At 70.3% G+C, this 56568-nt stretch carries 56 protein-coding genes (2 of these 56 cut by a window edge); 15 read left to right on the top strand and 41 right to left on the bottom strand.

The window, feature by feature from the left end; all coding sequences use genetic code 11:
• A protein-coding gene (locus E4P42_RS14895; RefSeq protein ID WP_135126839.1) for a YbhN family protein crosses the window boundary here: on the top strand, positions 1-267 show its end. 861 nt of this gene lie to the left of the window's left edge; only the last 267 of its 1128 coding nucleotides appear in the window; the start codon falls outside the window, past its left edge; it ends in the stop codon at positions 265-267.
• Positions 264-641, top strand: a complete 378-nt coding sequence (locus E4P42_RS14890) for a DUF3054 domain-containing protein (RefSeq protein WP_135126838.1) — start codon at positions 264-266, stop codon at positions 639-641. The genes E4P42_RS14895 and E4P42_RS14890 overlap by 4 nt, the downstream gene beginning before the upstream one ends.
• Here E4P42_RS14890 and E4P42_RS14885 read toward each other — a convergent pair.
• From E4P42_RS14885 to E4P42_RS14870, 4 genes are all read right to left on the bottom strand, one after another.
• The gene (locus E4P42_RS14885) at positions 629-1984 is read right to left on the bottom strand and encodes a HAMP domain-containing sensor histidine kinase (protein ID WP_135126861.1); all 1356 of its coding nucleotides are present in this window, start codon (positions 1982-1984) and stop codon (positions 629-631) included. The two genes, E4P42_RS14890 and E4P42_RS14885, sit on opposite strands and share 13 nt — an antisense overlap.
• Positions 1981-2649 carry a response regulator transcription factor gene (locus E4P42_RS14880; protein ID WP_209305782.1) on the bottom strand — a complete coding sequence of 223 codons (669 nt, stop codon included), beginning with the start codon at positions 2647-2649 and terminating at the stop codon, positions 1981-1983. Before E4P42_RS14880 ends, E4P42_RS14885 begins: the two co-directional genes overlap by 4 nt.
• Before the next feature lie 71 nt (positions 2650-2720).
• Positions 2721-3104 (bottom strand): heme-binding protein, encoded by a 384-nt coding sequence (locus tag E4P42_RS14875; protein WP_135126836.1) that lies wholly within the window; start codon positions 3102-3104, stop codon positions 2721-2723.
• A 131-nt stretch (positions 3105-3235) separates the two neighbouring features.
• The gene (locus E4P42_RS14870) at positions 3236-3745 is read right to left on the bottom strand and encodes a hemophore (protein WP_135126835.1); all 510 of its coding nucleotides are present in this window, start codon (positions 3743-3745) and stop codon (positions 3236-3238) included.
• 338 nt (positions 3746-4083) lie between these two features.
• On the opposite strand from E4P42_RS14870, the gene E4P42_RS14865 reads away from it, so the two are divergent.
• From E4P42_RS14865 to E4P42_RS14855, 3 genes are read left to right on the top strand one after another with little or no spacing between them, the layout of a single operon-like run.
• A complete protein-coding gene (locus tag E4P42_RS14865; protein ID WP_135126834.1) occupies positions 4084-7005 on the top strand; it encodes an MMPL family transporter in 2922 nt (973 codons plus the stop codon).
• A complete protein-coding gene (locus tag E4P42_RS14860; RefSeq protein ID WP_135126833.1) occupies positions 7002-7529 on the top strand; it encodes an XRE family transcriptional regulator in 528 nt (175 codons plus the stop codon). The genes E4P42_RS14865 and E4P42_RS14860 overlap by 4 nt, the downstream gene beginning before the upstream one ends.
• Before the next feature lie 40 nt (positions 7530-7569).
• Positions 7570-7998: a CoA-binding protein gene (locus E4P42_RS14855; protein WP_135126832.1), complete on the top strand. Its 429-nt coding sequence runs from the start codon at positions 7570-7572 to the stop codon at positions 7996-7998.
• A gap of 58 nt (positions 7999-8056) precedes the next feature.
• On the opposite strand, the gene E4P42_RS14850 is transcribed toward E4P42_RS14855, so the two are convergent.
• Positions 8057-8746, bottom strand: a complete 690-nt coding sequence (locus E4P42_RS14850) for a hypothetical protein (RefSeq protein ID WP_135126831.1) — start codon at positions 8744-8746, stop codon at positions 8057-8059.
• Positions 8743-9357, bottom strand: a complete 615-nt coding sequence (locus E4P42_RS14845) for a hypothetical protein (protein WP_135126830.1) — start codon at positions 9355-9357, stop codon at positions 8743-8745. The genes E4P42_RS14850 and E4P42_RS14845 overlap by 4 nt, the downstream gene beginning before the upstream one ends.
• A 40-nt stretch (positions 9358-9397) precedes the next feature.
• Between E4P42_RS14845 and E4P42_RS14840 the strand changes: the two genes are divergently transcribed.
• The gene (locus tag E4P42_RS14840) at positions 9398-11446 is read left to right on the top strand and encodes a M13 family metallopeptidase (protein WP_371287040.1); all 2049 of its coding nucleotides are present in this window, start codon (positions 9398-9400) and stop codon (positions 11444-11446) included.
• Positions 11447-11594: 148 nt separating this feature from the next.
• Positions 11595-13055, top strand: a complete 1461-nt coding sequence (locus tag E4P42_RS14835; RefSeq protein ID WP_135126828.1) for a GntP family permease — start codon at positions 11595-11597, stop codon at positions 13053-13055.
• On the opposite strand, the gene E4P42_RS14830 is transcribed toward E4P42_RS14835, so the two are convergent.
• The 7 genes from E4P42_RS14830 to E4P42_RS14800 form a co-directional block, all read right to left on the bottom strand.
• The gene (locus E4P42_RS14830; RefSeq protein WP_245234031.1) at positions 13052-13480 is read right to left on the bottom strand and encodes a hypothetical protein; all 429 of its coding nucleotides are present in this window, start codon (positions 13478-13480) and stop codon (positions 13052-13054) included. The genes E4P42_RS14835 and E4P42_RS14830 overlap by 4 nt on opposite strands.
• On the bottom strand, positions 13477-14739 hold the full coding sequence (locus E4P42_RS14825; RefSeq protein ID WP_135126827.1) for a DUF58 domain-containing protein: 1263 nt from the start codon (positions 14737-14739) through the stop codon (positions 13477-13479). The genes E4P42_RS14830 and E4P42_RS14825 overlap by 4 nt, the downstream gene beginning before the upstream one ends.
• Positions 14736-15704, bottom strand: a complete 969-nt coding sequence (locus E4P42_RS14820) for a MoxR family ATPase (protein WP_135126826.1) — start codon at positions 15702-15704, stop codon at positions 14736-14738. The genes E4P42_RS14825 and E4P42_RS14820 overlap by 4 nt, the downstream gene beginning before the upstream one ends.
• Entirely contained in the window at positions 15701-16186 is a 486-nt protein-coding gene (locus E4P42_RS14815) for a hypothetical protein (RefSeq protein ID WP_135126825.1), read from the bottom strand. Before E4P42_RS14815 ends, E4P42_RS14820 begins: the two co-directional genes overlap by 4 nt.
• Positions 16183-17127 carry a DUF4129 domain-containing protein gene (locus E4P42_RS14810; protein ID WP_135126824.1) on the bottom strand — a complete coding sequence of 315 codons (945 nt, stop codon included), beginning with the start codon at positions 17125-17127 and terminating at the stop codon, positions 16183-16185. Before E4P42_RS14810 ends, E4P42_RS14815 begins: the two co-directional genes overlap by 4 nt.
• 98 nt (positions 17128-17225) lie before the next feature.
• Positions 17226-18242: a L,D-transpeptidase family protein gene (locus tag E4P42_RS14805; protein ID WP_135126823.1), complete on the bottom strand. Its 1017-nt coding sequence runs from the start codon at positions 18240-18242 to the stop codon at positions 17226-17228.
• A 180-nt stretch (positions 18243-18422) separates the two neighbouring features.
• The gene (locus E4P42_RS14800; RefSeq protein ID WP_245234030.1) at positions 18423-18938 is read right to left on the bottom strand and encodes a GNAT family N-acetyltransferase; all 516 of its coding nucleotides are present in this window, start codon (positions 18936-18938) and stop codon (positions 18423-18425) included.
• Between the two features lie 25 nt (positions 18939-18963).
• Between E4P42_RS14800 and E4P42_RS14795 the strand changes: the two genes are divergently transcribed.
• A complete protein-coding gene (locus E4P42_RS14795; protein ID WP_135126822.1) occupies positions 18964-19263 on the top strand; it encodes a thiamine-binding protein in 300 nt (99 codons plus the stop codon).
• On the opposite strand, the gene E4P42_RS14790 is transcribed toward E4P42_RS14795, so the two are convergent.
• Both E4P42_RS14790 and E4P42_RS14785 read right to left on the bottom strand, forming a co-directional pair.
• Positions 19260-19583 (bottom strand): metal-sensitive transcriptional regulator, encoded by a 324-nt coding sequence (locus tag E4P42_RS14790; protein WP_135126858.1) that lies wholly within the window; start codon positions 19581-19583, stop codon positions 19260-19262. The genes E4P42_RS14795 and E4P42_RS14790 overlap by 4 nt on opposite strands.
• A gap of 2 nt (positions 19584-19585) precedes the next feature.
• On the bottom strand, positions 19586-20194 hold the full coding sequence (locus tag E4P42_RS14785; protein ID WP_135126821.1) for a DUF305 domain-containing protein: 609 nt from the start codon (positions 20192-20194) through the stop codon (positions 19586-19588).
• A 78-nt stretch (positions 20195-20272) separates the two neighbouring features.
• On the opposite strand from E4P42_RS14785, the gene ilvD reads away from it, so the two are divergent.
• Positions 20273-21973 carry a dihydroxy-acid dehydratase gene (gene ilvD, locus E4P42_RS14780; RefSeq protein ID WP_135126820.1) on the top strand — a complete coding sequence of 567 codons (1701 nt, stop codon included), beginning with the start codon at positions 20273-20275 and terminating at the stop codon, positions 21971-21973.
• Positions 21974-22044: 71 nt separating this feature from the next.
• Here ilvD and E4P42_RS14775 read toward each other — a convergent pair whose 3' ends face one another.
• The 6 genes from E4P42_RS14775 to E4P42_RS14750 are packed head-to-tail and all read right to left on the bottom strand — an operon-like array spanning position 22045 to position 26294.
• Positions 22045-22437 (bottom strand): SRPBCC family protein, encoded by a 393-nt coding sequence (locus E4P42_RS14775; protein WP_135126819.1) that lies wholly within the window; start codon positions 22435-22437, stop codon positions 22045-22047.
• A 40-nt stretch (positions 22438-22477) separates the two neighbouring features.
• Positions 22478-23137 carry an O-methyltransferase gene (locus tag E4P42_RS14770; protein ID WP_135126818.1) on the bottom strand — a complete coding sequence of 220 codons (660 nt, stop codon included), beginning with the start codon at positions 23135-23137 and terminating at the stop codon, positions 22478-22480.
• Between the two features lie 9 nt (positions 23138-23146).
• Complete coding sequence (locus tag E4P42_RS14765; protein WP_135126817.1) at positions 23147-23662, bottom strand: TIGR04338 family metallohydrolase; 516 nt, start codon at positions 23660-23662, stop codon at positions 23147-23149.
• A complete protein-coding gene (locus E4P42_RS14760) occupies positions 23659-24408 on the bottom strand; it encodes a DUF2786 domain-containing protein (RefSeq protein WP_135126816.1) in 750 nt (249 codons plus the stop codon). Before E4P42_RS14760 ends, E4P42_RS14765 begins: the two co-directional genes overlap by 4 nt.
• A 45-nt stretch (positions 24409-24453) precedes the next feature.
• Positions 24454-25458 carry a hypothetical protein gene (locus tag E4P42_RS14755; protein ID WP_245234029.1) on the bottom strand — a complete coding sequence of 335 codons (1005 nt, stop codon included), beginning with the start codon at positions 25456-25458 and terminating at the stop codon, positions 24454-24456.
• Complete coding sequence (locus E4P42_RS14750) at positions 25455-26294, bottom strand: alpha/beta hydrolase (protein WP_135126815.1); 840 nt, start codon at positions 26292-26294, stop codon at positions 25455-25457. The genes E4P42_RS14755 and E4P42_RS14750 overlap by 4 nt, the downstream gene beginning before the upstream one ends.
• Before the next feature lie 42 nt (positions 26295-26336).
• Between E4P42_RS14750 and E4P42_RS14745 the strand changes: the two genes are divergently transcribed.
• Positions 26337-27359: a sigma-70 family RNA polymerase sigma factor gene (locus tag E4P42_RS14745; protein ID WP_135126814.1), complete on the top strand. Its 1023-nt coding sequence runs from the start codon at positions 26337-26339 to the stop codon at positions 27357-27359.
• Between the two features lie 27 nt (positions 27360-27386).
• Here the strand turns inward: E4P42_RS14745 and E4P42_RS14740 are convergent, their stop codons facing one another.
• Positions 27387-28304, bottom strand: a complete 918-nt coding sequence (locus E4P42_RS14740; protein ID WP_245234028.1) for an endonuclease domain-containing protein — start codon at positions 28302-28304, stop codon at positions 27387-27389.
• Between the two features lie 191 nt (positions 28305-28495).
• Between E4P42_RS14740 and E4P42_RS14735 the strand changes: the two genes are divergently transcribed.
• Positions 28496-29620: an NDMA-dependent alcohol dehydrogenase gene (locus E4P42_RS14735; RefSeq protein ID WP_135126813.1), complete on the top strand. Its 1125-nt coding sequence runs from the start codon at positions 28496-28498 to the stop codon at positions 29618-29620.
• 1 nt (position 29621) lies between these two features.
• Here E4P42_RS14735 and E4P42_RS14730 read toward each other — a convergent pair whose 3' ends face one another.
• On the bottom strand, positions 29622-30074 hold the full coding sequence (locus tag E4P42_RS14730; protein ID WP_135126812.1) for a MarR family winged helix-turn-helix transcriptional regulator: 453 nt from the start codon (positions 30072-30074) through the stop codon (positions 29622-29624).
• A gap of 67 nt (positions 30075-30141) precedes the next feature.
• Between E4P42_RS14730 and E4P42_RS14725 the strand changes: the two genes are divergently transcribed.
• The gene (locus E4P42_RS14725) at positions 30142-30912 is read left to right on the top strand and encodes a pirin-like bicupin family protein (RefSeq protein ID WP_135126811.1); all 771 of its coding nucleotides are present in this window, start codon (positions 30142-30144) and stop codon (positions 30910-30912) included.
• Positions 30890-32203, top strand: coding sequence for a sorbosone dehydrogenase family protein (locus tag E4P42_RS14720; protein ID WP_135126810.1), 1314 nt, complete (start codon positions 30890-30892; stop codon positions 32201-32203). The genes E4P42_RS14725 and E4P42_RS14720 overlap by 23 nt, the downstream gene beginning before the upstream one ends.
• 51 nt (positions 32204-32254) lie before the next feature.
• Here the strand turns inward: E4P42_RS14720 and E4P42_RS14715 are convergent, their stop codons facing one another.
• Complete coding sequence (locus E4P42_RS14715; RefSeq protein ID WP_135126809.1) at positions 32255-32545, bottom strand: GlsB/YeaQ/YmgE family stress response membrane protein; 291 nt, start codon at positions 32543-32545, stop codon at positions 32255-32257.
• Between the two features lie 221 nt (positions 32546-32766).
• Between E4P42_RS14715 and E4P42_RS14710 the strand changes: the two genes are divergently transcribed.
• Positions 32767-33852, top strand: coding sequence for a phosphodiester glycosidase family protein (locus E4P42_RS14710; RefSeq protein ID WP_135126855.1), 1086 nt, complete (start codon positions 32767-32769; stop codon positions 33850-33852).
• A 59-nt stretch (positions 33853-33911) separates the two neighbouring features.
• Entirely contained in the window at positions 33912-36050 is a 2139-nt protein-coding gene (locus E4P42_RS14705; RefSeq protein ID WP_245234032.1) for an acyltransferase family protein, read from the top strand.
• A gap of 56 nt (positions 36051-36106) precedes the next feature.
• Here the strand turns inward: E4P42_RS14705 and E4P42_RS14700 are convergent, their stop codons facing one another.
• The 17 genes from E4P42_RS14700 to E4P42_RS14620 form a co-directional block, all read right to left on the bottom strand.
• Positions 36107-38626 (bottom strand): PE-PPE domain-containing protein, encoded by a 2520-nt coding sequence (locus E4P42_RS14700; RefSeq protein WP_209305780.1) that lies wholly within the window; start codon positions 38624-38626, stop codon positions 36107-36109.
• A 496-nt stretch (positions 38627-39122) separates the two neighbouring features.
• Complete coding sequence (locus E4P42_RS14695) at positions 39123-41477, bottom strand: PE-PPE domain-containing protein (RefSeq protein ID WP_245234027.1); 2355 nt, start codon at positions 41475-41477, stop codon at positions 39123-39125.
• Between the two features lie 347 nt (positions 41478-41824).
• Positions 41825-42586: a fructosamine kinase family protein gene (locus E4P42_RS14690; RefSeq protein ID WP_135126806.1), complete on the bottom strand. Its 762-nt coding sequence runs from the start codon at positions 42584-42586 to the stop codon at positions 41825-41827.
• Positions 42586-43425, bottom strand: a complete 840-nt coding sequence (locus tag E4P42_RS14685; protein WP_135126805.1) for an SDR family NAD(P)-dependent oxidoreductase — start codon at positions 43423-43425, stop codon at positions 42586-42588. The genes E4P42_RS14690 and E4P42_RS14685 overlap by 1 nt, the downstream gene beginning before the upstream one ends.
• Before the next feature lie 10 nt (positions 43426-43435).
• Complete coding sequence (locus E4P42_RS14680) at positions 43436-44125, bottom strand: YoaK family protein (protein ID WP_135126804.1); 690 nt, start codon at positions 44123-44125, stop codon at positions 43436-43438.
• A gap of 15 nt (positions 44126-44140) precedes the next feature.
• Entirely contained in the window at positions 44141-45106 is a 966-nt protein-coding gene (locus E4P42_RS14675) for a mammalian cell entry protein (protein ID WP_135126803.1), read from the bottom strand.
• On the bottom strand, positions 45073-45624 hold the full coding sequence (locus E4P42_RS14670) for a mammalian cell entry protein (protein ID WP_135126802.1): 552 nt from the start codon (positions 45622-45624) through the stop codon (positions 45073-45075). The genes E4P42_RS14675 and E4P42_RS14670 overlap by 34 nt, the downstream gene beginning before the upstream one ends.
• Positions 45621-46592 carry an RDD family protein gene (locus E4P42_RS14665; protein ID WP_135126801.1) on the bottom strand — a complete coding sequence of 324 codons (972 nt, stop codon included), beginning with the start codon at positions 46590-46592 and terminating at the stop codon, positions 45621-45623. The genes E4P42_RS14670 and E4P42_RS14665 overlap by 4 nt, the downstream gene beginning before the upstream one ends.
• The gene (locus E4P42_RS14660) at positions 46589-47251 is read right to left on the bottom strand and encodes a hypothetical protein (RefSeq protein WP_135126800.1); all 663 of its coding nucleotides are present in this window, start codon (positions 47249-47251) and stop codon (positions 46589-46591) included. The genes E4P42_RS14665 and E4P42_RS14660 overlap by 4 nt, the downstream gene beginning before the upstream one ends.
• On the bottom strand, positions 47221-48780 hold the full coding sequence (locus E4P42_RS14655) for a virulence factor Mce family protein (protein WP_135126799.1): 1560 nt from the start codon (positions 48778-48780) through the stop codon (positions 47221-47223). The genes E4P42_RS14660 and E4P42_RS14655 overlap by 31 nt, the downstream gene beginning before the upstream one ends.
• A 3-nt stretch (positions 48781-48783) precedes the next feature.
• Complete coding sequence (locus tag E4P42_RS14650; protein WP_135126854.1) at positions 48784-49944, bottom strand: virulence factor Mce family protein; 1161 nt, start codon at positions 49942-49944, stop codon at positions 48784-48786.
• 32 nt (positions 49945-49976) lie between these two features.
• Entirely contained in the window at positions 49977-51644 is a 1668-nt protein-coding gene (locus E4P42_RS14645) for a virulence factor Mce family protein (RefSeq protein WP_135126798.1), read from the bottom strand.
• A gap of 14 nt (positions 51645-51658) precedes the next feature.
• Positions 51659-53242, bottom strand: a complete 1584-nt coding sequence (locus tag E4P42_RS14640) for a virulence factor Mce family protein (RefSeq protein ID WP_135126797.1) — start codon at positions 53240-53242, stop codon at positions 51659-51661.
• Positions 53239-54270 (bottom strand): virulence factor Mce family protein, encoded by a 1032-nt coding sequence (locus tag E4P42_RS14635; protein WP_135126796.1) that lies wholly within the window; start codon positions 54268-54270, stop codon positions 53239-53241. The genes E4P42_RS14640 and E4P42_RS14635 overlap by 4 nt, the downstream gene beginning before the upstream one ends.
• A complete protein-coding gene (locus E4P42_RS14630) occupies positions 54267-55487 on the bottom strand; it encodes an MCE family protein (protein WP_135126795.1) in 1221 nt (406 codons plus the stop codon). The genes E4P42_RS14635 and E4P42_RS14630 overlap by 4 nt, the downstream gene beginning before the upstream one ends.
• A 2-nt stretch (positions 55488-55489) precedes the next feature.
• On the bottom strand, positions 55490-56383 hold the full coding sequence (locus tag E4P42_RS14625) for an ABC transporter permease (RefSeq protein WP_135126794.1): 894 nt from the start codon (positions 56381-56383) through the stop codon (positions 55490-55492).
• A gap of 1 nt (position 56384) precedes the next feature.
• Positions 56385-56568, bottom strand: partial view of an MlaE family ABC transporter permease gene (locus E4P42_RS14620; RefSeq protein ID WP_371287041.1) — the 3' portion only. Its footprint extends 533 nt past the window's final position; 184 of the gene's 717 nt are visible here — the last part of the coding sequence; its start codon lies beyond the right edge, outside the window; the stop codon is at positions 56385-56387.

Raw genomic sequence — 56568 nt, 5'->3', positions numbered from 1 at the left:
ATCCCGCTCATGCCCGGCGGGCTGCTGGTGGTCGAGGCGGTGCTGGTGCCGGGCCTGGTGTCGAGCGGGATGACGCTGGCCGGGGCGATCTCGGCGATGCTGATCTACCGGTTGATCAGCTGGATCTTCCTCGCCGCGATCGGGTGGGTGGTGTTCTTCTTCATGTTCCGCACCGAGAACGAGTTCGACCCCGACGCCGCCGAGGCGCCCGCACCGTCCGCCGAGCGGGCCTCCGAAGCGCAGACCACCCGGAAGGACGGCTCGTGACGGTTCGCCGCACCGCTGCGCTGGCGCTGCTCGCCGACGCGGTCTGCGTCGTCGTGTTCTGCACCATCGGGCGCCGCAGCCACGCCGAAGGGCTGTCGGTGGCCGGGATCGCCGAGACCGCGTGGCCGTTCCTGGCCGGCACCGCGGTCGGGTGGCTGGCCGCGCGGGCCTGGCGGCGGCCGCTGACGCTCACCCCGACCGGGGTGGTGGTGTGGGTGTGCACGGTGGCGGTCGGCATGCTGCTGCGCCGGCTCAGCGGCCAGGGGGTCGCGGTGAGCTTCTTCATCGTGGCCTCACTGGTCACCGCGGTACTGCTGCTCGGTTGGCGCGGAGCCGCAATGGCGCTGCGCCGCAAGCAGTTTCAGCGCAGCTGAGAGTCACCCGGTTCGGCTGAGGCCGACGCGGACACCGTGAGCGTCGCGCGTAGACCGCCGAGCGGCCCGTCGGACAGCTCGATGTGCCCGCCGTGCAGCGCTGCCTGCTGGGCGACCAGCGCCAGCCCCAGGCCCGACCCGCCCGGCGCCGCGGCGCTGCCGCGCCGGAACCGCCCCAGCACCGTCCGGTGTTCCTCGGCGGGCAACCCGCGCCCGTTGTCGTCGACGACGATGGTCAGCCCGTCGGGGTCGCGGTGCGCCTCGAGCACCACCCGGCCGGCCTGACCGTGGGTGATCGCGTTGCGGACCAGGTTGTCCACCGCGAGGCGTAACCCATCCGGCCATCCCCACACCGTGCCGAGGTCCTCGCCCGCCTCGACCACGATCTCCACGTCGCCGGCGGCCCGCATGTTCTCCCTCGCCACCCGGTAGAGCAGGTCGGTGACGTCGATGGGTTCCCGGTCGGCGGCCTGCGCGAGTTGACCCGAGGCCAGCTGGCCGAGCGCGGTGATGATCGCCTCGACGCGGCGCTGCGCGCGGGACAGGTCGGCGACCACCTCGTCGCGCTCCTCGGGCGGCAGATCGTGGATGCGCAGCGTGTCGAGGTCGGCGCGCATCGCGGTCAGCGGGGTGCGCAGTTCGTGGGCGGCGTTCGCGGCGAAGTCCTGCGCGGCCTGCAGGGAGTTGGTGGTGGCCTGCTGTGCGGCGGCCAGCCGGCGCAGCATCGCCGACATCGCCTCCGACAGCTCCTCGGCCTCCCGGACGCCGCGCACCTCGGGCATCTCGTCGGTGGTGCCTTTGCCGAGAGTGGAGGTGTGCTCGGTGAGCTTGCGCAGCGGCCGGATCGCCGGGCCGGCGAGCAACCAGCCCAGGCCGCCGGCGATCAGCACCGTCACCAGGCCCACCGCGGCGTACTCGGGTATCCGGCCACGGCTGAGCAGGATGCTGTCGGCGCGGATGCCGATCGAGACCATCACGACACCCTCCTGGTCATCGACCGGCAGGGTGCGCACGCGGTATTCGACCCCGTTGACCTCGACGTCGGCGGTGCCCGGCGGCAGCGGCGGCAGCTGGAACCCGCGCTGGAACACCACCTGCCCGTCGGAGCGGGACCGGCCCGTGGTGAGCACTCCGCGCCGGGGGTCCTGCAGCTGCTCGGGATACATGCTGGCGTCGACGATCGACTCGAGCCGACGGTCGAGTTGCGCGGCGTCGTTGTTGGCGAGCACCACCGAGGTGAGGATGGTGAACGCCGCGACCACGGCCGAGGCGGCCGCCGCCGACGCGACGGCGACCCTGGTCCGCAGCGACGCCGACCGCAGGAAGCGGGGTACCGGGCTCAGGGTTCTTCCCGCAGCACGTAGCCGATGCCCCGGACGGTGTGGATGACCCGCGGCAGCCCGTCGCGTTCGAGTTTGCGCCGCAGGTAGGAGACGAACACATCGGCGACGTTGGTGTCGACGTCGAAGTCGTAGCCCCACACCAGCTCGAGCAGCCGCTGACGCGAGAGCACCACACCGTGGTTCTCGGCGAGCACCGCGAGCAGATCGAATTCGCGTTTGGTCAGATCGACCCGCTCCCCCTCGACGAACACCAGCCGGCGCGCGGTGTCGATGGTCAGCGGCCCGACCGTCATGGTGTCCGACTCGCGGTCGGAGTGGCTGGCCCGGCGCAGCAGCGCGTTGAGCCGGGCCACCAGCTCGCCGAGATCGAACGGTTTGGTCAGGTAGTCGTCGGCGCCCGCCTCCAGCCCGGCGATGCGGTCGTTGACGGTGTCACGCGCCGACAGCACGCAGATCGGGATGTCGTTGCCCAGCGCGCGCAACGCGGTGACCACGGCCACGCCGTCGAGTTCGGGCATCTGCACGTCGAGCACCAGCGCATCGTGCGATTCGGCCGACAGCAGGCGCAGCGCCTCCTTGCCGTTGGCCGCCACCCGCACGTCGAAGCCCGAGTGGCGCAGTCCGCGCGCCACCGACGTACGAACGTCCGGGTCGTCGTCGACCATCAGCACCGTCCGACTGGCGGTGTCATGCCCCTCGTGCTCGGGCGGTGCCCCCGGTCCAACCCGCACGCGGGTCAGGGCATGTCGTCAGGCGACGGCCCGGTTCCGCAGCGGTTCTTTATATCGACGAGCGGCTGACGGATCCCGGCGAGTTCGGCCTTCACCTGGGGGTTGGCATTGAGGTAATCCTGCACCTTCGGGCGGATCTCCTCGCGCGGCAGGCCCTCCAGGCTGGTGAAGAAGTCGTTCACCGGCGGATGGGTGAACAGGTAGGCGGAGGTCGACGCCGAGACACCCGAGGCGACACCGGCCAGATCGGCGGCGGTGCAGTTGGGCGGCAGCGGTGCCGGCTGGGCCATCGCGGCGGGCGCCACGCCGAGCAACATCGCACCGGCGACCGCGCCGGCGCCGACCGCACCAACTACCGCACGTCGGGCGGTACGGGCAGGAAGCAACATGGACATGCTCCTTCTTCAGATGTAGGAGGCCGTAACCGTGGTGGTTATCGCCAGAGCACAGCTAATCAGAACTCGCCGACGTTGTCCTGCCTTATGGGCAACACGCTGCGACAACACACCGATCTTGACGCTCAGCGCTGCGACGTCGCACCGGGTCCGGGCAGCGGACCGGCGCCCGGCGCCACCGCCGACACCGGGGACCCCGCCGCGGCGCCCGGCAGCGCCGCCTGCAGGCCGCCGCCCTGCTGCGCGGCCTGCATCAGGCCGAGCACCTGCGGCACCGACACCGGCAGCTTGCACCGCCCGGACAGGGCAGCCAGTGGCTGCTGCAGCTTCTGCAGATCCGACGCGACCTGCGGGTTGGCGTCGAAGTACCCCTTGAGCGCGGCCAGCGAGGCCGGTCCGGCCTGTTGCTGGGAGATGGTGGTCAGCGCCTGATCGGTCTCCGGGTTGGCGGCCAGGTAATTGCTGGTGTTGGTGGCGACCGCGGCGACGGTCTTGGCGATCTGGCTGGCGGCGCACGGATCCGGCGCCGCCGTCGCCGGCGTGGCGGGCACGGTGAACGCGGCGATCGCGGCCCCGCCGGCGGCGGTGACGGTCAGCGCGGCGTACAGGGACCGGCGCAGGGCGGTGGACTTCATGGCACTCCTAATCGGTGGCGCGAACCTCGGCGTGATCCGCGGATCCCTCCCGGGTCGCGACGTCCGATGGTCCCCCGACGCTTGAACGGCCAGCGGCCATCTTGCCATCGCGGCCGCCCCGGCCGCCATTCGCAACAGCCGCGCCGGCGCCGCAGTAACACCCCGGCAGTGTCGCGCGAGAACCGATCAGAGCAGGTTAACGGCGAGGTCACAGCTTGCTCCCAGCTGTTCCGAGGCCGCGGTACCCTACCGCACGCTGCGGTACGCTCTCGCGAGAAACGCCGGGAATCGCCAGACATCGCCTCAGGAAGAACGGGGAGCACGTCATCCAGCAGTTCATGATGCGCTTGAGCAGCAACCTGCGCAGATTCCGCTGGGCGGTCTTCGCGGTGTGGGCGCTGCTGTTGGTCCCGTCGATCTACCTCGCGGTCAGCCAGTCGTCGAACCTCACCGGCGGCGGCTTCGAGGTCGAGGGATCGCAGTCGCTGCACGTGCAGTACGAACTCGAGGACCATTTCCCCGACCAGGGCGCCTCCCCGCTGGCCCTGGTCGCCGCGCCCCGAGCAGACGCCTCCTACGACGACATGACCGCCGCCGTCGCGCACCTCGAACAGATCGCGGCGCAGGTGCCGAGCGTCACGATCGCGCCGACGCCGCAGCAGCCACCGCCCCAGCCCGACCGGCCGTACGTGGTGACGTTGTCACTGGACTTCAACAACACCGGCGCCACCGACATCGCCAAGGAGTTGCGCACCAAGGTCGGCATCGACGGGGAGGACCCCGGCGAGTTCCGCGACGGCAAAGTCAAGATGTACGTCATCGGGCAGGGCGCGCTCGGGGCGGCGGCGTCGGCGGCCATCAAGACCGACATCGCCCAGGCCGAACAGTGGAATCTGCCGATCGTGCTGATCGTGCTACTGGCGGTGTTCGGATCGCTGGCCGCCGCGGCGATGCCGCTGCTGCTCGGTATCTGCACCGTCGCGGTGACGATGGGTCTGGTCTACGCGCTGTCGACGGTCACCACGATGTCGGTGTTCGTCGCCTCGACGGTGTCGATGTTCGGGATCGCGCTGGCCGTCGACTACTCGCTGTTCATCCTCATGCGGTTCCGGGAGGAGTTGCGCGCCGGACGGGACCCGGAGCAGGCCGCCGACGCGGCGATGGCGACCTCCGGGCTGGCGGTGCTGCTGTCCGGGATGACCGTGATCGCCTCGGTGACCGGCATCTATTTGATCGACACCCCGGTGCTGACGTCGATGGCCACCGGCGCGATCCTCGCGGTCGCGGTCGCGGTGCTCACGTCGACCACGCTGACGCCCGCGGTGCTCGCCACCTTCGGCCGGGCCGCGGCCAAACGCTCGTCGTACCTGCACTGGTCGCGGCGTCCCGACACCACCCGGTCCCGCTTCTGGACGCGCTGGACCGGGTCGGTGATGCGCCGGCCGTGGGCGTCGGCGCTGACCGCGACCGCGGTGCTGCTGGTGATGGCGGCGCCGGCCTTCACGATGGTGCTCGGCAACAGCATGCAGCGCCAGTTCGAACCGACCCACGAGATTCGCGGCGGCGTCAACGCGGCCGCCGAGGCGCTCGGCGACGGCGCGCTCGGCCCGGTCCGGGTGCTCGTGACGTTCCCCGAGGGCAACCCCGCCTCGGCCGCCGCCAAGGAGCCCACGCTGGAGGCCGTCCGGACCGAGATGGCCAAGGCGCCCAACATCGTGTCGGTCTCCCCGCCGGAATTCGGTGACGACTACCGCCGGGCGCTGCTGTCGGCGGTGCTGTCGGTGGACCCCGAGGACAGCGGGGCCCGCGAGACCGTCGACTGGATGCGCGCCAACCTCGCGTCGGCGGCGGGCCCGAACGTGTCGATCGACGTCGGCGGGCCCACCGCGCTGATCAAGGACTTCGACGACCGGGTGTCGGCGACGCAGCCGCTGGTGTTCGGGTTCGTCGCGCTGATCGCGTTCCTGATGCTGCTGGTATCGATCCGCTCGGTGTTCCTCGCCCTCAAGGGCGTGCTGATGACCGTACTGTCGGTGGCCGCGGCCTACGGCAGCCTCGTCGTCGTCTTCCAGTGGGGCTGGCTGGAACCGCTGGGCTTCGAACGCATCCCCTCGCTGGACAGCACGATTCCGCCGCTGGTGCTCGCGATGACGTTCGGTCTGTCGATGGACTACGAGATCTTCCTGCTGACCCGCATCCGCGAGCGGTTCCTGCAGACCGGCAACACCCGCGACGCCGTCGCCTACGGCGTGAGCACCAGCGCCCGCACCATCACCAGCGCGGCGCTGATCATGATCGCGGTGTTCATCGGCTTCGCGTTCGCCGGCATGCCGCTGGTCGCCCAGCTGGGCGTGGCGTGCGCGGTCGCGATCGCCGTGGACGCCACGATCGTGCGGCTGGTGCTGGTGCCCGCGCTGATGGCGATGTTCGACCAGTGGAACTGGTGGCTACCGCGCTGGCTGGACCGCATCCTGCCGTCGGTGGACTTCGAGAAGCCGCTGCCCAAGGTGCAGATCGACGATCTGGTGATCATCCCCGACGACATCTCCGCGCTCGGGCCGTCTGGGGCGGACCTCCGCGGCATGGTGAAGTCGGCGGCCCGCCTGAAGAATCTGGCGCCCGAGACCATCACGGTCGCCGATCCGCTGGCGTTCAGCGGCTGTCAGCCCATCACGCAGCGGATGGTGGCGCGCAACGGCGGTGACCAGATCGTGCGGCCGGCCCGCGCCAACGGGCGCCGCAACGGCCGCAACGGGGCCCACGGCACCACCGTGCGCACTCACCTGCCCGTGCACCCGGTGACGCTGTGGCGGGGTCGGCTCTCGGTGGCGCTCGACGCACTCGAGACCGAGGCCGACACCGACCGGGCGCCGGTGGAGCGGCGCGGCCCGGTGGAAACCACCAACGTGCAGTTGCCGACCGGTGACCGGCTGCAGATCCCGACCGGCGCCGAGACGCTGCGGATGAAGAGCTACCTGATCATGTGCCGCAACAGCAGCCGCGACTACGCGGAGTTCGCCGACCTCGTCGACTCCATGGAGACGCACACCGCCGCAGTCGTGCTGTCCGGAATGGACCGGTATTACTGTGGGCAGCAGGCGAGGAAACAGTGGGTGGCCACCCAGCTGGTGCGCCGCCTGGCCGATCCGCAGCCCTCCGACGACGACCGGGTCAGCGACCCGGACGCCGAATCGGACTGGGCGTTGGTCAGGCAGCGGTGCCTTTCGGTGGCCGTGGCGATGCTCGAGGAGGCGAGGTGACGTTGGCCAGCGAGCGGGAGGCCGGCCGCGAGGCTGCGTCCGCGCCGACCCGACCGCTGACGACGGCGCCGCACCGGGCACCGGTCGACGAACGGCCGGTCGAGTTCTGGTCGACGGCGGCGATCCGCAGCGCGCTCGAGACCGACGACCTCACCGTCTGGCAGCGCATCGTCACCGCGGTCAAACGCGACCCGTTCGGCCGCACCGCGCGCCAGGTCGAAGAGGTCCTCGAGAAGGCGCCGCCGTACGGGGTGTCCACGGCGCTGACCGAGGTGCTGGTGCGGGCGCGCGAGCACCTCGCGGCCGCCGAACGCGCCGAGGTGGCCCGCCATGTCCAGCTGCTGCTCAACCGGTCGGGGCTGGGGGCGCCGGAGTTCGCGTCGCGCATCGGCGTCGAGGTCGACGAATTCACCAGCTACCTCGACGGCGAGGTGAGCCCGTCGGCGTCGCTGATGATCCGGATGGGCCGCCTGTCCGACCGCTTCGCCAAGATCCGCGCGCAACGGTCCCGCAGCGGGCGCTGAGATCCGCGTCGGGGCGCCGGTGACGGGGAATGCTGTTCCCATGACCGACACCGCCGACTGGACCGAACCCGACACCGACGAACTCAGGCGCATCCTGCAGGAGACGCGCACGGTCGCGGTGGTCGGCGCCTCCGCCAACCCGATGCGCCCCAGCTACGGGGTGTGGGACTACCTGCGCTCGGCCAGCCACTACGAGCTGTACCTGGTGAACCCGACGGTCGAGGAGATCGACGGGACCCGGGTGTATCCGTCGCTGGCCGACCTGCCCGTGGTGCCCGACATGGTCGACGTGTTCCGGCGGCGCAGCGAGCTGGCGTCGGTGCTGCAGGACACCGTCGCCATCGGCGCGAAGACGCTGTGGCTGCAGCAGGGACTGTGGGACGAGCAGCTCGCGCGCGACGGCGTGGCCGCCGGCCTGCAGGTCGTGATGGACCGCTGCCTCAAAGTCGACTACGCCCGCCTCCTGTAGCGCGATTTCGGTGTAGTTCGTCGCGCTGAGCGCGACCGACCACGCCGAAATCGCCAGGTCAGCGGGAATGGATCGGCGTGACGTCGTCGACCAGCCAGCGGCCGTCGGCTTTGGACAGCGTGACGCGCAGCGCCAGCACCGCGGTGTCGACCGGTTCGCCGGGCACGCTCTGCGTACCGCGCAGCACCACCGCCACGCTGGCCGCCGCCGGACCGAGGGCCTCGACGCCCGCCGACACGGTGCTGGCCTGCGCCGAGACGTTCCTGCTCGTCAACTGCCGCGCCACGCCGGCGAACTCGTTCTTGAACGCCTCGGCCCGCTCGGGCACCATCTGTGCGGCCGCGCGGTCGATGGACGCGGTGGGGCTCTGCGGGGTGAAGGTCGCCGTCGCCTCCGACACGCTGCTGGCGATGCGGACCACCTCGGCGCTGTCGGCGGTGAAGGCGCGGTCGGGCACCGTCCAGCGCAGGTAGCCCACCGCCACACCCACGACGAGGGCCGCGGTGGCCAGCCCGGCCACCGCCAGCCGCAGCCCCGGCCCGTCGTCGTCGGTGCCGACCGTGACGCCGTCGCGGCGCGCCAGCACCACGTTGACCAGCACGCCCTGCACGATCAGCAGGCACAGCACCGAGCAGACCGAGACCCACCACAGCGGCCAGCCGAGCGCGACGCCGATGAACACCACGCCGGCGATCGCCGCGGCCGGGGCCAGCACGTCGAAGGCCAGCACCCGCAGGGCGTTCCTCATCGGATCGGCTCCAGCCGGGAGATCATCAGCTTGCCGTCCACGTCGGACACGTCGATGCGCAGATTCCACCGCACGGTCTGCGGCTCCTCACCGCCGGCGTTCTCGCTGACCGACGTCGCGACCACCAGCACCGTGTCGGTGCGGGAGGCGAACGCCGACAGCGCGGGATCGCGTGGCGGCGGCAGCGCGGGCCCGCCGTCCGGGCCGGGCGCGGGGTGGTGCAGCGTCTCGATCGACACCGAGTCGATCTGACCGCGGGTCTGGGTCTGCAACCGGCCGACGAGCTGCCGGTAGGGCTCGACGGTCGAGTCGAAGTCGGCGTTCAGCTCGCCGATCGTGTTCTCGTGCAACTGCGCCAGGTTCGCGTCGACCGTGTCCTTGCTCATGTTGATCAGCACGCCGGTCCAGTCGGCGGCCGCCTGCAGGACCCGCGTCTGATAGGCCCGCTCGTCGGCCTGCTCACGATGTCCGGTCCAGATCAGCGTGATCAGCACGACCGCGGCGACCGCCACGACACCCAGCGCGGCCGAGGCGATGCCGAAGCTGCTGAAGGTCCGCCCGTCGGCGGTGTCGGTCGCGTCGGCAGGCTCGTCGGTGAGCGCGTCGGGCATGGCCGTGAGGGTACCGGTGCGCTTCTGGCAGCATGTTGGGGTGACGGAGAGAACCCTTGACGCCGGAACCACAGCGACCATCAAGTCGGGTCTGGACCTCAGTTACGTCGACCCGGCATCGCGCCCCCAGGACGATCTGTTCGGCCACGTCAACGGACGCTGGCTGACCGAGTACGAGATGCCGGCCGACCGCGCCGCCGACGGCGCGTTCCGCTCGCTCTACGACCGCGCCGAGGAGCAGATCCGCGACCTGATCACCGGAGCCGCGGCGGCGACATCAGGCACCGAGGCGGCCGCCTCGGGCGCCGCCGACGGGACCGACGAACAGCGCATCGGCGACCTGTACGCCAGCTTCCTCGACGAGGAGACCGTGAACCGCGTCGGTGTGCAGCCGCTGCTCGACGAGCTGGACATGGTCGACGGCGCCGACTCTCCCGACGCACTGGCCGCGGTCCTGGGGGTGCTGCAGCGCACCGGCGTCGGCGGCGGCGCAGGCATCTACGTCGACACCGACTCCAAGGATTCGACGCGCTACCTGGTGCACCTGAGCCAGTCCGGGATCGGGCTGCCCGACGAGTCGTACTTCCGCGACGAGCAGCACGCCGAGATCCTGGCCGCCTATCCGCGCCACATCGCGGCGATGTTCGCGCTGGTCTACGGCGGGGACGCCGCAGACCATGCCGGAACCGCCGAGCGCATCGTCGCGCTGGAACGCCGCCTGGCCGCCGCGCACTGGGACGTGGTGAAGCGCCGCGACGCCGACCTGACCTACAACCTGCTGCGGTTCGCCGATCTGCCGACGCAGGCACCCGGCTTCGACTGGGCCGGCTGGGTCGGCGCGCTGGGCGCGACCGAGGACAAGGTCGCCGAGCTGGTGGTCCGCCAGCCCGACTACCTGACGGCGTTCGCCGCGGCCTGGACCGCCGAATCGCTGGCGGACTGGAAGAGCTGGGTGCGCTGGCGGCTCATCCACGCCCGCGCGTTCCTGCTCACCGACGCGCTGGTCGCCGAGGACTTCGCGTTCTACGGGCGGTTGCTGTCGGGCACCGAGCAGATCCGCGACCGCTGGAAGCGCGCGGTGTCGGTGGTGGAGAACCTGATGGGCGACGCGCTGGGCAAGCTCTACGTCGAGCGGCACTTCCCGCCGAATGCCAAGGCCCGCATGGACGAACTCGTCGCCAACCTGCGCGAGGCATACCGCGTCAGCATCAACTCACTGGAGTGGATGACGCCGGAGACCCGCGAGAAGGCGCTGGCCAAGCTCGACAAGTTCACCCCGAAGATCGGCTACCCGGCGCGGTGGAAGGACTACTCGCAGCTGGTGATCCGCCGCGACGACCTCTACGGCAACTACGTGCGCGGCTACCAGGTGGCCTCCGACCGCGAGTTGGCCAAGCTGGGCGGACCGGTGGACCGCGACGAGTGGTTCATGACCCCGCAGACCGTCAACGCGTACTACAACCCGGGCATGAACGAGATCGTGTTCCCCGCGGCGATCCTGCAGCCGCCATTCTTCGACGCCGAGGCCGACGACGCGGCCAACTACGGCGGAATCGGCGCGGTGATCGGCCACGAGATCGGGCACGGATTCGACGACCAGGGCGCCAAGTACGACGGCGACGGCAACCTCGTGGACTGGTGGACCGATGCCGACCGCAGCGAATTCGGTTCGCGCACAACCGCGTTGATCGAACAGTACGAGGCGTACACGCCGCGTGATCTACGAAACGGCCACTCCCCCTCTCCGCATGTGAACGGCGCCTTCACCGTCGGGGAGAACATCGGCGACCTCGGCGGGCTCTCGATCGCGCTGCTGGCGTACCAGCTCTCGCTCAAGGGCGAGGAGGCACCGGTGATCGACGGGCTGACCGGTGTGCAGCGGGTGTTCTTCGGCTGGGCGCAGGTGTGGCGCACCAAGTACCGCGACGCCGAGGCGGTGCGCCGGCTGGCGACCGATCCGCACTCGCCGCCGGAGTTCCGCTGCAACGGCGTGATCCGCAACATCGACGCCTTCTACGAGGCGTTCGAGGTCGACGAGTCGGACGCGCTGTACCTGGAACCCCAGCGCCGGGTGCGCATCTGGAACTGAGCCCCCGCCCGCGGTGTTTCAATATCGGCCAGACGGGGAATGTCTCGGCCGCCTACGGTCGGCTGGTCACGGTGTTCGCTGACCGGAGCATCCGCCTGAGCGCGGAACACGTCCGGGAACGATCCCAGACCGACGGTTCGGAGGCCGCATGGAAGCGATCGAACCAGCATATGGCGCCGCGACTCTGCTGCTGATCGCCGCAGCCGCCGTCGCCGTCCTGCTGTTCCTGATCATCAAGGTCAAGCTGCACGCGTTCGTGGCGCTGGTACTGGTCAGTGTGCTGACGGCGCTGGCCGCCGGGTTCCCGGTGGCCGACATCCCCGATGCGCTGATGTTCGGCTTCGCCGACACGCTGGGGTCGGTGGCGCTGCTGGTCGGGTTCGGCGTGATGATCGGCCGGCTGCTCGAGATCACCGGCGGCGCACAGGTGCTCGCCGACACGCTGATCAACCGGTTCGGCGAGAAACGGGCGCCGTTCGCGCTCGGCGTGGCTGCGCTGCTGTTCGGTTTCCCGATCTTCTTCGACGCCGGCCTGGTGGTGTTCCTGCCGATCATCTTCACGGTCGCGCGGCGGTTCGGCGGGTCGCTGCTGCTGTACGCGTTCCCGGCCGCCGGTGCGTTCGCGGCGATGCACGCGCTGGTGCCGCCGCACCCCGGACCGGTGGCCGCCGCCGGGGCGTTGGACGCGAACATCGGGCTCACGCTGCTGATCGGCTTCCCGGTCGCCGTCGCCTCCTGGTACATCGGCTCCTACCTGGTGTCGCGCATCATGGGGCGGCGGTTCTACGTCGACATCCCCGACATCCTGTTCGGTGAGATGAACGGCGGCCGCGACCGGGACGCCGGCACCGACACCGATCCCGACGGTGACGGGGCCGTCGGCACCACCGGTGAACGCGGCGCCACCCGGACCGTCACCCGCACGGCACCGTCATTCCCCACCGTCCTGGGCATCCTGCTGCTGCCGTTCGTGCTGATCTCGTTCGACACCGTGATCAGCACGCTGACCGAGGCGGGGGTGATCGCGGAGGACGCGACCTGGGCGCGGTATCTGGTGTTGCTCGGCAACACCACCGTCGCCCTGTTGATCACGGTGATGGTGGCGATCGCCGCACTGGGCACCCGCGGCCGGTCGATGGCCGACGTCCGCGACATCCTCGACCACTCGCTGGGCCCGATCTGCTCGATCATCCTCATCACCGGTGCGGGCGGCATGTTCGGCGGCGTGCTGGAGCTCAGCGGTATCGGCGACGCGTTGAGCAGCTCGCTGTCCAATCTGGGGATCTCGCTGATCCTGCAGGCGTTCGTCATCGCCACGCTGCTGCGGGTGGCGCAGGGTTCGGCCACCGTCGCGATCACCACGACCGCCGGTCTGCTCGGCGCGACCGCCGCCGAGGCGGGCCTGAGCGACATCCACCTGACCCTGCTGGTACTCGCAATCGCCGCGGGCGCGACGGTGCTCTCACACGTCAACGACTCGGGCTTCTGGCTGGTCAGCCGGTTCTTCGGGATGGACGTCAAGACCACGCTCAAGACGTGGACGGTCATGGAGACCACGCTGGGGCTCTCGGCGTTCGTCATCGCGCTGGCGTTGTGGGTGGTGACCTAGCCGCCGCGCAGGAACGGCCGCACCGCCACCAGATAGGCGCCCAGCAGCGCGAGCGGGGCGGCCAGCGGCAGCCACGGCACGTGCAGCGGCGCCGCGGTCACCAGCGCGGCGACGGCCGCGAACCCGGTGACGGCCAGCATGCTCGGCGGGGTCACCGTCCCCGGGCCGTGGCGCAGCACCAGGTAGAGCGCGGCGGTCAGCCCGGACAGCACCGTCACCATCGGCGCCGGGACGGCAACGGCCAGCGTGCCGACCGTCAGCAGCACCGCCAGTGTCGCGGCCGGTCGCCACACCGCGCCGCCGAGGACCGCGGCGAGGGCCGCCACCGCAGGGATCAGCTGCGCGCCGGTGGCCTGCGCGGCCGACGCGGTGACCATCAGCACGCCACAGCCGGTCGGCAGCAGCTGCGCCGGCCACCCGGTCACCGCCGCCGCCCGGGGCGTCTGCGGTCCGGGGCCACCGCCATGGCCTGATCGAGGGTGACGTCGGACGGCCACGCCACCACGTCCACGCCGATCGTGCCCATGTCGCGGTACATGAACGACCGCTGCAGCGCCCACATGCGGTCGACCAGCGGATCGTCGACATCGGCCAGCGGGTTGCCCTCCAGCACGTCGACCGCGACCACGGTGTGCCCGCGCCTGCGCAGATCGATCAGCGCCAGCGCGAACTCCGTCTCGAGCATCGTGGAGAAGGCGACGACGATCGCGCCGGGCGGCACGGCGGCGCGCGGTGCGAGACTGCCGGTGGCCGTGTCTGGTTGGTCGGCCACGTCGAGCAGGACGTCGAGCACGCGGTAGAACTGCCGCTGGCCGATGTCGGCGGCCAGCCACCGGGTGTGGCGGCTGCCGAGGGTGACCAGACCGGCGCGGTCGCCGTAGCGCAGCGCGCTCTGGATCACCTGCACGGCACCGCGTGCGATGCGTTCGGTGGCCGCGGTGGCCGGGCCCGCCGGCTGCGGATAGGTGTCGGCCAGCACCACCACGTCGGCGGAACGGTCCGTCAGCCGCTGGGTGACGTGCAGGCTGCGGCGCCGGGCGCTGACCGCCCAGTTCACCGTGCGCAGTTGGTCACCCGGGACGTACCCGCGGATGTCGGCGTACTCGACGCCGGGGCCGAGGTGGCGGGTGAGGTGGGTGCCCAGCCGGTCGAGCAGGTCCGTGCGCGGCACCGCCACCGTCTGCGGCGGCGCCATCGGGAACACCGCCACCCGCGCGACGGCGGCGCTTCCGGTGCCCACCAGCAGGCCACCGCGGCCGGTCACCGACACGTGCGCGTGAACCGGGTACCGGCCCCAGCGGGCGGCGGTCAGCGTCACCGACAGCCGGCCGCCGTCGCCGACGGTGGTATCGGCCCGCATCCCCTCGGCGGTGCTGCAGGACAACATGATCGGGCCGGGCTCGTCGGCGGCCGCCCACACGTCGACCGTGGTGGCCTCGGCTTCGAAGCACCGCTGCAGCTGTGGGTGTGCGTACACCCGCACGGCCGGTGGCCGCCGCTGCCAGCCGAGCGAGCACAGCACACCCAGCAGCGGCGCGCAGAACGCCACCAGGTCCCACCGCGCGGTCAGCAGCGCCGCGGCCAGCGCCACGGCGGCACACGTCGCAATCGTCCTGGTCAATACCGATGCGCCCCAGCGCAGTTCGATATCGACACCGGAGTGATCGGCGGGGTGCTCGGTCACGGTCCGCCGGTCCGGGCGCGGGGCACCGGGAGCCGGCGCAGCAGCTCCTCGACCACGTCGGCCCCCTGGACCCGCCGCACCCACATTTCCGGTCGCAGGCTGATGCGGTGCGCCATCACCGGCACCGCAAGGGATTTCACGTCTTCCGGGATCACGTAGTCGCGTCCGGTGAGCAGGGCGCGGGCGCGCGCCAACTGCACCAGGTCCAGCTCGGCGCGGGGGCTGGCGCCGACCGCGACCTGCGGGTGCTGACGAGATGCCGTCGCCAGCGACACGACGTACTGCAGGACGTCGTCGTGCACCGTGACCTGTTCCACCGACTCCTGTATGGCCAGCAGGTCCTCCGCGCTGACCACCCGCTGCACGGCGGGCTCCGCCGACCCGCGCTCGAGGCGGCGGCGCAGCATCGTCACCTCCTCGGGTTCGCTGAGGTGGCGCAGCTCCAGCCGGATCGCGAAGCGGTCCAGCTGCGCCTCGGGCAGCGGGTAGGTGCCCTCGTACTCGATCGGGTTGTCGGTGGCCAGCACCAGGAACGGCGCGGGCAGCGGGTGGGTGGTGCCGTCGATGCTGACCTGGCGTTCGGCCATCGCCTCGAGCAGCGCGGCCTGCGTCTTGGGTGGCGTCCGGTTGATCTCATCGGCGAGCAGCAGGTTGGTGAAGATCGGTCCGTGCCGGAAGTCGAACCGCCCGGTCTGCATGTCGTAGATCGTCGCGCCGAGCAGGTCGGCGGGCAGCAGGTCGGGGGTGAATTGCACACGGGTGAAACGCAATCCGAGTGCGGCCGCGAACGACCGGGCGATCAGCGTCTTCCCCAGCCCCGGCAGATCCTCGATGAGGATGTGGCCGCGGGCCAGCACGGTGGTCAGGATCAGGGTGAGCGCCGACCGTTTACCGACCACCACGGCGCCGATCTCGTCGAGCACCGCCCGGCAGTGGGCGGTGGTGGTCTGGGCCGGCAGTGTCACACCCGCTCCAGCCGTCGCAGGATCTCGTCGAGCGCCGCGCGGCCCGGCCCCGGCTCGTGGGCGCCGGTGCGGCTGATGTTCTCCGGGTCCACCCACTGCCACAGCTCGGCGCCGAACAGCATCTCACCGGTGGCCTGAAACGCCCTGGGATTGCGCGCTTTTCGATGCCCGGTCGCCAGTTCGAACTGGCGGGCCAACATGGGCCGCAGCCGACGGTCCCAGTCGGAGCGGGTGGATTCCGACCACGCGATCAGGCTCTGCGTCTTGGCCGCCCACCGCCGCAGCGCCGCCTCCCGCTCACCGACCCCGGCGTGGTCGGAAGCCGGCCGCCGGACCCGCGCCATCACCGCGCGCACCGCGAGCAGGGCCGCGGCGAGTGCCACCCCCGACGCCACCAGCACGTCGTCGCGGTCGAGCCGGATGAGCGCGTAGGCCTCGACGACCGCCACCGCGGCGAGGGCGAGCACGACGACGCGGGTCACGGCGCCTCCTGCAGCTCATGCAGCACCAGGCGCAGCACCTGGACCGCGACCTCGCGGTGCTGCTCGTCCATCACGTGCGGGCTGAATCGGGCCTCCTCGAACAGGTCGACGAGTTCGGTGGCACTGTCGGCGCGCAGCAGGTCGCGCTGTACGGCCCGGGCCAGCACCTCGGTCGGGGTGTCGGACTCCTGCGGACGGGCGCCCGGTGCCTTGTCCAGTTCCCGCTCCATGGCCGCATAGCAGGCGATGATCGCCTCGCGCGGTTCGCGGCTGAGGTCCCCGATCTCGGCCAGGCCGCGTTCGGCGGCCCGCACCAGCGTCTGCGGTCCGGACGCCGGCGCCTGCTCGCCCGGCGGATCGTCGAACGGCGCCGATGGCATCTGGCGTCGCTGCCGGCGGCCGGCCATCGTGGCGGCGATCGACAGCGCCACGAACACGGCCGCCGCGGCGGCGAGGACGCCGAGCGCCGCACCTGAACCGGGTGCGTCCTGCGGCGGCGGCGGTTCCGGCGCGCCGGCGTTGGGAGCGGCGCGGGTGGGTTCGGCCGGCTGCGCGGGGGGTCCGGCGGCGACCTCCAGCCACCCGCTGAGCCGCATCAGCAGCAGCACCACGACCAGCCAGCCCACCACGACCGCGGCGACCACGGCGGCCATGCGCCAGGTCCACCGGCCGCCGCGGCCGGCCCGGTCGCGCGCCAGGGCACCGACGGTGTCGGGCCGGGTGACGGGGTCGTGCCGCTGGGTGAGCACCGACAACGCGATGACGGCCATCGACAGCACCAGCATCGTGACCACGGCGATCAGCGGGCCGGGACCGCGGTCGGGCGGGGCGTCGGTGGCGGGATCAGCGCCGGGTAGGTGGCCCCGCAGCGCGACGACGGCCAACACCATCAGCACGATCACCACGACCGTGCGGGCAGCGGCTCTGTCGACACCGGGCATCGGCCCACCCTCGGATGGTCACCGGCCGCGACGGTGCGGCCGGGCTCACTTCAATCCTGACACGGTCAGTGCGGACCGGGAGGGCCGAACGGGTCAGGTCAGAACATCTGCCAGTCGGAGGCGCCGTCGGGCTGGGTGTACAGGCCGCCGCCGGTGTTCTTGATGACCACGGCGTCGCCGCTGCCGAAGTTGTCGTAGAACCACTGCGCGTCCTCGGCGCTGAGGTTGATGCAACCGTGGCTGACGTTGCTGTTGCCCTGCGCGCCCTCCGACCACGGGGCCCCGTGCACGAAGATGCCGCTGTTGTCGATCCGGACGGCGTCCTTGACCTTGATCTTGTAGCCCTCGCCGGACGGGTCGTCGACGGGCACGCCGTACGTGGAGGAGTCCATCACGATGTCCTCGAACTTCTCGAGCACGTAGTACGTGCCGTTCTTGGTCTCGTAGCCGGACTTGCCCATCGACACGGGGAACGTCTTCTCGACGACCCCGTTGCGCACGATCTCCATCTGCTTGGTCTCGTCGTCGACGGTCGCGACCAGCTGCTCGGGCACGGTGAAGCTGGACTTGGTGCCGCCGGCGTCGATGTTGACGACGGTGCCGGCCGGCCAGAAGTCCTGTGGGCGCCAGCGCACCTGGGTGTCGCTGGTCCAGTAGAAGCGGCCGGGCACCGGCGGGTTGCTCGAGATGTGGATGGCCTGCTCGGCCAGCTCACGGTTACCGATCGGCCGCTGGAAGTTGATGTAGATCGGTTTGGCGGCGCCGGCGATCGACCCGTTGACCGGGTTGAACGTCGGCGGTGCGAACACCGGCTCACCGACGTAGGGGGTGGGGTTCTGACCGGCCGGCGTGCCCTCCGGGATCGCCATCGGCTGCGCGGCCGGGGCGAACGGGGTGCTGCCCGGCGCCGCCGGGGCCAGCGGGTTGGGCGCGGGGGCCGGCGGCGGGAACGCGAACGGGTTCGCCGGCGGAGGCGGCGGCGCGACCGGGTTCACCGGCGGGGGCGGCGGTGGAGGCAGCGGCTGGGCCGACGCCGAGGGGGCGATCGCCACGCCGCCCGCGAGTCCGGCGGCGATGATCGCGGTCGTGATTTTCCGCGCTGTCCGCTGCGGCATGCGTTACCTCCAGTCCACGAAACAGGTCCAGTGTCGCACAGAGGACCGGCCAGCTACCGTCGCGCGCAGCGCCGCGAACAGCGCTGCGGTGCAAGCCGGGTCCCTGACCTGCACCATTCATCGCGGCTACGGGGTGCGCGTTACTTTTTGCAGGTCACCCGGGGGAAGTGCCGGCGCCGTTCATCCGGCGACGGCGGCGGGCGCGGGCAGCTCCCACCGCCACACCGGCCCCTCGTCGGGGTAGTCGAGTTCGGCGGTGCGCCGGAACCCCAGCCGGCGCAGCACCCCGGTCGACGGGTTGTCCTCGGCACGGGTGTGGGCGATCACGGTGGTCACCCGGTTACTGCTGGTGACGGCCTTGTCGATCATGGCCCGGGCCGCGGCCGTGGCCAGGCCGCGGTCGCGGAACTCGGGCGCGATCTCGTAGCCGATCTCCACCACCCCGTCCCGGGGCGGGCCGACGAACCCGCCGGAGCCGACCAGGACGGCACCGTCCTCGGCGAGGAAGAAGTGCATCCACCAGTCCGCCTGGTACGGGTGCTCGGTGAGCGTGGCGATCGTGAACTCGATGGCCTCCGGGAACTCGGGCCAACCGTCGGGCACCGCGCTGCCGAGCAGTTCGGCGAATGCGGCGCGGTCCTCGCGCAGGGCGGTGAGGTGTTCGACGGTGGCGGGGAGCAGGACGACTTCGGTCACCCCGGCAGTGTGTCAGGCTGGACCGATGCTTGTGGCGTTCAGTGTCAGCCCGTCCGGCGGCGACGACACCGGCGGCGTGCGCGCGGCGGTGGCCGAGGCCATCCGGGTGGTGCGGGCGTCGGGTCTGCCGAACGAGACCAACGCGATGTTCACCAACATCGAAGGCGAATGGGACGAGATCATGGCGGTGGTGAAGCAGGCCGTCGACGCGGTGGCCGCGGTGTCGCCGCGGGTGAGCCTGGTGCTCAAGGCCGACATCCGGCCCGGTTTCCGCGGTCAGCTCACCGCGAAGGTGGAGCGCCTGGAACGCGAACTCGGCGCCTAGGACCGCACCAGCCGGGCGATCGCCGCGGAGGCCTCGGCGAGTTTGGCGTCGGCCTGCTCGCCCCCCTCGGCCACCGCCTGGGTCACGCAGTGGCCGAGGTGTTCGTCGAGCAGCCCCAGCGCCACCGACTGCAACGCGCTGTTGACGGCGCTGATCTGGGTGAGGACGTCGATGCAGTACTTGTCCTCGTCGATCATCTTGGCGATCCCGCGGACCTGGCCCTCGATGCGGCGCAGCCGTTTGGCGTAGTTCGCCTTCTGCGCCGAATAGCCGTGCTGCCCGGCGTCGTGGGCAGGGTCTGCTGCCACGTCATCCGACATCGTCACCTCGCGAGCATCTCGTTCATCTGCGCGATCTCTTTCTCCTGTGCCGTGATGATCGCCTCGGCCAGCGTCTTGGCCTCGGCGTTCTGCCCGTTGGCGAGTTCGGCCTTGGCCATCTCGACCGCGCCCTGGTGATGGGCGATCATCGACTGCAGCCACAGCGTGTCGAACTCCGCACCGCTCAGCGTGCCGAGCCGCTGCATGGTGGGCGCGTCGACCATGCCCTGCATGCTCATGTCGTGGCCGCCGTGCCCGCCGTGCTCCATCATGGGCTCTTCGCCCCAGCTGCGCAGCATCTGCGTCATCTGGTCGACCTCGGGGCCCTGCGCCGCGGCGATCGCCGAGGCGAGGTCGAGCAGCGCGGGATCGGTGGAGCGTTCCCGGGCCAGGTCGGCCAGTTCGATCGCCTGCTGGTGGTGCGGGATCATGCCCTGGGCGAACGCGACGTCATCGGCGTTGTGCGCGGCCTGCGCGTCGCCGGCGCTCTGGCTCTGGGTGTGGTTGGCGTGGCCTTCGGCCGCGGGCGGCTGCTCGGCCGCATCGGAACAGGAGGAGAGCAGGAGGGCCGTAGCGGACGCGGCGATCAGGGCGGCGAGTCGGGACATCATGCCCACAGCCTACCGAATACCCCAAGGGGGTATCTATATCGGTTTGGCCGGGCCAAACGCCGAAGGCATACTTGACGGATGCCCTCTCAGACTCCGGACATCAAACCCAGAAGCCGCGACGTCACCGACGGCCTCGAGAAGACCGCCGCCCGCGGCATGCTGCGCGCGGTCGGCATGGGTGACGACGACTGGGTCAAGCCGCAGATCGGTGTCGCCTCGTCGTGGAACGAGATCACCCCGTGCAACATGTCGCTGCAGCGGCTGGCGCAGGCGGTCAAGGGTGGCGTGCACGCGAGCGGTGGCTACCCGCTGGAGTTCGGCACCATCTCGGTGTCCGACGGCATCTCGATGGGCCACGAGGGTATGCACTTCTCGCTGGTCTCGCGTGAGGTGATCGCCGACAGCGTCGAAACCGTGGTGCAGGCCGAACGCCTCGACGGCACCGTGCTGCTGGCCGGCTGCGACAAGTCGATCCCCGGCATGCTGATGGCCGCCGCGCGGCTCAACCTGGCCTCGGTGTTCTTCTACAACGGCTCGATCATGCCGGGCACGGCCAAGCTCACCGACGGAACCGAGAAGGAAGTCACGATCATCGACGCCTTCGAGGCCGTCGGCGCCTGCGCGCGCGGACTGATGTCGCGCGAGGACGTCGACATCATCGAACGCGCCATCTGCCCCGGCGAGGGCGCGTGCGGCGGCATGTACACCGCCAACACCATGGCCTCGGCCGCCGAGGCCCTCGGGATGTCGTTGCCGGGCAGCGCGTCGCCGGTCGCCATCGACAAGCGGCGCGACGAGTACGCGCGCCGGTCCGGTGAGGCGGTCGTGGAGATGCTGCGGCGCGGCATCACCGCCCACGACATCCTGACCAAGGAGGCGTTCGAGAACGCCATCGCCGTGGTGATGGCGTTCGGCGGCTCCACCAACGCTGTGCTACACCTGCTGGCGATCGCGTCGGAGGCCGGGGTGAAGCTGACGCTGGAGGACTTCACCCGCGTCGGGCAGAAGGTGCCGCACCTGGCCGACGTCAAGCCGTTCGGCCGCCACGTGATGAAGCACGTCGACGAGATCGGCGGTGTGCCCGTGGTGATGAAGGCGCTGCTCGACGCCGGCCTGCTGCACGGCGACTGCCTGACGGTGACGGGTCAGACCATGGCCGAGAACCTCGCGCACATCGAACCGCCCGACCCCGACGGCAAGGTGCTGCGGGCGATGAGCAACCCGATCCACCCCACCGGCGGCATCACGATCCTGCACGGCTCGCTGGCGCCCGAGGGCGCGGTGGTGAAGTCGGCCGGCTTCGATTCGGACGTGTTCGAGGGCACCGCCCGCGTGTTCGAGCGCGAGCGTGCGGCGCTGGACGCGCTGGAGGACGGCACGATCACGCACGGCGACGTCGTCGTCATCCGCTACGAAGGCCCCAAGGGCGGGCCCGGCATGCGCGAGATGTTGGCGATCACCGGCGCCATCAAGGGCGCGGGCCTCGGCAAGGACGTGCTGCTGATGACCGACGGCCGCTTCTCCGGCGGCACCACGGGTCTGTGCGTCGGCCACATCGCGCCCGAGGCCGTCGACGGTGGGCCGATCGCGTTCGTGCGCGACGGCGACCGGATCCGGCTCGACGTCGCCAACGGCACGCTGGACCTGCTCGTGGACGCCGACGAATTCGAGTCGCGCAAGGCCGGTTTCCAGCCGCTGCCGCCGCGCTACACCACCGGCGTGCTGGCCAAGTACACGAAACTGGTCGGGTCGGCGGCCACCGGCGCGGTCTGCGGCTAGTTCAGCGCCCGAACGCACGGTTGCTGTCCGCATCGGCCGAGTAGGCCCGTCAGCAACCGTGCGGTCGGCGGTCAGCTGACCATGCGATCGATGCGCGACAGCGCGATCGCGAGCACCGGCACATAGGCACCGGCCCACACCGGCGCATTCATGTACACCCGGGTGCCGGTGTCGGTCGGTTCCACGCCGTGGCCGGTGGCGGGGATGCCGGCGACCTGCCACGCCCAGTACCGGCCCGGCTGGAACTCGGTGATCGTGAACGGCAGCGGCAGGCCGACGGGCGTGAACACCCGGCCCCGTTCGCCGAGCCCGAGTTCGGTGCCGTCGAGCAGTTCGGCCCCGGCGACGGTCGGCCCCCACTTCGGCCAGGCCTGCAGGTCGACGAGCACCGACCACGCCGCCGCTGGCGACGCCTTCACGATCCGGTCGACCGACACCATGCCGTCGCGATAGCAGATCCCCATGGCGTGCCTATACCCGCCGCGAGCGGCGGATCACCTCGGCTCAGCTCACCACCGCGACCGCGAACCCGTCCCAGCCCTTGGCGCCGACAGTCTGGATCGCGGCGGTGCTCAGCCGCGGATGCTCGCCCATCATCTGCAGCATCTCCCGCACGGCGCGGGCCTGCAGGTCGTTGGGCGCAGGATCGTAGATGCGGCCCATGCGGGTGACGTTGTCGACCACGATCACGGTGCCGGGCCGGCCCAACCGGATCGCCCACTCGACGTAGGCGATGTTGTTCTCCTTGTCGGCATCGATGAACACCAGGTCGAAGGGCCCGGCGTACTCGAGCGTCGGCAGGGTGTCCAGCGCGGCGCCCACCAGCACCTCGACCCGGTCGGCGACACCCGCGCGGGCCAGGTTCTCCCGGGCCACCACGGCGTGGTGGGGGTCGAACTCGCAGGTGATCACCCGCCCATCGGGCCCGGCGCCACGGGCGAGGTTGATGGTGCTGTACCCGCCGAGCGTGCCGATCTCCAGGATGCGCCGGGCGCCGCTGATGGTGGCCAGCAGCGCCAGCAGCCGGCCGTGCTGGGCCGACACCTCGATCGGCGGCATGCCGGCCGAGGTGGTCGACTCCCGCGCGGTCCTCAGCGCCTCGTCCTCGGTGTGCAGCAGCGCGTTGAACAGCTGATCGACGCTCTGCGGATCCGGCTCGCTCACGCGCCCACGTTAATCCTTGGAACCGCCGCCCAGGCGCACCCCCTCCTTGGCGTACACGACCCGCAGGACGTGCGCGGCCTCCGGCCCCATCACCGCCTCGGTCAGATCGCACAGCGCGGTGGCGAAGGCCGGGCCGTGCGGCGGATCCGCGTCGCAGAGGTGGTGGGCGATCTCGTGCAGGACGACGAGTTCACGCAGTGCCCAGGTGGTGCGCCGCTCCGGCACGGCGATCAGCGCCCGGTCCTCCGTGCGCTCGTAGTGGGCGGCCGTGGCGCCGCGGCGGGCGCGCACGCTCAGCGGCCCCGCATCGGGCCACCGTTCCCGCACCCCGGGGTGGGCGAGCACGTCGTCGACGTAGGACTGCACCGACGGCACGGACGCGAACCGGCCCTCCGGCGGCAGCGTGAGCGCCGCACCGAAGAACTCCACGACCGGGTTGCCGCGTTCGGCGGCGCGGTCGAACAGTGTGCGGACGAACTGTTCGGCCGCGTACACCTGGGCCCGTTGGGTGTCGCGGCGGGTCACGTCTCCAGGGCGGCGCGGGCGCCGGCGAGTTCGGGGCTGGGGCCGAGCCGGGCGCGGCGGCCGGCCCGGTCACCGGCGCGGCGGGCGGCCGAGGAGTACCCGGCGGTGGCGCTGGTGGCCCGCCAGGTGCCGCGGGCCTGCGACGCCTGCTGATAGAAGTCCTTGAGCTCGAGATCACTGTCGCGCAGTGCGATCGCGGTGCCCGGCCGGCTGTCCCGGCCGTCGGTGGCCGCCGCCCGCGCTTCCTCGCGGGCCTCGCTGAGCCGGTGCCCGATGCGCGCGCCGAACGCCAGCTGGAAGTTCAGCCGGGCGGTGATGGTCGGTGTGGGCCGGTGCGCCCCCGAGGCGATGTAGGCCTCCGACGCCTTCACCATCTGCGTCACCAGGCTGGCGTAGAGCGCGTGGCTGGCGTCGATGTCCTCGGCGAACCCGTAGGCGTGCACGAAGGTGGAGTTCGACGCGACGTCGCACTTCACGTCGTTGGCCGCGGCGATCACCACGAGCAGTTGGACGTAGGTGCGCAGGCCGCGGGTGCCCGCGTTGCCGATCGTGATGGTGCGCTGCACCGGGGTCTGGGCCTTGGTGCGCTGGTCGCCGTGTGACCGCGCGACCGCCAGGTCGATCGAGGTCGCCGTCGCCAGGCGCTGCGCGGCGGCCATGAACGCTTCTGCCTCGTGGGCGTTGTCGGTGCCTTCGGCTTGGCGCAGCAGGGCCGCGATGCGCGCCAGCATCTTGTCGTCACTCATGCGCGGATCCGCTCCGCTCCTCGCTCGTCACTCATGGCCGCCACGCTAGGGCTCCTTGCCGACAAACCCGTCGATCGCCGTGACGACCTGTGGAGAAAGTGGCTCGCCGTTGGCGTAGTTCGCGACGTTGTCGGTGGGGTCGTCGCGCAGCACGTGGTTGACGCCGTCGAGTTCGGCGACGGTGAGCGCGGTGTGGCCCAGCGCCTCGATCAGCGGTCGCAGCGCGTCGCAGCGGGCCTGGCTGTCGGTGTTGGAGCAGGTCAGCAGCACCGGCATCCCGGCGGGCAGCGTGGCGGCCAGCGCCACCGGGTCGACGCGGTCGGCCTCGATCACGGCCTTGATGTTGCCGGCGTTGACGATGGCGCCGAGACCCTCGGGCAGGTCGGCGGGCACGGTGCCCTTCGTGCGGATCTCCTCGACCGCGGCCAGCCAGGCGTCGAGCACCGCGGGATCCGCCTCGCCGCGCACCCGACCGGTGATGATGTCGAGATAGCGCCCGGGCAGCGGCTGCAGCAGCGCCAGCGAGTGCACCGCCGGGCCACCCGCCGCCGGGTCGGCCAGCGCCATCGCGTGCACGGTGCCCTCGCCGAGCGCGTAGATCGACACCCGGTCGCGGTCGGTGCCCGGCTGGTCGGCGAGGAAGCGCAGCGCGGCGGCGGCACCCCCGGTGTACACGGCGGTGCCGACCTCGGTCGGCCGGTTGGCGTAGGGCCCCAGACCGGTGCGGCCGGTGCCGACCTTGTCGTACCGCAGCGAGGCAACCTGCCGCTCGCTGAGCAGTTCGGCGAGCTGGCGCATGTTGCCGACGGGCCCCGCGACGGCGTTGTCACCGTTGCGGTCGGTCTGCCCGCTCTCGGAGATCAGCAGCGCGGCCGGACCGCTGACGTCCGGCTGGTGGCGGTAGGTGCCGTGCAGGGTCAGACCGTCGGCGGTGAACGTCACCTGGTCGTCGACCCAGTTCGACGCCTGCGGTTCGGCGTCCGACGAGCAGCCGGCGATAAGCAGGGCGGCGGCCAGGCCCGAAAACAGCCGTCGCGCAGCGGGTTTCACAGTCGTGTCTCGATCCAGGAGGTGACGTCGTCGAGGACCAGGTCGCGCTCGGGTTCGTTGAACACCTCGTGGAACAGGCCCGGGTAGACCTTGAGGTGCACGTCCCGGGCGCCCACGCACTCGACCAGCCGGTGGCTGCCCTCGACCGGGATCAGCCGGTCCTGGTCGCCGTGCACCACCAGCAGCGGCGCCGAGATCGACGCGGCCCGGCGCGGCATCGTCTCCCCCACCGTGAACAGTCCGCGGGCCACCCCGGCCGGGAGCTTGCCGTGGTGCACCATCGGATCGGCCTTGTAGGCGGCGACCACCTCCGGGTCGCGGGACACCGCGTCGGCGTCGAGCTCCTCGACCGGCACCCCCGGCGCGATCCGGCCGAGCACCTTGGCCGCCGTCACCAGCCACGGCTTGACCGCCGACTGTGCGTACACCGCAGGCCCGGAGAGCACCATCGCCGCGTAGTCGCCGGGGTGCTCGGCGCCGTAGGCGAACACCACGCCCCCGCCCATGCTGTGGCCGAGCACGATCCTCGGCAGCTGCGGGTACTCCCCGGCCGCGATCTGCACCAGCGTGTGGAAGTCGGCGGTGTAGTCGGAGATGTCGCGCAGGTAGACGCGCTTGCCGGCCGAACGCCCGTGGCCGCGGTGGTCGAGGGCGTAGACCACCAGCCCGGCCGCGCCGAAGCGCTGCGCGACGTGGTCGTAGCGGCGGGCGTGTTCGGCGTAGCCGTGGGCGAGGACGACGACGCCGCGCGGGGCGGTGTCGGGGGTCCAGGTGTCGTACACGATGCGGACTCCGCCGACGCCGTCGAAGCTCCGCTCGGTGCGGGTGCTGGGCATGTCGGCGAGACTATCGGTCCGCCTGCGAAACAGACGTGCCGGTTGTCGGCCACCGTGCGTAAGCTCACGGACGTGACCGTCCTCGCACAGACCTTGGATGACGGCAGCGCGGAAGACGCCTTCCTCGCTGATGCGCAGCAGTACCGCCGCGAGCTGCTGGCGCACTGTTACCGCATGACCGGATCCCTGCACGACGCCGAAGACCTGGTGCAGGAGACCTACCTGCGGGCGTGGAAGTCCTACAAGGGGTTCCAGGGCAAGTCGTCGGTGCGCACCTGGCTCTACCGGATCGCCACCAACACGTCGCTGACCGCGCTGGAGGGCAGGCAGCGCCGCCCGCTGCCCACGGGGCTGGGGGCACCGAGCTCGGACCCGGTCGACGACATCCAGTGGCAGGGCGAGATTCCCTGGCTGGAACCCCTCCCGGACGAGTCGAACGATCCGTCGAGCATCGTCGGGTCGCGGGAGTCGGTGCGGCTGGCGTTCGTGGCGGCCCTGCAGCACCTGTCCCCGCGCCAGCGCGCCGTGCTGGTGCTGCGCGAGGTGCTGCAGTGGAAGGCCGCCGAGGTCGCCGAGGCCATCGGCACGTCCACCGCCGCGGTGAACAGCCTGCTGCAGCGGGCGCGGGCCCAGCTCGACGCGATCGGCCCGAGCGAGGACGACGTGCTGCCGCCGCCGGAGTCCCCCGAGGCCCAGGACCTGCTGAGCCGGTACATCACGGCATTCGAGACCTACGACATGGACCGGCTGGTCGAGCTGTTCACCGCGGAGGCGGTGTGGGAGATGCCGCCGTTCGACGGGTGGTACCAGGGGCCCGAGGACATCGTGCTGCTGTCGAAGACGCACTGTCCGGCCGAGGGCGCGGGCGACATGCTGCTGACGCCGACCACCGCCAACGGTCAGCCCGCGGCGGCGATGTACATGCGCAACCCGCAGACCGGGCGGCACGAACCCTTTCAGCTGCACGTGCTGGCCGCGACACCGGACGGCATCACCCATGTGGTGGCGTTCCACATGACGTCGTTCGCGGCGTTCGGCCTGCCCGATACGCCCCGCGAGAGGTAGCGGGGGGCCGAGAGGCCGAGATCAGGGTTATGCCCCGCGTTCGAGTGATAAGCGTGCGTCAAGTCTGACCTCGGCCCAGTGCGGCCAGCCCGCCGCGCGCATGGCGTCGCGCGTGCGACGCAGCGCGACCACTCGGCGGTATCGCATGATGTCGCGACTGACGCGGATGATGACCCATCCTTGAGCCGCCAGCTCTGCCAAACGGTCGATGTCCCGGGCGTGCTGGCCCGGGTCGTCCCAATGTTGCGGACCGTCGTATTCGACGCCGACCTGGTGCTCGCGATAACCCATGTCGATGCGGCCGACGAATGCGCCGTACGCGTCGACCACGACGATCTGTGTCTCCGGCCGCGGGAAGCCGGCAGCGATCAGCATCAACCGCACCGCGGTCTCCGGCGGGGATTCGGCCCCGCCGTCCATGAGGTCGAGCGCCCGACGTAGCGCCACGATCCCGCGCGCACCACGATGCCGTTCGAGCAGCGGATCGACATCCTCGCGCGTCAGCCCGGTCGCGTTGGCCAAGGCATCGATGCGCTGGACGGCGGCGGTGAGTGTGCCCCGTCGGCGGCCCAGGTCGAAAGCGGTGCGTGCGGCGGTCGTGGCGGGAATCCCCATGCGCTCACAAACCTCGTCCTCGGGGAGACGGTCGCGGTGGATGAGAACGCCCGGAGCCGCATCGCCGATCCGGATCAGTTCGGCGGGTTCGCACGCGTCGATCCACCGGGACCCGTGCAACGCCGACGCCGACAATCCCGCGGCGGTCGCGTTGCGGCGGGCCCACAGATACGCCGCCTTGGCACGCGTCACCGCGGTGAGTTCCTGTCCCGCCGGCACGTAGACGTTGCGGTACACCGCCCGGTACCGGCGGCCCAGCTGACGGCGGGTCACCGCACCGGCTGCCAGCGCCTCGGTGCCGAGGAACGGGCCCATGATTGTGGTTGTCATGGCCACACGGTGGCGGCGAGGGCCGACAATTCGCGCCGACTTCAGGGTTATGACACGCATTGCTGTGGATAAGCGTGCTGGAACCTTATTCCGGCGGCACGGGTGGTCACTCGACGGGTCAAAGTCGTCATCGGCGCAGGTGACCGGGTGCGCGAGACACAGAACTGCAACGTGTTCTATGATCGCGGACCATGAAGACGAAGGGCGCCCTGCTGTGGGAGCTGAACTCGCCGTTCCGCGTCGATGAGATCGAGGTCGGCGACCCGATCGACGACGAGGTGCAGATCCGGATGCATGCCTCGGGCATGTGCCACTCCGACTACCACCTGACCACCGGGGCCACACCCATCGGCCTGCCCGCACTCGGCGGTCACGAGGGCGCCGGGGTCGTCACCAAGGTCGGCCGCAACGTGACCGGCATCGAGGAGGGCGACCACGTCCTGCTGGCGTTCATCCCGGCCTGCGGGGAGTGCCAGCCGTGCCTGCGGGGTTACCGCTCGCTGTGCGACCGGGGCGCGCTGTTGCTCGGCGGCAAGGCCATCGCCGACGGCACCTCCCGCGTGCGCGCCGGCTCCCACGAGGTCACGCCGATGAACCTGCTGGGCACGTTCGCGCCGTACATGACCGTGCACAAGGACTCGGTCGTCAAGATCGACCACGATGTCCCGTTCGAGACCGCCGCCATCATGGGGTGTGCGGTGCCGACCGGCTTCGGGTCGGCGACCAACGTGGCCGAGGTGCAGCCCGGCGAGACCGTCGTGATCGTCGGCGTCGGCGGCATCGGCCTGTCCGCCCTGCAGGGTGCGGTGATCGCCGGCGCCCGCAACGTCGTCGCGATCGACCCCGTCGAGTTCAAGCGCGATCAGGCGGTCAAGTTCGGCGCCACCCACGTCTTCACCTCGATGGCCGAGGCCATCAACCCCGTCCTCGAGCTCACCCACGGCTTCATGGCCGAGAAGACGATCATCGCCGTCGGCGAGATGCGCGGCGAGTACATCGAAGAGGCGATGACGCTGACCGCCAAGACCGGCACCTGCGTCGTCACCGGCATGGGCTCGATGATGGACTTCGACGTCAAGCTCAACCTGTTCCTGTTCACGATGTTGCAGAAGACGTTGAAGGGCAACATCTTCGGCGGCGGCAGCAGCCATGTGGAGACCCCGCGGCTGATCGGCCTGTACAAGTCCGGGCTGCTCAAGGTCGACGAGATGGTGACCAACACCTACCGCCTCGAGGACATCAATCAGGGTTACCAGGACATGCTCGACGGCAAGAACATCCGCGGCGTCATCACGTTCGACGAATCCGACTGGTAGCTCACGCCTCGGCGCGCAGCCGTTCCCGCACGGTGTCGATCACGTCGGCGAACACCGTGCGGGCGGCGTCGGGCACCCCGTCGAACATGGCCCGACGCACCAGCGCCGCATGCCCGGGTGCTGCGGTGCGCAACGCCTCCCGGCCGGCATCGGTGATTGCGACGACGGCGCCGCGGCGGTCCTCGTGCACGCCCTCGCGCGTCACCAGCCCGCGCTCGCGCATCCGCCGCACCTGGTGCGACAGCCGGCTCTGCTCCCACCCCAGGTCGTCGCCGAGCTGGTTCATCCGGCGCGGTCCGTGCTCGGACAGCGCGACCAGCACCTCGTAGTCGCTCAGCGAGAGCCCGCAGTCCCGCTGCAGCTGCCGGTTCATCGCGGTCTGCAACTCCGCCACCATCGCGAGGTAGCCACGCCACACCCGCTGTTCCTCCGTCGACAGCCACATGGAATACATGACACATCATCGAAGTTGTCGTGTCCAGGTCGGCCACCTAGGCTGGCCACGACCAAGGGGTGAAGACATGACAGCATCGACGGCCGAACGCATCGACATCCGCCGCGCCGACGACCGCGCGAAGACGCGGATCTCCTGGCTGGACTCCAAGCACTCCTTCTCCTTCGCCGACCACTACGACCCGGCCAACACCCACCACGGCCTGCTGCTGGTCAACAACGACGACATCGTCAGGCCGGGTAAGGGATTCGACACCCACCCGCACCGCGACATGGAGATCGTCACCTGGGTGCTGCGCGGATCGCTCGTCCACCAGGACTCCACCGGCCACTCGGGCGTCATCTACCCCGGACTCGCGCAACGCATGTCGGCCGGCCGCGGCATCCTGCACTCGGAGAAGAACGACTCATGGACGCTGACCGGCGGCGAAACCCACAGCGAGCCTGTGCATTTCGTGCAGATGTGGGTGGTTCCTGACGAATCCGGTGTCACGCCCGGCTACCAGCAGCTCGAGATCGACGACGAACTGCTGCGCGGGAACCTCGTGACGATCGCGTCGGGTATGCCCGAGCACCGCGGTGAGACCGCCATCACCATCCGCAACCGCTATGCGGCGCTGCACGGCGCGCGGCTGCAGCCCGGACAGAGCATCGAGCTGCCCCAGGCGCCGTATCTGCATCTGTTCGTACCGCGCGGCGAAGTGTCCCTGGAGGGCGCCGGCGTGCTGCACGAAGGCGACGCCGTGCGCTTCACCGCCTCCGGCGGCCAGCGCGTCACCGCCGCCGAACCATCGGAGATCCTGGTCTGGGAGATGCATGCGAATCTGGCTGCGGCCTGAGCGACTCGGCGCCTGTCTGCTGTGTGCGGCGGCGCTGGCGGGATGTTCATCGGAAGCCTCACCGCCATCACGGGAACAGGGGTCGGCGTCGGCCCCGGCGACCTCGGCCGGAGAGGCCGCCCCAGCCGAGTTGAGCCCTGTGACCGTCGAGGTGCCCGAGGACCTCGGGGCCGCCCCATTCGACGAGCCGCGCCAGGCGCTGGTGCCGCAGGGCTGGACCATGGCGGTGTGGGCCAGAATCCCGGAGGCGCGGCTGGCCCGGTGGACACCGGACGGCGCGCTGCTGGTGTCTGTGCCGCGGACCGGTCAGGTGATCAAGCTGACCCCGAACGGCGCCGGCCCGCAGCCCACCCAGTTGCTGAGCGGGCTGACCCAACCGCACGGGATGGCCTTCGCCGGCCAGACGCTCTACGTCGCCGAAAGCGACGAGGTGGTCGCCTACGACTACGTCAACGGCGAGGCGACCAACCGCCGCGTGGTGGCCGGCGGACTGCCCGACGCAGAGAGCCCCGACCTCAAAGGCGCGTACGCACACGCGTTGAAAAGCGTCGCGGTGGGACCCGATGGGGCGGTGTACTTCTCGATCGGATCGACCGGCAACATCTCCGCCGGGGACCGGGACGCCACCCCGCCGCGCGCGACCATCATGCGCGTCCCGCCGGGCGGCGGGCCCGCCGAGCCGTTCGCCACCGGGGTCCGCAACGGCACCGGCCTGGCGGTCGCGCCGGACGGCTCGGTGTGGACGGCGGTCAACGGTCGCGACAATGTGCTCACCCCGCGGACCGGGCAGGTCGATCCCGACTACGTCGACGACCATCCGCCCGAGCAGCTCGCCAGGCTGACGCCGGGCCGTGAACTGGGCTGGCCATACTGCAATATCGACGGCGGACCCGGGGATGTGCCGTTCATCCGCGACGTGCAGACCAACGCCGACGGCTCGAAGATGGACTGCGCGGCACTGCCGCCCGTGGAGCAGAGTTTCGGTGCCCATTCGGCGCCGTTGGGGCTGAGCTTCGTCGACGGAGCGCTGCCCGAACCGTACGCGCGGGGCGCCCTGGTGGGGATCCACGGCTCGTGGAACCGGCAGCCGCCGCGGGCGCCGGAGGTGTCGTTCTATCCGTGGCGCGACGGCGGGCTGGGCGATCAGCAGACACTGGTCGGGGGCTTCCAGGCCGAGGATGGTTCCCGGTGGGGCCGCCCGGTCGACGCGGTCGCCGGCCCCGACGGCGCGGTCTACATCACCGACGACGACGCGGACGCGGTGTACCGGCTGGCTCCACCCGGCCGCTGACAGACGAGGGGCCCGGGGCGTGCGCCCCGGGCCCACTCGTAGCGCTCGGTGTCAGCGAACAGCCGTGCCGGGACGCGACCCCCGCTTGCCGGTCACGCCGACGTAGATCGCGATGAGCACGATCGCGACGATGATGCCGACGAGGAACGGGATGATCTGGAACCCGCCGTTGGAGTTGCTGTAGCCCACCTGGTACGTCAGCCAGCTGCCGATGAACGATCCGAGGGCGCCGAGCACGATCGTCATGATGACGCCGATGTTCTGCTTGCCCGGCATGATGAGCCGCGCCAACGCGCCGACGATCAAGCCGACGATCAGCGCGCCGAGGATGGTACCGATCATTTCCTGCTCCTTCGTGGATGGGGCGCGCACGCCCGAGCTACTACCCGCGGAGCGGGCATGCCGACCGGTTACCCAGCAGCGCCGCGATTAACCCGTCACTGATTCGAAAGATTTTTCTCACGGAGACCGGCCCGACGCCGAGCCGAGACAGCGCTGTTACCAAAGTTGACAGAGTGACTGATGTGCCCATCAATGGTGGGTAGGTGACCAGTGACGAAGGGATGGGCGTGCCCGCGCCAGCAAAGGTGACGCAGCGCATCGTGGCGGTTGCGGCCGTGTACGCGATGTGCGCGGTGCTGAGCACTCTCGGCGCATCGCAGGCCCGTGCCGAGGACGCCAGGGCGCTGCTGCTCGGCGCGATCGCCAACACCAAGGGCTCGTACCTCGTCTACAACTTCGGCGGCCAGTTCGCCGCACCGTTCCGCGCGGCCGACGGGCGCGAGTACACGTTGGACAACGGCGGACACCTGATGACCATCAAGAACGCGTCGGCGCGCCTGACGCCGCGTCTGCTCGTCGACACCCATCAGGGTTATCAGGCGCGCTGCGAACGGGATCCGCGCGCCCGTACGCGCGAGGGCCTGCGGCAGGCGTCGGAGACGTTCACCCCCCTCCAGGCGTGGCAGGTGCTGGGTCAGCCGACCATCGCGGTGAACGCGAACTTCTTCGACGTCCGCGGTCAGCAGGGCGGCTCCTGGCGCGACACCGGGTGCAGTTCACCGCTGGGCGCCTACGTGGACAACACCCGCGGGCTGGGCCGGGCCAACGCCGCGGTCACCGGGACCCTCGCCTACGCAGGCAAGCAGGCTCTGTCCGGCGGCGACGAGACCTGGACCGCGCTGGCGACGATGATCATCCCGGTCACGGGCGCGCCGTATGTCGTGATGCCCGACGGGCCGCAGGACTACGACGCCGCCTCACCGGAGATTCAGCGGTTGATGGATGGCGGAACGCGGTTCGTCGCGGTGGCCGGGTTGGGCCTGCTCGGTCCGGGCAACACCGGACAGCTCAACGACCCCGGCCCGAGCGCGGCACGCACCGCGATCGGGTACAGCAGTGCCGCCGACCAGTTGTACGTGTTCCAGGGCGGCAACTACACCCCCGACAACATGCAGGATCTGTTCCGCGGCCTGGGCGCCGACCATGCCATCCTGCTCGACGGCGGCGGCTCGTCGGCGATCGTGCTTCGTCGCGACACCGGCGGGATGTGGAGCGGTGCGGGATCGCCGCGCGGCAACTGCGATACCCGCCAGGTGCTGTGCAACTCCCGGGAGCGCGCGCTGCCCAGCTGGCTCGCGTTCGGCTAGGGCGTCAATACCGGGTTCACGCGCTCGACCGTGGGACCATTGTGCTTCACGTGACTGAAGTGACGAAGTCTCCCTCACCGGTCCGGCGCGGCCCGTCCGCGGCGGCGCGCCGTGGCGCATTCCGCACCGACATCGAGGGTCTGCGCGCGGTGGCGGTACTGGCCGTCGTGCTCTACCACGCCGGTATGCCGGGTGTCGGGGGCGGATTCGTCGGTGTCGACGTGTTCTTCGTCGTCTCCGGATTCCTGATCACCGGGCTGCTGTGGCGCGAGGTGGCGTCCCGCGGCGGCGTCCGACTCGGCGCCTTCTACGCCGCGCGGGCCCGCCGGTTGCTGCCCGCCGCCGCGCTGGTGCTGACCGTCACCGCCGTCGGCGCTGCGCTGCTGCTGCCACCGCTGCAGGCCCGCAGCGTGCTCGGCGACGCGATTGCCGGCGCGCTGTACGCCGGCAACGTCCGCTTCGCGATCCAGGGCACCGATTACCTATCCGTCACCGAACCCTCACCCCTGCAGCACTATTGGTCGCTCGGCGTGGAAGAGCAGTTCTATCTGGTGTGGCCGGCGCTGATCATCGCGACGGCGTGGGTGCTGCGTCGCCGGTTCGGTGCGCCGGTGGCCCGGTCACCGCTGCCCTACGCGGCCGTGCTGGCCGCGGTGGCCGCGGCCTCGTTCGCGGTGTCGGTGTCGTGGACAGATCAGTGGCCGTCGTGGGCGTTCTTCTCGTTGCCGTCGCGGGCATGGGAGCTCGCGGCCGGGGGGCTGCTGGCGCTCAGCGTCGCGTGGTGGCGGCGGCTGCCACCGGTGGCGGCCGCACTCGTCGGCTGGTGCGGCCTCGCACTGATCGTGGTGGCGTGCACGCGGATCGGCCCCGCCACACCGTTCCCCGGCACCGCCGCACTGCTACCGGTCGCCGGTACCGTGCTGGTGATCGTGGCCGGCTGCGCGACGCCGAATCTCGGTGCGGGACGGCTGCTGTCGAAGCGGGCGTTCCGGGCGATCGGACGGGTGTCCTACTCGTGGTATCTGTGGCACTGGCCGGTGCTCATCCTCGCCCCGACGCTGCTGGGTGCGCAGCCGGGGTTGGCCAGCCGCCTGGCGCTGGTGGCCATCTCACTCGGACTGGCCATCCTGACACTGCATCTGGTGGAGAATCCCGCGCGGTTCGCCGACGCCCTGCGGGGATCGACCGTCCGCAGCCTCGCGGCCGGCGGCGTCGCGACCGCGATGGCGGTGTGCTCGGCGATCGTGCTGCTCGCGCTGCGTCCCGTCCCGGTCGGCGACGCCCCCTCGCCGCTGCCCGCGGCGTTGACCGCCCCGGCCGTCCCCACGGCCGGTGCCCCGTCGCCCGCCGGGCCTGCCACTCCCGTGCCGGTGACCGCCCGCACCCAGGTGCAGGCAGCGGTGGCGGCTTCGGCCGAGATGCGTGCGGTGCCGGCCGATCTGTCGCCGCCACTGGGCGCGGTGCCCAAACCGGAGGTGTTCGTCAACGGGTGCGTCCTGAGCTGGCGCGACGTCGACCAGCCCGACTGCGTGTCGGGCGACAGCGCGGCCGGCGCCGGTGTGGCGCTGGTCGGCGACTCCCATGCCGCGATGTGGCAACCCGCCCTCGAATCGGTCGCGGCGCAGCGCGGCTGGCGGTTGACCACGATGAGCAAGGTGACCTGCCCGCTGATGGACCTGCCGATCACGAGCCCGTACCTGGGCAGGACGTACAGCGAATGCGTGCAGTGGCGCGGTGACGTGCTGGCGCGGCTGGACGCGGAACGGCCCCAACGGATCGTGGTCGACATGTCCCGCCGCTACGGCGCCGACTTCGGCTTCGCCACCTACGATTCGGCGTGGCTCGACGGGCTGGGCCGGCTGGTGTCGCGGCTGCGGTCCACCGGCGCGGACGTGCTGGTGCTCGGGCCGGTGCCGGATCCGCAGTCGACGGTGCCGTCATGCGTATCGGACCACATGGACGATGTCGTGGCCTGTTCACCCGACCGGGGAATCGCGCTGCACGCCAACGGAATCGCCGCCGAGGCGGCCGCGGTGCATGGAGCCGGTGGCCGCTACGCCGACCTGGGCGAGCTGTTCTGCACGGCGCAGCGCTGCCCTGTGATCGTCGGCGGCCTCCTGGTCTACCGCGACGACAACCACATCACCGGGGAGTACGCGCAGTGGCTGACCCCGGCGATGGCCGAGATCCTCGGCTAGCCGAAAAGCCGACAGCCCCGGAGTATTGCACTCCGGGGCTGCCGCGCACGGTGCGACTACTGCGCGTCGGTGCCGTCCGACGCGTCGCTGCCGGACGCGTTGTCGGACGCCTTATCCGCGGCGTCGTTGTTGTCGGCGTCGTCGGTGGCGCTGCCGTTGTCGGACGCGTCTGCCTCGCGGTCCCGGTCGACGGCGTTGCGGATGTTCTCCCCCACCTGCTCGCCGGCGCGCTGCAGGTTGTCACCGGCCTTCCTGATCGAGTCGCGGAGCACCGAACGCCTCTCGGCGGCGGATTCGCGGGCGTCGCGGACCGCCGAATCGACCTGTCCGGCGACCTGTCCGGCGTCGTCTCGCGCCTCGGCGAGCTCGCGTCCCGTCGCCCGCTGCACGGCGGCCAACTGCTCCTGGGTGACCTGCGGCTGGTCGGGCACGCGGGCGTCGACGGCGCCGAGCCCGGCCGAGACGACATCGCCGGCATCCCGACTGACCGTCTTCAGTACGCCGCCCGCCGTGACCAGCGTGTTCTCGAGCGCGGCGTCCTGCTCGGGCGTGAGGTTCAGCGCGAGGTTCTTGACGAGTTGATCCTTGGTGCGGATCAGCACGTCCGACAGCTCGTCGCCGAAGCCTGCGCCCAACGCGGCGACCAGGTCACCGGGCACCAGGGCCCACTGCTCGCGCGTGAGGGTCGGCGTACCGAAGAGCGCGTTCTCGCCGAACTGGTCGAGGGTGCGGACGTAGGTGCCGTCCTCCTGGCGCACGACGTCGGTGTAGCCGAGATTCACCAGGATCTTCATCGCGGGTTCGAGGGCGTCGGCCAGCGCGGCGTTGGCATAGGCATCACCGAGAGCCAGTCCCGCGGCCTGAGACGGCATCCGCAGCGGTGCCAGCAGCGGAAGCTCCTCGACCGGCAGCGTGTAGTAGATCGTGCCGTCGGGCCCGATGTAGCCGCCGTCGCCGAGATTCTGGAAGTCCGTGCCGGTGAGCAGGTTGGTCAGCAGCACCGCCGACGCGACAGAGTTGGCCCACGCGAAGGGATTCGCCGTGGCCGGCGCATCCGACAGCAGGTCGTACTGCCAGCCCACGTCGGCCTTGAGGGTCACGACGATCGGCTTGCCGTCGACGGAGTCGATGACGGCCTGGATGTTGCCCAGCTCGTCCATCGTGATGCCGTCAGCATTCCCGGTGAGCAGCTTGGTGATCAGCTCAGGGTCCACGCCCTCGGGAAGGACGTCCTGCCGATCCGGGCTGATCGGGTTCACGCCGGTGAGCTCCTCGTACAACGGGGCGAACCGCGCGTAGAGGCCACCGTTGGCGCGGCCCGGATTGCGTGCGAGCACGAGGGACAGCACGGTCAGGTCGACCACGCCGCCGTCCTGGACGCTCTCCCAGCCGACCTGCGGGGCGTCGGGGAATTCGAGATCACCGGGCAGCGGGATCTCCAGCGGATTGTTGGTGGTGTCGGTCTGGTGTACCTGAATCACACCGTCGCCGAACGTGATTCGGATCTTGCGCGGCCCGGTCTCCGGGTCGCCGATGACGAAGGCGTCGTAACCCTCGTGGGTCTCACCACGCACGCTGTCCAGGTACGCCTGATACGCCTGCCCGGCGGCGATCGCTCCGTCGCCGTAGGCGATCAGGTTGACGTTGGTCAGGTAGGCCGTCCAGTTCAGCACGGGCGCAAGCGCACTCAGGTCGCCGTTCTGCACGGCCTGCGCGAGGTAGGCCAGCTGCCCGGCGGTCGGCAGGTCCGCGACGTCCTCGGGGGACGCGACCCACTGACCCGACGTGGTCGTGGACCAGAAGCCGTCCTCGGTCCAGCCGTACTCCGGGATCTCTTCGCTGAACTCGACGGTCTTCGGAATGTTCGCCACGGCGGCGAGGGCGGCCGCCAGAGCCAGCCTGGTCGCCTCGGCCCGGGCTGCCGCCGGAGCCTGCGCGTCGGCGATCCGCTTGGCCTCAGCGGCTGCGTCGACCGCGGCCTTCGCCTGGCACAGCCTCGCCGTCCACCCGCTGCAACCGCGGGACAGGCGCGCGTAGGCCGAGTCGTAGGCGGCCGCCGAGATCTGCGCGTATGCCACGCCGTAAGCGACGTCGTAGTTGTATGCGAGGTCGTACGCAGCGTCGTAGGCCGGCTGGTACAGCGGGTTGGGACCCGTGTAGCTGACGGTGTGGGAACCGGTCTGCCCCCACTCGCCCGGGGTGTAGTACTGCTCCTGGTTGGGGTCAGTGGGATCGAGCGGGTTCACCGGGGTGTACCACTTGACGAAGGTCGGTCGCAGGTCGACCGGCCCCAGGCCCCAGGCGATCAGCGGGTCGGTGTCCTTGGCGCCCACGATCGCGTTGTTGATCGCCACCGGATCGGACGGAAGGGTCGAGCCCTCGCCGATCGGCAACCACTCGGGGAAGCCGATGAAGTACGTCTCGCTGTTCGCGGCATTGGCCAGCGCCGGGGTCAGCCCCATGGCGAGGGCGGTGGCCGAGATCGCGCCCATCATGCCCAGGCGCTTCACTTTCGAGCGCTCCATCCGTCGGCGCATCGCCCGGCGGCCTTCCGGCTTGTTCACTCCCCGTCGCATCCCCCACAGCCCTTTCTCAGTTTCTTCTCAGCGTGTGCCCCGGCGAGGTTAGCAGCGCGAAACGATTAGCTGAACCGGGCGATAGGGTCGGTCTTTGCGCTATCAACTATTGCGGTGACAACCGCCACGGATTCCGCTATCCAGACAGCGAAGCATCCGTGCAACCTTGAGGAACCGCCTCTGAGCTGGCAATAACGCGGGTTATCCAGTCGGCGAATGCACGAACGTCAAGGACGTTATCGTGTGGTCGAACCACCGATGCTCGCCCGTGTCGTTCCACCTGCGAAGATCGGCTGATCTTCGCCACGGCGCAGCAATGCTGCGCTGTGTCGGTCCGCCGAAATGCGCACGACGCGCCGTCCACGGCCTTCTTCCTGAGAACGTTCGCCGGTCAACGACGCCGCGCGCGAAGCGGGCACCGACCCTGCGGATCACGCGGCGCGAAATTTGTGTCCGACATCACTTCGGCGCGCTGCTGCGACGAAGCGCCGGCGCCTCAGGCGGCGGGAGCGCTAGATCCGCTCGGGTCGCTGTCGGCGGCGCCGGTGTCGGCGGAGTCGGCGTCGCCGGCGCCCTCGCCGTCGGCACCTCCGTCGGCATCCTCACCGTCGTCGTCCGCGTCTTGCGCGGCGTCCGTTGCGGCGTCGTCCGCAGCGGGAACGTCGTCGATGCCCTCGTCGTCGTCCGTGGCATCGTCGTCGACGGGTTCGGCGGCGTCTGAATCCTCGGCGGCGTCTGAGTCCTCGGCGCCGTCGTCGGCACCCTCTTCGGCGGAGTCTGCGCCGGCGGATACCGCGTCCTCGACGTCCCCGACCGGTTCGGGCGCTGTCTGTGCATCGTCGAGCGACGTCTCGCTGCCCTCGTCCACCGTGGCGGCGCCGGCGTCTTCGACGGTCAGCGACACCCGCTGCGCGCGCTCGTCGGGCACGCTGCCGGCGGTGGCCAAGGTGGAAGCGCCGGCCCGGACAAGACCGCCGAGCAGGTCGTCGACCGCGTCACGAATCTGGTTCACGACGCCGTCGAGTCCGGCGCCACCGATACCGCCCGGCAGGCCGCCGTCGAGACCGAGCAGGTTCAGCAGCGTGGCCAGCGCGTTCTTGACGGGGCCGTCCCGGTTCACCAACCCGTCCTCGAAGGCCTGCCGGACGCCCGCGCCGAACGCACCGATGATGTCGCCCGGAACGTTGAGCCAGTTGATGTCCGGGAACGAGCCGAACGGCGTCGGGACACTCGTGTCGTCGAACGTCCGCACGTACTCCCAGTAGTCGCCCTCGTCGTTCCACTGCCGTTCCACGTCGGTGTAGCCGAGGTTGACCAGGCTGGTCAGCGCCGGCGCGAGCGCCGTGGCGATCGGGTTGTTGAGGTTGGCGCCGGTGAGCAGGTTGATCGCGTCGAAGATCAGGTATGTCGGCTCGAGCAGCGGCAGGGTGTCCGTGGGCAGCGTCGCGTACAGATTCAGCGCGAGCGGGACGTCGTCGTCGAGGAGGCCGGCCGTGATCTCGGCGAGTTGCGGCGCCAACTGTTCGGTGACCGACTCGGCGGTCAAAGCGGTGTCCAACCCCCGCAAGGTGTAGGTCGGCAGCGCCGCGGCGACCAGGCTGTTCACCAGCGAGAACGGGTTCGGCCAGGCCGCGAAATCCGAGAGCGGGTCGTACTGCACCGTCGCGTCGATCTTGACCGGGATCAGCGTCGCCCCACCCAGGTACAGGTTGGTCAGAGGGATCTCGAGGCCACCGCTGTTGCTCACCTGGGTGTCGGGGGTGACGGTGTCGATGCCGAACAACCCGGCCAGCGGGTACAGGCGGGCGAACAGCCCGCCGTTGGCCCGTCCGGGGTTGCGGTACAACAGCATCGGCAGCACCGTGATGCTCCCGAGCAGCGGCGCGGCCTCCTCGCCGTCGTAGTCGACCCCGCCGGGCTGGCTGGCGAGCCGGTCGAGGATGTCCTGGTACGCCATGCCGGCGGCGAAGGCACCGACCCCTTCACCGACCACCACGGGCACACGCACCTTGAGCGCATCGGGGATGTCGTCGAGGCTGCCGAGATCCAGCAGATCGAGCACCTGGTTGAGGATCCCCGGAATCGAGACGATTCCCGTGTCCGCCAGTTCGAGGAGTCCATCCAGCCCGACTCCGAGGTACTCGGTGCCCTCCACCTCGTCGGCGACCGAATTCGGCAGCGTCGGCGTCCATCCGAGGTCCGTGCCGAGCACCTTCAGCAAGGTGAACAGGTGACCGGACGTGACGACGTTGAGGCCGAGCTGGCCCCCGACCTCGGTGAGATTGAACGGGTCACTCAGGTCGAGGCCCACGACCTCGAGAAGCCCGGCGATGGTGTTGAGACCGGCCTCGTTGATGCCCTGACTCAACAGGGCGGTCAGCAGATTCCCGAGCAGCGGGATCTGCTCGAACAACGGGAGCTGATCCAGCACGGTGGCCAGCGGCAGGGCCAGCCCGCCGAGCAGATCGACGAAGATCGGGTCGGTGAGCAGGGCCAGCGGCAGGTTGCCGAGCACCGTTTCGAGGATGCTCTCGGGATCGACACCCGCCGCACGCGCGAGAGCGGCCAGGTTGACGTTGTCGAAGATCGTGCGGAAGACGAAGTCGGCGAACTGGTTCTTGACGTCGTAGGCCGCGCCACCCGCCCCGAAGGTGATGTCGGGAATGGCCGCCGGCGGCGGAAAGAGCCGGAAGTCCGCGGCCAGGTCGACGGCATCCGCGCGCTCGACCGCCGCCGCCGTCGCGGTGGGGGCCGGTCCGGCTCCGACGGTCAGCGCGGTCGCGGTGACCGTCGCCGCACCGAGAACAGCAATCTTCTTGGAACGCCGCTTCGCACCCCGGTGCTTGGCCATGTGACCAGGTCCTCCCGACCGACTTTTCCGACAGATCCCAGGCACCGTAACATCTCTTAGGTCGCCGAACATCCGATTGCTGATAAGTCCGTCAATATCGCTCGACGCAAGAGAACTCCACCCTCAGCCGCGGTGTTCACCGGGGAAGCGTGCTGTTCACCGCCTGTACTTTCTCGAGCAACTAAATCGTCATGCGGTCGAGTCAGTTGCCGCGGGCGGTTGCTCTGACACGTGCGCCGGAATCGGCGCAGCACCCGATATTTGTGCCATAACAACTACTTCCATGATCATGGCACGCGGGCGGGCAATCCGCCGATGACGCTGGCCAGCAACGCCGTCGCAGACGATCAGCCCAGCGCCGATGCCGCCGCCGTCTCGGTCTGCGACGTGTACGCCGCGCCGAACAGCGCCACGTGGGCGAGCAACGGATACAACTGGTGCAGTCCCACCCGCGTCTGCCACCCCGCACGCAACGGGTGCACCGATTCGTACCCGGCCAGCACGTCGTCGAGGTACGGACACCCGAACAACGCGAGCATCGCCAGATCGGTCTCCCGGTGGCCGCCGTGCGCGGCGGGGTCGATCAGCACCACACCGTCCGGCGTCCACATCACGTTGCCGCTCCACAGGTCGCCGTGCAGGCGCGCAGGCTCGTCCTCATCGTCGAAAGCGCCCGCCCGGCAGAGGGTTTCGACCTCGCGCACGGCGGTGCGGCCGCGCGGAGTCAACCGCGGCCCGGCCCGTTCGGCCATCGGCGCAAGACGCTCGTCGGCGTAGAACTCACCCCATCGCTCATGCGCGGTCAACGACATCGGCAGCGGATGTTGCAGCGGCCCGAAGAAGCCGTCTCCGTCCCACCCGTCGGGCGCCGCACCGAAGGCCTCGGCCCCGGCGTCGTGGGTCACCGCGAGGCCCGCGCCGAACGCCGTGGCGGCACGCCGCGTCGGCGCGGCCGACTCGAGGCGCTCCAAGGTCAATGAGGCTGCGCTACAGGCGATCACGGGGGCGCACGGAACACCGCCCGCCGCTGCGAGCCATCGCAGACCGGCCGCCTCGCAGGCGAAGAACCCGTGCGGCGCAGCCGGGTTGTGCTTGACGAACTCTGCCATCACATCCGGCGCGGGATGCGGGCGAGTCCGGCCATGACCCGGTCGCGGACCGCCGTCGGCAGATTCGTCATCAACGCCAACTGCACCTTGGGGCCGACTCCCACCACGTACCGTGCCCGCGGCCGTCGGGCGGTCAATGCCTCCTCGACGACGGCGACCACCTTCGCGGCGGGGACGGCCATCCGCCGGGCCGCCGGCACGAACGACTTCATCCCCGCGATGTGTCGCGCGTAGCGTTCCCGCTGCTCCGGTGACATCGCGGCCTCGGCCGCCAGCACCATGTCGTCGGCGCGCCGCCACATATCGGTGTCGGTCTGCGCGGGCTCCACCAGCACCACCGGAATACCCCACGGACGCACCTCGACCCGCAGCGCGTCGGCCACCGCCTCCAGCGCGAACTTCGACGCGCAGTACGGACCGAGCAGGGGCATGGAGATCTGCCCGTTGAGGCTGGAGATGAACACGATCCGGCCGCGCGCGTCCCGCAGTTTCGGCAGCACCGCCTGGGTCACCGCGATCTGTCCGAACACGTTGACGTCGAACTGCATCCGCCAGTCATCCACGTCGACGGCCTCGACGGCGCCTGCCACGACGATGCCCGCGTTGTTCACGACCGCGTCCAGCCGGTCGGGCAGTGTGGTGGCGAGGGCGGCGACGTCGGCGGCGTCCGTGACGTCCAGCGACACCGCCGTGATGCGGTCCGGGTGCAGCGCGCAGACGTCGGCGCCGTCGCGATCGCTGCGCACACCGGCGTAGACCGTCCAGCCCCGACCGGCGAGATGTCCGGCCAGTGCCAAGCCGATACCGCGGGACGCGCCGGTCACCAGAACGGTTGGCATACCGCCGACCTTAGCCGCCCGCCGGTGCCGCGCCGGGCCCGAATCGGAAGATCAGGGCGGCCGCGGTCACAACCACCGCGGCCAGCGCGATCACCGGCGCCACCGTCACCCGCGTCAACGTGGCCCCCACCACCGCGCCCGCGCACATCGTCGCCACGACGCCGTAGCGCAGCTTCTCCCGCTGCCCGGTCCCACCGGCGAGCCTGCTGTCGAAGCCGATGCCGACGATCGTCTGGGTCAGCACGGTGGTGCTCAGCTCCTGAATCCCGAATTGGCGCGCCGTGGTGTTCTGCACCCCGAACACCACGGCCAGACCCGCGATCAGGAACAGCTTGGTGTCGTCGTGATAGTCGAGCACCCCGGTGCCCGCGAGAATCGACAACGCCACCAGCGTCACGACCTCGACGCTGAATGCGACGGTCAGCCACCGCCGCACCCGGGAGTCGAGGTGGCGGGCCAGCCGCCCGCCCATCACCGTGCCCGCCACGAAGCTGACGAACGCGACCAACGCCGCGGTCAGGTCCACCCCCGAGTGCGGAACGAACCAGAAGCCGAGGAAGATCACATTGCCGGTCATGTTCGCGACGAACACGTGGCCCAGCACCAGCACGCTGATCGCGTCGACCAGTCCGGTCGCGAACGTCAACAGCAGGAGTGCGACGACGGTCAGCCGGTCCGACACCGGCGATTGCACGGGCATGTCGACGCGCCCGCGTCACACCTGCGGGGTGAGGTCCAGACTGGTGATCGAGTTCATCCCGGTGATCAGCCAGTCCCCGCCGTCGCGTTCCAGCGTCAGCCGATACGACAGGTAGCGCAGCGACGGCACGTTCTTGGTCACCGGGCTCATCGACACCGAGTTGGTGTAGACGATCGCGGTGGCCTCCGACGGTGACAGCGATTCGACCGCCGTGCCCATCACCTGAGTCGTATTCGTCACCTGTGCCTGCTGATTCGTCGACACGATCGCGTCGATGTAGCGGCGGTACTCGCTGGCGAACTCCCCGGACAGGTACCGCGACGAGCGGTCGGGCAGCGCCGCCATGTCGTCGGGCGTGTAACTCCACAACGTCGTGATGGCGTCGGCCGCCGTCCGGGCGATCTCGAGCTTGGTGTCGACCGCCGCCCGGTCGGAGAGGTAGGGCTGCACCATCGCCCCGGCGAACGCGCCTGCCGCGACGAACAACACCGACGCCGCTGCGGCCACCGTCAGCAGGCGCCGGCCCGCCGGCCGGTGCGGCACCAGGATCGGTTCGGGCTCCGGTTCGACCTCGGTATCCGAGTCCGGGTCGGCGGCGGCGGCGGCTTCAGCGTCGTCCACATCGGCGTCGGAGTCGGATGCCGCGACCGGCTCCTCGCCGACCGGCTCCCCGCCGACGGGCTTCTCGCCGACCGGCTCGTCGGCGACCGGCTCCTCGGCGACCGCATTCTCCCGCGAGGCCGGCTCCTCCGACGCGTCGGTGGTGACCTCCGTCTTCCCGGCGCGGCGCGCCTTGCCCGTCGGCATCCGGCGGACCGGTTCGCCCGCGGGCGACTCCGCCTCGCTCTCGACGACCGCCTCCGGCTCCGGCGCAGCGGCTTTGGCGCGACGCCACGGCAGCCGCCACCCGCGGCGGGCGGGCTCGGATGGAGCGGTAGCCGGGGTGGTCAGATCACCTGAATCAGCTGGCTGATCTTCCACTGCTGTCCTTCCTGAGTCGCCGTCGCCACCCAGCGGTTGCCGCTCTCGATGGTCGTCTTGCCGTCCGGGGTCTTCGACGTGGTGGTGGTCGCCACCAGGACGTCGGCGCTGCCGTTGTCGTTCCAGCGCTGCACGCCGGCCTCCACCACCTCACCCGTGGAGGGCTCCGCTCGCGCCACCTGGATCACGATCTCGTTCATCTTCTCTTTGAACATCTTCGCGAACTCGCCGGTGCCCTCGGCGAGGATCCGGTCGGCATAGGCGTTGGCATTGAACGGATCCAGCGAGGTGTAGGCCGTCATGAAGCCCCGCACGTAGTCCAGCGCGGCGGCGGTACGGACCTCGGCGCGCCGGTCGGTCTCGTAGGACACCAGCATCAGCGTGCTGGCCGTCACCACCGCGGCGAGCAACACCCCTGCCAGCGCGGCCACCAGCGGCAGACCCCACCGCCGCGGCGGCTTCGGTTCGACCGCGAAGTAGTCGCGCTCGTCGGCGTCGACGCGGCGGCGCGGGCTCACTGCGGCACCCCCTGCATCGCCGGCGCCTTGAGCACTCGGAGCTGATTCACCCGCCACTCGTCGCCGACCTTGTCGAACTCCACCCGCACCGTCGCGGTGATGAACTTCAGGTCATCGACGTTGGCGCCGCGCTGGCCCTGCATCGCGAGCAGCATCGCCGCCTTGTCCTGCGTCGCGGACAGCACCGCGCTGCTGACGGCCCAGTACTCGTTGGTGGTCGCGCCGCTCTCGCGGACCGCATTCTGCTGAGCCACCAGCTCCGGCCGGTAGGCCTCGGTGGTCAACGACTGTGCCCGCTGGAAGTCCTCGTCGACCGTGTCCGCGCCATAGCTCAGCATCTGCTCGACGATCCGCGGACCCTGTTCGGCGATCTGTGCCTGCGCGCGGTCCAGGGCCTGTTCCTGGCGGTACACCACCAGATAGGCCAATCCCGCCGCGACCGCCGCGACGACCACCGCCGCCACCATCCACTTGGCGGTGTAGCGCCGCATCTCGCGCTCCGGGCGGGGCACGGCGCGGACCTCGGTGCGCGCCAGCAGATCGGCGAACGTGCGGCGCCGACGGTCCCAGAGCGGCCACAGCCAGCCGACGAACAGCGCTGCCGTGTCGAGCAGGTGGGCGAGGTCGCGCAGCAGCAGGCGCCCGAGACCGGCGGCGGACCCGTCGCGTCGGACCACCCGGATCCCGCACAGCGCGCGCCCCAGCGACCAGCCCGTCATCGTCGGGAGCAGCCACCGGTTCGCGGCCATCGCCACCAGCACCACGGCCGTCGCCACCACGAACAGCCACCACAGCCAGCCCAGCTGCGGCCCGGCCAGCAGCCACGGCGCCAGCGTCGCGACCACACCTGCGCCGACGAAGACGTCGACCGCGAGCGCGCCGGCCCGCACGTGCCAGCGCGCAGGCGGGTCAACGGGTGCGGCGTCGACGGCGGCCGCGTCGGGGGTGGCGTCGAGGACCGCGGTCACGACGTCACCTGGTCGAGCTCGGCGACCTTGTAGGTCCCGTCCTCCGGCGCCATCTGCACCCGCAGCCGGTAGCCCTGCTCCTGGTCGGCGGCCTCGGAGTTGGTCACCTTGACCCGGACGGCCACGAGCACGTCGATCGACCCGTCGGGGTTGTGCTTCTCGACGGCGGCCCGCATGTCGGCGACCTGGACCTGCACGTTCGCCGCCCGATAGGCATCGACGAGCAGCCCGCCGTACAGGCCGGCCTGCACGCCGAAGTCACCGGTCGAGCACTCCAGGATCTTGGCCTGGCTGGCGCTCATCGCCGCCGCATCCGGAGCGTGGGTGGCCGCGACGCACTCACGCGCGGCCTCCACCGCCACCGCCTCATTGGCCGCCAGCGCGACGCTCTCCTGATGGGAGCGCATTGCGAAGTAACCGCCGACCGCCGCACCGGCGGTGAGCAGCACCAGTAGCGCGCACACCGCGGTGAGCCAGCCGCGGCCCAGCCGCGTCGGGCGTCGCCCGTCATCGGCACGTGGGGCGATGAGTTCGGTCTCGGAGGGATTCTCGGTTGCGGATTCGGTTGTGTCGTCTGGGGATACTGCTACCGATTGGTCCGGCGTTTCGTCAGCATCGGGTTGGGGGTTCAGCCGGCTGGTGCCAGCATCTCCTTCCATCCGTTCTCTCCTGGGTCGCTCGAGTTGCTGACGTTGTACTTCACGCCGTCAGGTCCGACCACCTCGCCGTTGGCTGGGCTGTACACCGCGGTGCCGGGTGGTCCTGGTGCCGGAGTGTAGATGCACGGGTTGGGTTGTTGTCCACTGCACTCGACGCGGCCCTGTCCGGGCGGGCTCAGCGGATCGCTGATCGGCGCCGGTGGCGGGGGCAGCTGGTCGGCGGGCAGCGGGTTCATCCCATTGTTCACCGACGGCGCCGGGATGACGCCGTTGCGGCCCGGATGCACCGGCTGGTTGCAGCGGGCACCGGCGGCCGGGCAGTCCCGGATCTGGTTCGGGTCGCCGTACCACGGGTTGGTGCCCAGCGGCACGTACGGCTCGTCGCTGCGGCACTCCCGCGGCGTCGCCGCGCGCTTGCCCGGCACGTCGGCGCACGGGTAGTTACGGGCGCCACGCACGACGTTGGCCTGGAACTCCTTCGGGATCTTGCAGTACGTGCCCGACGGCAGTTCCGCCATGCTGGTGTCGGCAGGCGACCGCCACTCCGAGGCCGGCAGGAAGCCGGTCAGACACGGCGGTGGCTGGTTGATCGACAGACCGAAGTGCAGCAGACCCTCACCCTCGAAGATCGTGCCCGCCTGGGCCACCGCCGCGCCCTGCGGCAGCACCACCAGCGCCTGCTCGAGGCCCTTGTTGTAGCGCTTGAGCATGTCGATCACCACCGACAGGTTGGCCAGCGTCTGCGGCAGCGAATCGCGGACCCCGCCGAACACCGACTCCAACTGCTGGGCGGTCGGCGCGGCCTGCTGCAGCCCGCTGCGCAGCGCGGCGTCCTGCTCGGCGGACTGCGCCGCCAGGATGTTCAGGTTGCGCGCCCACTGCTCGATGTTGTCGCCGGAGGTCACCTGGCTCTCCAGGATCGGCGCCGAGTTCGCGATGATGTCGTTGACCGGCTCCAGGTTGTCCCGGAAGTCCTGCGCGATGTTCGTCGTCGAATCGACCAGCCGCTGCAGCGACGGGCCGAGCCCGCCGACGGCCAGTGACGTCTCGGTCAGCAGCGAGTCGATCTTCTCCTTCGGCAGCACCTCGAGGCCCTCGTTGGCCGCGTCGAGCGCCGGACCGACCTCGCTGGGCACGGTGCTCTTGGTGATGGTCTGCCCGTCCGAGAAGTACTGGCCCGGGGCACCGGTCGACACCAGGTCGAGGTACTGCTCACCGATCGCCGACACCGAGTGCACATTGGCGCTGGCATCCACCGGGATCCGGTACTGGTTGCTGATCGACATCGTCGCCTTGGCGCCGCGTTCGGTCGGTTCGACCGCGGTGACCTTACCGATCGTGGTGCCGCGGTAGGTGACGTTCGCGGTCGAGTACAGCCCGCCGGAGCGGGGCAGTTCGGCGTGCAGCGTGTACTGCCCGATGCCCATCAGGCTGGGCACCCGCAGGTAGTACCAGCCCAACGCGACCAGCGCGATCACCGTCAGCACCGTGAAGATGACCAGCTGGATCTTGATGAAGCGAGTCAGCACCGCTCACTCACCCCTTTCGACCAGCGGTCCGTTCGGCGAGCTGTGCGCGTTCGGGGTGAAGCGCACGTCCGGGATCATCGTGTTCGGATCGCGGCCCCAGGCCTGTTCGAGCGCCCGCAGCATGCCCGACACACCGGTGCCGGTCAGAATGCCGTTGTCGACCGCGGACAGCGTCAGGTCGACCATCAGCGACACGTTGATGTAGTCGCCGCGCACCACCTTCGGCACGTTCTCGATGCTGAACGGCGCGGTCAGCATCAGCTTCAGCGCCCCGATCAGGTACGGCGACGAGCGGGCCAGCTGCTTGAGCGGACGCTGCAGGTTCTGCAGGTTCGTGTTCAGCGGATCGCTGGCCTGACCCAGGTAGGTGTCGGCCGCGGCACTGATGCGGCCCACCGCCTGCACGGCGTCGGCGAACAGATCGCGGGTCTCGGCGAAATGCTCGATCAGCGGCGGGAACTCGGTGAGCACCCGGTCGAGGGTGTCGTTGCGGCTCGCCACGATGCCCAGCAGCCGGTTGGTCGAGTCGATCGCCCGGGTGATCTCACCGCGCTGCTGGTTGAGCTCGTCGGTGAACACGTCGAGCTGGTTGAGGAACTCGCGGATCTGATCGGCCCGGCCGGTCAGCAGGTTGTTGACCTCGGTCTGGATCACCTCGAGGTTCGGGATGCCGCCACCGCGCAGAATCGTCGCGATGCTGGCGAGCACGCGCTCGGTGGTCGGGAACGCCGAGGCGTTCTGCAGCGGGATGGTGTCCCCGTTGCGCAGCGGGTCGTCGGACGGGTCCGGCGGGGCCTCCAGCTCGACGTGTTGGGAACCCAGCAGGCTGGTCTGGCCGATCTTGGCGAGCGCGTTCGACGGCAGCTTGACGCTGTTCGACACGTCGAGGGTGAGCGTGGCGACCCAGTTCTTGAGCTCGATCGCCCGCACGGTGCCGACGAACACGTCGGCCACCCGGACCCGGCTGTTCACGTTGAGCGCCAGCGTGTCCGGCATCTGCACGTAGATCCGCATGCTGTCGGCCCCCGTACCGGGACCGCCGGGCAGCGGGACGTTCGCAATGCCCTTCCAGTTGCCACACGAGGTCAGCACCACGGCGGCGACGGCCAGCGCGACCGTCCGCCGGGCGATCTTCGAGAAGCCCAGCGCGACGCCGCGGCCCATGCCCACCTTCTGTTCTCTTCGCGTACGGGTCATCACGGTGCTCCCGCCTCGGCGGGCAGCAGTCCCGGCGGAGCCGGCGCGGGACCGGCCGGCGCCGGCGGGGCCGGAGCCGCGCCGGGTGGCGGCGGAGCCGGACCCGACAGCGGGGAGCCGCCCGGATCGCCGAGTACCACGCCCGGCGCGGGCGCCGGCGGCGGCGCCGGCTGCGGATACCACGGCGGCGGCAACGGGTTCTGGTTGTCGTAGGCGTTCGGCGGGCCCGGCAGCTTCCCGTTGGGCTGCACACCGAAGGCCGGCGGAGCCGCCCGCGGTGCGGGATCCGGCCCGCCCAGCAGCGCGGCCAGCGAGTCCGGGGTCAGCATGTTCGCGGTGAACGGCTGCACGTCGACGCCCTGCATACCGGGCGCGACGACCCAGCCCGGCTCGTGGTTGCCGTGGGAGAACAACGTGTCGCGGGAGAAGATGCCCGGCACGGTCGTGTCCTTGTACCCGGGCGGCGGCCGCAGCCGGTCCTCTGAGTAGGCGATCATCTTGGGCAGTGTCATGGCCGTGCTGATCTGGTTGAGGCCGAACGGCGGGAAGTTGAACTTCAGCGCGTCCAGGATCGGCGCCAGGTACTGCGCGCACAGCTCGGCCGACTCCTGATAGCCCAGCCGGCTGCCGGCCTGGATCGCACTGCAGATGAACTGCATCGGGTTGGCCATGTTGTTGATGACCGGCAGACCGACGATGCCGCCCGCGACCGGGGAGCTGATGTTGACGATGTTGGCGCCCAGGTTCGGGAACACGTGCAGACCCGTCTCGAGACCGTCGAGCGGTTCGGGCTGCAGGATCGCGTTGGTGACCTCGGCCAGGTTGTTGATGTCCGTGGTGAGGACTTCGCTGTTCTCGTCGAGGAAGCCGCGCGTGGTGGTGAGCAGCTGGTCGAGATCCTGCAGCGCGGTGGCCAGCTCGCGGTCGGTGTTGGTGAACGAGTTGGTGAACTGCGCCAGATCCTGGTTGAGCGCGACGAACTGCTGATCGCTGCGGTAGAGCGCGTTGACGAACAGCGCCAGGCTCTTCACCACGCTGAAGAAGTCACCGCGGCCCTCGTTGAGCGTGGTCAACGCCTCCGAGAGGCTGTTGAGCGTGGTGTTGATCTGCTGACCCTTACCGGCCAGGCCGTCGGCGAACGATTCGATGACGTCGCCGAATGGCCCCTTGGGCTGCTCCTCGGTGGGCCCCAGGTCGGTCAGGATGCGGTTGATCGAGTCGCGCAGCTCGTCGTACTCCACCGGTACCTGGGTGCGCTCGAGCGGGATGACGGCGTCGTCCTCCATGACCGGACCGCCGGTGTAGGGCGGGGCCAGCTGGATGGTGCGCGACGCGACCAGGCTCGGGTTGAGGATCGACGCGGTGGCATCGGCCGGGACCTTGTACTTGTTCTCGTAGCTGAAGGTCACCTTCATCTTGTCGCCGGCCGGCTCGATCGAGTCGATCGTGCCGACGCGCACGCCCATGATCTGCACCTTGTCGCCGGGATACAGCGCCAGCGTGTCGGTGAAGTAGGCGACGACGGTGTTGGTGGTCAGCCGCTTGTACAGCTGCCAGCCCACGAGTGCGGCCACCAGCGCCAGCACCACGACCAGCGTGCCGATGATCACCGAAGCGCGCGACATCGCCGGCAGCTTCAGGTTTCGCACGTTGAAGATGGTCGACATCGGTCAGGCCCCCGTCATTCTTGGGATCCGGGCGGGAGGAACGGTGGGTTGCCCGGCAGCGGCGCCGTGTCCACCGGCGGCAGCTGCTGGCCCGGGCCGGGAGGCGGCGGCGGGCCGGCCAGCGGCGGCGGGGGCGGCGCGTTGGTGACCTGGCCACCGACCGCGGTCGGACCGGGGAACGGCCCGGGCGGCTCGTGCCGGGCGCCCGGCGGGGCGGGCGGCAGCGGCACGGGCGTACCCGGCACCGACGGCGCCTGTTGACCGGGGACCCCGGCGCTGGCGATACCCGGCGTCGGCGGCAGCCCGTTCGGGTTGGGCTCCGAGGTCACCACATTCGGCGGGCCGTAGTTCGGTCCGTACGGGTTGTCCCCGAACGGGCCGACCGTCAGGTCCGCACACGGCAGCGGATTGCCCGGGCGGGGCAGGCCGTCGGCCGGCGGCGTGTACGAGCAGGGGCTGCCCTTGGGCACCGCGACGTCCGGATTCTCCGGCGTGCCCTGCAGCACGGTCGGCGACGGCGGCGGCGCACCGTTGGGCTGGCGCACCCCGTTCGGGTCGGGGAACTGGTAGGCCGGCAGACCCGCGTTGCGCCAGAACTGCTCCGGATCGATACCGCGCTTCTGGAACGCGGCGTCGACGTAGGGCTGCAGGATCCAGTACGGCGCCAGGTTGACCAGCATGACCTTGAAGTACGGGCCCGAGGCGATGCCCTCGGCGAGCGACGCGGTGAACTTGCTGAGCGTGGTCAGCACGTCGACCAGGTCGAACTTGCGTTCCACCAGGATGTCGCTGATCGTGCGGAGCTGCTCGAGCACCTTGTTGAGGTTCGGGTTGTCGTCGATGAAGCCCTTGACCTGTTCGGAGAACGCCGACACCCGCTCGAGCAGCTGACCGACGGCGTAGCTGCGCTCGTTGATCGCGCCGAGCAGGGTCTGCGCGTTGACCAGCAGCTGGTTGACCTGACCGCTGCGCTCGCCGAGGACGCCGGCGATCTTGTTGGCGTTGGCCAGCAGGGTCTTGAGCTCCTCGTCGCGCTTGCCGATGGTGTCGGAGAAGCGCGCCACCCCGTCCAGGGCGGCCGACAGATGTGGATAGGTCTGATCGATGGTGTCGGACAGCACGTTCAGCGACTGGCGCACCGTCTGGGTGTCCCACCCGGACGCCGCCTCCGTCACGTCGAAGAACGCGTCGTAGATCTGGTACGGCGTGGTGGTCTGGCCGAGCGGCAGCACGCCGTTGACATCCAGCGGCGTCGAGCCGCGGGGCTCGATCTCGACGTTCTTGCGGCCGAGGATGGTGTCGGTGCGGATCGCCGCCCGGCTGTCGCTGCCGATCTGGGTGCCGCCGAGCGTGTACCCGACCAACACCTTGTCGCCCTCGATCTCGGTGGTGGTGACCTGACCGACGTCGACGCCGGCGATGCGCACCTTGTCGCCCGGGTTGATGCCACCGGTGTCGGTGAACTCCGCGTAGTACTTGGGCTGCGCGAACAGCATCGGCACGCTGGCGAAGCTCTGCCCCACCCCGACGACGAGCACCAGGATGATGATGCCCATCAACCCGCCGCGGACGCGGTTCGACCCTTCGAGTGTCCTCATTGCGGCGTGCACCTACCCGAGGGCTGCCCCCACACCTTGACCGTGCGGACCGGGCCGCCCGGCTGCAGGCCGTTGAGCTTCAGCGTGACGTCGCAGGCGTAGAAGTTGAAGAAGTCGCCGTAGACGCCGCCGGCGCGGCCGATGATCTTCAACGCGGTGGGCAGCCGGACGAGGATGTCATTGAGCTGCTCCTTCTGGTCGACCAACGGCTGCTGCGTGGCGTCGAGGTAGCCGATGGTGTCCTGCAGCAGCGGCCGGTTGTCGGCCAGCAGGTCGGCCACGGTTCCCGCGGCGTCGCTGATGTCGGCCACCGAGGTGGCGATCGGATCGGCCCGGTTGCGCAAGCCGGTGATCAGCCTCTCGAAGTTCACCAGCGTCTCGTCGAACTCCTGCTGGTGGCGGACCGTGGTGTCGAGCACGGTGTTGAGGTTGCGGATCACCTCGCCGATCGCCTGGTCGCGGTCGGCCAGCGCCGACGTCAGCGACGCGGTCTGGTCGAGGATGTCGTTGATGGTGCCGCCCTGGCCCTGGAAGATCGTGATGATCGACTGGGCGATGTTGTTGACCTTCTCAGGGTCCAGTGCGCGGAACAGCGGGCGGAAGCCGCCGATCAGCGCGTCGAGGTCCAGAGCGGGCTGGGTGCGCTGCACCGGGATGATGCCACCGGCCGGCATGCGCTTGTCGCTGTCGCCCCGCTTGAGCTCCAGGTAACGGTCGCCGATCAGGTTCAGGTAGCGCACCGAGGCGGTGGTCTCGTCGAACAGCGGCAGCGACCGGTCGACGCTGAAGTCGACCTTCACCCGCTTGCCGTCGTCGACCAGCGTGACATCGGAGACCTTGCCGACCTCGACGCCGGAGGCACGGACGAACTGCCCGGGCCGCAGGCCGCTGGCACTGGTGAAGATCGCCGAGTAGCCGGTGGTGCGGTCGAACCGCATCTGGCCGAACACCACGATGATGATCGCGGTGAACAGCAGCAGCACCAGCGAGAAGGCGCCGAGTTTGAGGGCGGTACCGGTGATTTTCATGGGTTGATCGTGTTCTCCCCGATCTGGCGACCCCAGACGTACTCGATGGCGATCGGCTGGCCGAGTTCGAGATGGTTGTAGGGCGCGATCGACGCACCGGTGTCCATCACCAGGTACGGCGCGGGCCACAGCTCACGGGTGGTCGGCTGCCAGCAGCCCGGCCGGCCCTCGGGACCGCCCGTGGCGTTCACGCGCGGGAGGTTGTCCGGGTAGACGTACGGGTTGCCCGCGCCGAGCACCTCGGAGTGGGTGCGCAGCGAGTAGCCGTTGCCGCCGAGCGACGAGGCGATCTTCGGCTCGACGTCGTGGTAGTTGCGGATGGTGCAGAACAGGGCCGGGCTGTACTCGTCGAGCAGCGCCGACGTCGGGATCAGGTCCTCGGCCCCGCGCACCAGGTACGGCCCGCCGCGTTCGAAGACCTCGCCACCGGTGTTGCCGAACCCGACCGCCGCCATCAGCGCCTGGTCGAGGTTGCCGCGCTGTTCGTTGAGCGTGCGCGCGGTGGTGACGGCGTTCTCCAGGCCGTCGAACAGGTCCGGGGAGGCGTTGGCGTAGACGTCGCCGAGGTCGGCCAGCGCCGTGGTGTCGCGGCGGATCTGCGGCATCTGCGGGTTGAGGTCGGCCAGGATCGCGTTGCCGTTGATGATCGACTCGCCGAACCGGTCGCCGAGCCCGTCGAGGGCCTGCGCGGTGGCGGTCAGGGTCTGGTTCAGCTTGACCGGGTCCACCTTCTCCGCCACGTTGACGACCGTCTCGAACAGCGTGTTGAACTCGGTGGTGACGTTGGTGACGTCGATGACGTCCGAGGGGGAGATCCGCTCGGCGGAGGGGTCGGGCGGCGTCGTGAACGACACGTACTTGTTGCCGAACACCGTGGTCGCCGAGATGTCGGCGATCACGTTGGCCGGGATCAGGTCGATGTACTTGGGCTCGACCTCGAGCTGGATGCGGGCCTTGGGCTCGGTGCCCACGCTGATCGCGGAGACGTCGGAGACGCGGCCGATCTCGACACCGTTGTAGGTGACCTTGGTGCCGGGATCGAGGTTGAGCCCGGCGCGGGCGGACTCCATGGTCAGCGTCTCGCGCGGGGTGAAATCGCCGCGGAACTGGAACGCCACGAGGACGAAGACGACGGCGACGACGACCAGCAGCACCAGGCCGGCCAGCTTGTACGGCGGGGTGCGCGGATTGTTGACGGGAGACTGGGGTGCGGTCATGGCTACACCGTGAGGTTGAAGTTCGGGTCGGTGCCGTAGAGCGCCAACGAAGCCAACAGGACCACCAGCACGATCGCGATCAGCGACGCCCGCATCGAGCGGCCGACCGCCTCACCCACGCCGACCGGACCACCGCTGGCGTAGTAGCCGTAGTAGCAGTGGTTGAGCATGACGATGATCGAGATGATGATCGCCTGTACGAACGACCACGCCACGTCGTCGGGTCTCAGGAACGTGCGGAAGTAGTGCTCGTAGGTGCCGGTCGACTGCCCGTAGAACAGCGTCGTGGTCACCTGCGCCGACAGGAAGCTCATGATGATCGCCATCGCGTACAGCGGGATGATGACGATGAAGCCGGCCATGATGCGGGTGGACACCAGGTAGGAGATGGACTTGATGCCCATCACCTCGAGCGCGTCGATCTCCTCGCTGATCCGCATGGCGCCCAGTTCGGCGGTGGCGCCGGCGCCGACGGTCGCGGCCAGGGCCTGACCGGAGACCACCGGCGCGGCGATGCGGACGTTGACCAGGGCGGCGAAGAAGCCGGTGAACGCCTCGACACCGATGTTGCCCAGGGACGCGAAGCCCTGGATCGCGATCAGTGAGCCGCCGGACAGCGTGACGAACCCGACGATCGCGACGGTGCCGCCGATGACGGCCATCGCGCCGGTGCCCATGCCGATCTCGGCGATCAGCCGGAGCACCTCCTTGCGGTAGAAGCGCAGCGCGTGGCCGATGGAGCCGACGGCGGTGACCACGAACCACGCGACGTGGCCGACGCTGTCGAGTCCGCGTGACGGCGCCGCGGCCAGCTTCTCGGCGCGGGCGTAGCCGCGGGGGAAGCGCTGCCGCAGGACGGTGCCGGTCTGGGTGTGCGACTGCGAGGTGGTGGCCATGTCAGCGCCCCGTTCCGAACCGGACGCCGATGGTCGTCAGCACCACGTTGACCGCGAACAGCGCCACCACGCAGAGCACCAGCGTCTCGTTGACGCCGGTGCCGACGCCCTTGGCGCCGCCGCCGACCGTCAGGCCGCGATAGCAGCCGACCAGGCCGGCGATGAGGCCGAACGTGGTGGCCTTG

Origin of the sequence: Mycobacterium sp. PS03-16 (genome assembly GCF_004570325.1) — a bacterium.
Classification (GTDB): domain Bacteria; phylum Actinomycetota; class Actinomycetes; order Mycobacteriales; family Mycobacteriaceae; genus Mycobacterium.
Note: the sequence above shows the minus strand (reverse complement) of the source record. Positions and strands in the feature narration are given on the sequence as shown.

Bases quoted from the DNA above. Each gene is read 5' to 3' on its own strand.
- E4P42_RS14625 (WP_135126794.1), bottom strand. From the start codon at position 56,383: ATGGCCACCACCTCGCAGTCGCACACCCAGACCGGCACCGTCCTGCGG.
- E4P42_RS14635 (WP_135126796.1), bottom strand. From the start codon at position 54,270: ATGAAAATCACCGGTACCGCCCTCAAACTCGGCGCCTTCTCGCTGGTG.
- E4P42_RS14845 (WP_135126830.1), bottom strand. From the start codon at position 9,357: ATGCCCGACGCGCTCACCGACGAGCCTGCCGACGCGACCGACACCGCC.
- E4P42_RS14790 (WP_135126858.1), bottom strand. From the start codon at position 19,583: ATGTCGGATGACGTGGCAGCAGACCCTGCCCACGACGCCGGGCAGCAC.
- E4P42_RS14640 (WP_135126797.1), bottom strand. From the start codon at position 53,242: ATGAGGACACTCGAAGGGTCGAACCGCGTCCGCGGCGGGTTGATGGGC.
- E4P42_RS14690 (WP_135126806.1), bottom strand. From the start codon at position 42,586: ATGGCAGAGTTCGTCAAGCACAACCCGGCTGCGCCGCACGGGTTCTTC.
- E4P42_RS14810 (WP_135126824.1), bottom strand. From the start codon at position 17,127: ATGCCCGGTGTCGACAGAGCCGCTGCCCGCACGGTCGTGGTGATCGTG.
- E4P42_RS14775 (WP_135126819.1), bottom strand. From the start codon at position 22,437: ATGGGGATCTGCTATCGCGACGGCATGGTGTCGGTCGACCGGATCGTG.
- E4P42_RS14835 (WP_135126828.1), top strand. From the start codon at position 11,595: ATGGAAGCGATCGAACCAGCATATGGCGCCGCGACTCTGCTGCTGATC.
- E4P42_RS14660 (WP_135126800.1), bottom strand. From the start codon at position 47,251: ATGGAAGGAGATGCTGGCACCAGCCGGCTGAACCCCCAACCCGATGCT.
- E4P42_RS14865 (WP_135126834.1), top strand. From the start codon at position 4,084: ATGATGCGCTTGAGCAGCAACCTGCGCAGATTCCGCTGGGCGGTCTTC.
- E4P42_RS14870 (WP_135126835.1), bottom strand. From the start codon at position 3,745: ATGAAGTCCACCGCCCTGCGCCGGTCCCTGTACGCCGCGCTGACCGTC.
- E4P42_RS14715 (WP_135126809.1), bottom strand. From the start codon at position 32,545: ATGATCGGTACCATCCTCGGCGCGCTGATCGTCGGCTTGATCGTCGGC.
- E4P42_RS14725 (WP_135126811.1), top strand. From the start codon at position 30,142: ATGACAGCATCGACGGCCGAACGCATCGACATCCGCCGCGCCGACGAC.
- E4P42_RS14645 (WP_135126798.1), bottom strand. From the start codon at position 51,644: ATGTCGACCATCTTCAACGTGCGAAACCTGAAGCTGCCGGCGATGTCG.
- E4P42_RS14685 (WP_135126805.1), bottom strand. From the start codon at position 43,425: ATGCCAACCGTTCTGGTGACCGGCGCGTCCCGCGGTATCGGCTTGGCA.
- E4P42_RS14850 (WP_135126831.1), bottom strand. From the start codon at position 8,746: ATGAGGAACGCCCTGCGGGTGCTGGCCTTCGACGTGCTGGCCCCGGCC.
- E4P42_RS14880 (WP_209305782.1), bottom strand. From the start codon at position 2,649: ATGGTCGACGACGACCCGGACGTTCGTACGTCGGTGGCGCGCGGACTG.
- E4P42_RS14700 (WP_209305780.1), bottom strand. From the start codon at position 38,626: ATGCGACGGGGAGTGAACAAGCCGGAAGGCCGCCGGGCGATGCGCCGA.
- E4P42_RS14680 (WP_135126804.1), bottom strand. From the start codon at position 44,125: ATGCCCGTGCAATCGCCGGTGTCGGACCGGCTGACCGTCGTCGCACTC.
- E4P42_RS14740 (WP_245234028.1), bottom strand. From the start codon at position 28,304: ATGACAACCACAATCATGGGCCCGTTCCTCGGCACCGAGGCGCTGGCA.
- E4P42_RS14735 (WP_135126813.1), top strand. From the start codon at position 28,496: ATGAAGACGAAGGGCGCCCTGCTGTGGGAGCTGAACTCGCCGTTCCGC.
- E4P42_RS14855 (WP_135126832.1), top strand. From the start codon at position 7,570: ATGACCGACACCGCCGACTGGACCGAACCCGACACCGACGAACTCAGG.
- E4P42_RS14750 (WP_135126815.1), bottom strand. From the start codon at position 26,294: ATGCCCAGCACCCGCACCGAGCGGAGCTTCGACGGCGTCGGCGGAGTC.
- E4P42_RS14630 (WP_135126795.1), bottom strand. From the start codon at position 55,487: ATGACCGCACCCCAGTCTCCCGTCAACAATCCGCGCACCCCGCCGTAC.
- E4P42_RS14875 (WP_135126836.1), bottom strand. From the start codon at position 3,104: ATGTTGCTTCCTGCCCGTACCGCCCGACGTGCGGTAGTTGGTGCGGTC.
- E4P42_RS14695 (WP_245234027.1), bottom strand. From the start codon at position 41,477: ATGGCCAAGCACCGGGGTGCGAAGCGGCGTTCCAAGAAGATTGCTGTT.
- E4P42_RS14805 (WP_135126823.1), bottom strand. From the start codon at position 18,242: ATGCCGCAGCGGACAGCGCGGAAAATCACGACCGCGATCATCGCCGCC.
- E4P42_RS14785 (WP_135126821.1), bottom strand. From the start codon at position 20,194: ATGATGTCCCGACTCGCCGCCCTGATCGCCGCGTCCGCTACGGCCCTC.
- E4P42_RS14710 (WP_135126855.1), top strand. From the start codon at position 32,767: ATGGGCGTGCCCGCGCCAGCAAAGGTGACGCAGCGCATCGTGGCGGTT.
- ilvD (WP_135126820.1), top strand. From the start codon at position 20,273: ATGCCCTCTCAGACTCCGGACATCAAACCCAGAAGCCGCGACGTCACC.
- E4P42_RS14650 (WP_135126854.1), bottom strand. From the start codon at position 49,944: ATGGGCCGCGGCGTCGCGCTGGGCTTCTCGAAGATCGCCCGGCGGACG.
- E4P42_RS14730 (WP_135126812.1), bottom strand. From the start codon at position 30,074: ATGTATTCCATGTGGCTGTCGACGGAGGAACAGCGGGTGTGGCGTGGC.
- E4P42_RS14720 (WP_135126810.1), top strand. From the start codon at position 30,890: ATGCGAATCTGGCTGCGGCCTGAGCGACTCGGCGCCTGTCTGCTGTGT.
- E4P42_RS14760 (WP_135126816.1), bottom strand. From the start codon at position 24,408: ATGAGTGACGACAAGATGCTGGCGCGCATCGCGGCCCTGCTGCGCCAA.
- E4P42_RS14795 (WP_135126822.1), top strand. From the start codon at position 18,964: ATGCTTGTGGCGTTCAGTGTCAGCCCGTCCGGCGGCGACGACACCGGC.